At 43.8% G+C, this 57,671-nt stretch carries 46 protein-coding genes, 1 tRNA gene and 2 pseudogenes (1 of these 49 running past the window's edge); 19 read left to right on the top strand and 30 right to left on the bottom strand.

Annotated features, from left to right (window positions below):
• Both RMO55_RS13215 and RMO55_RS13210 read right to left on the bottom strand, forming a co-directional pair.
• Positions 1 to 119, bottom strand: the start of a protein-coding gene (locus RMO55_RS13215; protein WP_310427191.1) for a DUF4388 domain-containing protein. It extends 757 nt beyond the left edge of the window; the window shows 119 of its 876 coding nt (coding positions 1-119); the start codon lies at positions 117 to 119; its stop codon lies beyond the left edge, outside the window.
• Between the two features lie 113 nt (positions 120 to 232).
• Positions 233 to 709, bottom strand: coding sequence for a hydrocarbon-binding protein (locus RMO55_RS13210; RefSeq protein WP_396134300.1), 477 nt, complete (start codon positions 707 to 709; stop codon positions 233 to 235).
• Positions 710 to 1,027: 318 nt separating this feature from the next.
• Between RMO55_RS13210 and RMO55_RS13205 the strand changes: the two genes are divergently transcribed.
• The 8 genes from RMO55_RS13205 (at position 1,028) to RMO55_RS13170 (ending at position 8,188) form a co-directional block, all read left to right on the top strand.
• Complete coding sequence (locus RMO55_RS13205; RefSeq protein WP_310427188.1) at positions 1,028 to 1,654, top strand: DedA family protein; 627 nt, start codon at positions 1,028 to 1,030, stop codon at positions 1,652 to 1,654.
• Between the two features lie 132 nt (positions 1,655 to 1,786).
• Complete coding sequence (locus RMO55_RS13200) at positions 1,787 to 2,743, top strand: protein phosphatase 2C domain-containing protein (protein ID WP_310427187.1); 957 nt, start codon at positions 1,787 to 1,789, stop codon at positions 2,741 to 2,743.
• 121 nt (positions 2,744 to 2,864) lie between these two features.
• The gene (locus RMO55_RS13195) at positions 2,865 to 3,626 is read left to right on the top strand and encodes a biotin/lipoate A/B protein ligase family protein (protein WP_310427186.1); all 762 of its coding nucleotides are present in this window, start codon (positions 2,865 to 2,867) and stop codon (positions 3,624 to 3,626) included.
• Positions 3,623 to 4,327 carry an endonuclease III gene (gene nth, locus RMO55_RS13190; RefSeq protein WP_396134296.1) on the top strand — a complete coding sequence of 235 codons (705 nt, stop codon included), beginning with the start codon at positions 3,623 to 3,625 and terminating at the stop codon, positions 4,325 to 4,327. Before RMO55_RS13195 ends, nth begins: the two co-directional genes overlap by 4 nt.
• A 395-nt stretch (positions 4,328 to 4,722) precedes the next feature.
• A complete protein-coding gene (locus tag RMO55_RS13185) occupies positions 4,723 to 5,478 on the top strand; it encodes a PEP-CTERM sorting domain-containing protein (protein WP_310427184.1) in 756 nt (251 codons plus the stop codon).
• Between the two features lie 439 nt (positions 5,479 to 5,917).
• Positions 5,918 to 6,781 carry a cyanoexosortase A gene (gene crtA, locus RMO55_RS13180; protein WP_310427182.1) on the top strand — a complete coding sequence of 288 codons (864 nt, stop codon included), beginning with the start codon at positions 5,918 to 5,920 and terminating at the stop codon, positions 6,779 to 6,781.
• Complete coding sequence (locus RMO55_RS13175) at positions 6,781 to 7,482, top strand: cyanoexosortase A system-associated protein (protein ID WP_310427179.1); 702 nt, start codon at positions 6,781 to 6,783, stop codon at positions 7,480 to 7,482. The genes crtA and RMO55_RS13175 overlap by 1 nt, the downstream gene beginning before the upstream one ends.
• Positions 7,483 to 7,540: 58 nt before the next feature.
• Positions 7,541 to 8,188 carry an HpsJ family protein gene (locus RMO55_RS13170; RefSeq protein WP_310427177.1) on the top strand — a complete coding sequence of 216 codons (648 nt, stop codon included), beginning with the start codon at positions 7,541 to 7,543 and terminating at the stop codon, positions 8,186 to 8,188.
• 141 nt (positions 8,189 to 8,329) lie between these two features.
• Here the strand turns inward: RMO55_RS13170 and RMO55_RS13165 are convergent.
• A tRNA-Leu gene (locus tag RMO55_RS13165) sits at positions 8,330 to 8,413 on the bottom strand.
• A gap of 291 nt (positions 8,414 to 8,704) precedes the next feature.
• On the opposite strand from RMO55_RS13165, the gene RMO55_RS13160 reads away from it, so the two are divergent.
• Both RMO55_RS13160 and RMO55_RS13155 read left to right on the top strand, forming a co-directional pair.
• The gene (locus RMO55_RS13160) at positions 8,705 to 10,972 is read left to right on the top strand and encodes a glycogen debranching N-terminal domain-containing protein (protein ID WP_396134299.1); all 2,268 of its coding nucleotides are present in this window, start codon (positions 8,705 to 8,707) and stop codon (positions 10,970 to 10,972) included.
• A 454-nt stretch (positions 10,973 to 11,426) separates the two neighbouring features.
• The gene (locus tag RMO55_RS13155) at positions 11,427 to 13,049 is read left to right on the top strand and encodes a serine/threonine-protein kinase (RefSeq protein ID WP_310427173.1); all 1,623 of its coding nucleotides are present in this window, start codon (positions 11,427 to 11,429) and stop codon (positions 13,047 to 13,049) included.
• A 29-nt stretch (positions 13,050 to 13,078) separates the two neighbouring features.
• Here RMO55_RS13155 and RMO55_RS13150 read toward each other — a convergent pair whose 3' ends face one another.
• Positions 13,079 to 13,327, bottom strand: a complete 249-nt coding sequence (locus tag RMO55_RS13150; protein WP_310427171.1) for a hypothetical protein — start codon at positions 13,325 to 13,327, stop codon at positions 13,079 to 13,081.
• Between the two features lie 53 nt (positions 13,328 to 13,380).
• On the bottom strand, positions 13,381 to 13,866 hold the full coding sequence (ruvC, locus tag RMO55_RS13145; RefSeq protein ID WP_310427170.1) for a crossover junction endodeoxyribonuclease RuvC: 486 nt from the start codon (positions 13,864 to 13,866) through the stop codon (positions 13,381 to 13,383).
• Positions 13,867 to 14,114: 248 nt separating this feature from the next.
• On the opposite strand from ruvC, the gene RMO55_RS13140 reads away from it, so the two are divergent.
• Together RMO55_RS13140 and tsaE are read left to right on the top strand one after the other, a co-directional pair.
• Positions 14,115 to 15,551 carry a YvcK family protein gene (locus tag RMO55_RS13140; RefSeq protein ID WP_310427169.1) on the top strand — a complete coding sequence of 479 codons (1,437 nt, stop codon included), beginning with the start codon at positions 14,115 to 14,117 and terminating at the stop codon, positions 15,549 to 15,551.
• Between the two features lie 25 nt (positions 15,552 to 15,576).
• Positions 15,577 to 16,005, top strand: a complete 429-nt coding sequence (gene tsaE / locus RMO55_RS13135; RefSeq protein ID WP_310427167.1) for a tRNA (adenosine(37)-N6)-threonylcarbamoyltransferase complex ATPase subunit type 1 TsaE — start codon at positions 15,577 to 15,579, stop codon at positions 16,003 to 16,005.
• Positions 16,006 to 16,043: 38 nt separating this feature from the next.
• Here the strand turns inward: tsaE and RMO55_RS13130 are convergent, their stop codons facing one another.
• Complete coding sequence (locus RMO55_RS13130) at positions 16,044 to 16,292, bottom strand: Ycf34 family protein (protein WP_310427166.1); 249 nt, start codon at positions 16,290 to 16,292, stop codon at positions 16,044 to 16,046.
• 172 nt (positions 16,293 to 16,464) lie between these two features.
• On the opposite strand from RMO55_RS13130, the gene RMO55_RS13125 reads away from it, so the two are divergent.
• Positions 16,465 to 17,697 (top strand): CCA tRNA nucleotidyltransferase, encoded by a 1,233-nt coding sequence (locus tag RMO55_RS13125; protein WP_310427164.1) that lies wholly within the window; start codon positions 16,465 to 16,467, stop codon positions 17,695 to 17,697.
• Between the two features lie 104 nt (positions 17,698 to 17,801).
• On the opposite strand, the gene RMO55_RS13120 is transcribed toward RMO55_RS13125, so the two are convergent.
• Both RMO55_RS13120 and RMO55_RS13115 read right to left on the bottom strand, forming a co-directional pair.
• Positions 17,802 to 18,479 carry a hypothetical protein gene (locus tag RMO55_RS13120; protein ID WP_310427162.1) on the bottom strand — a complete coding sequence of 226 codons (678 nt, stop codon included), beginning with the start codon at positions 18,477 to 18,479 and terminating at the stop codon, positions 17,802 to 17,804.
• Between the two features lie 38 nt (positions 18,480 to 18,517).
• The gene (locus tag RMO55_RS13115) at positions 18,518 to 20,422 is read right to left on the bottom strand and encodes a M48 family metallopeptidase (protein WP_310427161.1); all 1,905 of its coding nucleotides are present in this window, start codon (positions 20,420 to 20,422) and stop codon (positions 18,518 to 18,520) included.
• 466 nt (positions 20,423 to 20,888) lie between these two features.
• On the opposite strand from RMO55_RS13115, the gene sigC reads away from it, so the two are divergent.
• Positions 20,889 to 22,160, top strand: coding sequence for an RNA polymerase sigma factor SigC (sigC, locus tag RMO55_RS13110; RefSeq protein WP_310427159.1), 1,272 nt, complete (start codon positions 20,889 to 20,891; stop codon positions 22,158 to 22,160).
• 121 nt (positions 22,161 to 22,281) lie between these two features.
• Here the strand turns inward: sigC and RMO55_RS13105 are convergent, their stop codons facing one another.
• Positions 22,282 to 24,144, bottom strand: a complete 1,863-nt coding sequence (locus RMO55_RS13105; protein ID WP_310427157.1) for a reprolysin-like metallopeptidase — start codon at positions 24,142 to 24,144, stop codon at positions 22,282 to 22,284.
• A gap of 78 nt (positions 24,145 to 24,222) precedes the next feature.
• On the opposite strand from RMO55_RS13105, the gene RMO55_RS13100 reads away from it, so the two are divergent.
• Positions 24,223 to 24,393 carry a hypothetical protein gene (locus RMO55_RS13100; RefSeq protein ID WP_310427156.1) on the top strand — a complete coding sequence of 57 codons (171 nt, stop codon included), beginning with the start codon at positions 24,223 to 24,225 and terminating at the stop codon, positions 24,391 to 24,393.
• Between the two features lie 339 nt (positions 24,394 to 24,732).
• Here the strand turns inward: RMO55_RS13100 and asnB (RMO55_RS13095) are convergent, their stop codons facing one another.
• From asnB (RMO55_RS13095) to RMO55_RS13050, 10 genes are all read right to left on the bottom strand, one after another.
• The gene (gene asnB, locus RMO55_RS13095; RefSeq protein WP_310427155.1) at positions 24,733 to 26,673 is read right to left on the bottom strand and encodes an asparagine synthase (glutamine-hydrolyzing); all 1,941 of its coding nucleotides are present in this window, start codon (positions 26,671 to 26,673) and stop codon (positions 24,733 to 24,735) included.
• Positions 26,674 to 26,808: 135 nt separating this feature from the next.
• Positions 26,809 to 27,945: a glycosyltransferase gene (locus RMO55_RS13090; RefSeq protein WP_310427152.1), complete on the bottom strand. Its 1,137-nt coding sequence runs from the start codon at positions 27,943 to 27,945 to the stop codon at positions 26,809 to 26,811.
• Positions 27,942 to 29,261: an O-antigen ligase family protein gene (locus tag RMO55_RS13085; RefSeq protein WP_310427149.1), complete on the bottom strand. Its 1,320-nt coding sequence runs from the start codon at positions 29,259 to 29,261 to the stop codon at positions 27,942 to 27,944. The genes RMO55_RS13090 and RMO55_RS13085 overlap by 4 nt, the downstream gene beginning before the upstream one ends.
• Before the next feature lie 14 nt (positions 29,262 to 29,275).
• The gene (locus tag RMO55_RS13080) at positions 29,276 to 30,379 is read right to left on the bottom strand and encodes a glycosyltransferase (RefSeq protein WP_310427147.1); all 1,104 of its coding nucleotides are present in this window, start codon (positions 30,377 to 30,379) and stop codon (positions 29,276 to 29,278) included.
• A 3-nt stretch (positions 30,380 to 30,382) separates the two neighbouring features.
• Positions 30,383 to 31,483, bottom strand: a complete 1,101-nt coding sequence (locus RMO55_RS13075) for a glycosyltransferase family 4 protein (RefSeq protein ID WP_310427145.1) — start codon at positions 31,481 to 31,483, stop codon at positions 30,383 to 30,385.
• 116 nt (positions 31,484 to 31,599) lie between these two features.
• On the bottom strand, positions 31,600 to 33,549 hold the full coding sequence (murJ, locus tag RMO55_RS13070; protein WP_310427143.1) for a murein biosynthesis integral membrane protein MurJ: 1,950 nt from the start codon (positions 33,547 to 33,549) through the stop codon (positions 31,600 to 31,602).
• A 348-nt stretch (positions 33,550 to 33,897) separates the two neighbouring features.
• Positions 33,898 to 34,905 carry an NAD-dependent epimerase gene (locus RMO55_RS13065; RefSeq protein WP_310427141.1) on the bottom strand — a complete coding sequence of 336 codons (1,008 nt, stop codon included), beginning with the start codon at positions 34,903 to 34,905 and terminating at the stop codon, positions 33,898 to 33,900.
• A 61-nt stretch (positions 34,906 to 34,966) separates the two neighbouring features.
• A complete protein-coding gene (asnB, locus tag RMO55_RS13060) occupies positions 34,967 to 36,931 on the bottom strand; it encodes an asparagine synthase (glutamine-hydrolyzing) (protein ID WP_310427140.1) in 1,965 nt (654 codons plus the stop codon).
• A 420-nt stretch (positions 36,932 to 37,351) separates the two neighbouring features.
• Entirely contained in the window at positions 37,352 to 38,596 is a 1,245-nt protein-coding gene (locus RMO55_RS13055) for a hypothetical protein (protein WP_310427138.1), read from the bottom strand.
• 14 nt (positions 38,597 to 38,610) lie between these two features.
• Positions 38,611 to 39,951 carry an O-antigen ligase family protein gene (locus RMO55_RS13050; RefSeq protein ID WP_310427136.1) on the bottom strand — a complete coding sequence of 447 codons (1,341 nt, stop codon included), beginning with the start codon at positions 39,949 to 39,951 and terminating at the stop codon, positions 38,611 to 38,613.
• Between the two features lie 804 nt (positions 39,952 to 40,755).
• On the opposite strand from RMO55_RS13050, the gene RMO55_RS13045 reads away from it, so the two are divergent.
• On the top strand, positions 40,756 to 43,407 hold the full coding sequence (locus RMO55_RS13045) for an amino acid adenylation domain-containing protein (protein WP_310427134.1): 2,652 nt from the start codon (positions 40,756 to 40,758) through the stop codon (positions 43,405 to 43,407).
• Positions 43,408 to 43,523: 116 nt separating this feature from the next.
• On the opposite strand, the gene cobM is transcribed toward RMO55_RS13045, so the two are convergent.
• Together cobM and sbcC are read right to left on the bottom strand one after the other, a co-directional pair.
• Positions 43,524 to 44,327, bottom strand: coding sequence for a precorrin-4 C(11)-methyltransferase (cobM, locus tag RMO55_RS13040; RefSeq protein ID WP_310427133.1), 804 nt, complete (start codon positions 44,325 to 44,327; stop codon positions 43,524 to 43,526).
• A gap of 166 nt (positions 44,328 to 44,493) precedes the next feature.
• The gene (gene sbcC, locus RMO55_RS13035; protein WP_310427131.1) at positions 44,494 to 47,532 is read right to left on the bottom strand and encodes an exonuclease subunit SbcC; all 3,039 of its coding nucleotides are present in this window, start codon (positions 47,530 to 47,532) and stop codon (positions 44,494 to 44,496) included.
• Between the two features lie 354 nt (positions 47,533 to 47,886).
• Between sbcC and RMO55_RS22270 the strand changes: the two are divergent.
• Positions 47,887 to 48,090: pseudogene (locus RMO55_RS22270) on the top strand (hypothetical protein); the annotation flags it as partial.
• 145 nt (positions 48,091 to 48,235) lie between these two features.
• Here the strand turns inward: RMO55_RS22270 and RMO55_RS13025 are convergent.
• Both RMO55_RS13025 and trpC read right to left on the bottom strand, forming a co-directional pair.
• The gene (locus RMO55_RS13025; protein WP_310427127.1) at positions 48,236 to 48,490 is read right to left on the bottom strand and encodes a DUF5340 domain-containing protein; all 255 of its coding nucleotides are present in this window, start codon (positions 48,488 to 48,490) and stop codon (positions 48,236 to 48,238) included.
• Between the two features lie 65 nt (positions 48,491 to 48,555).
• Positions 48,556 to 49,440 carry an indole-3-glycerol phosphate synthase TrpC gene (trpC, locus tag RMO55_RS13020; protein ID WP_310427125.1) on the bottom strand — a complete coding sequence of 295 codons (885 nt, stop codon included), beginning with the start codon at positions 49,438 to 49,440 and terminating at the stop codon, positions 48,556 to 48,558.
• Between the two features lie 213 nt (positions 49,441 to 49,653).
• On the opposite strand from trpC, the gene RMO55_RS13015 reads away from it, so the two are divergent.
• The gene (locus RMO55_RS13015) at positions 49,654 to 50,406 is read left to right on the top strand and encodes a hypothetical protein (RefSeq protein WP_310427124.1); all 753 of its coding nucleotides are present in this window, start codon (positions 49,654 to 49,656) and stop codon (positions 50,404 to 50,406) included.
• A gap of 35 nt (positions 50,407 to 50,441) precedes the next feature.
• On the opposite strand, the gene holA is transcribed toward RMO55_RS13015, so the two are convergent.
• Both holA and RMO55_RS13005 read right to left on the bottom strand, forming a co-directional pair.
• Positions 50,442 to 51,425 (bottom strand): DNA polymerase III subunit delta, encoded by a 984-nt coding sequence (gene holA / locus RMO55_RS13010; protein WP_310427123.1) that lies wholly within the window; start codon positions 51,423 to 51,425, stop codon positions 50,442 to 50,444.
• A gap of 59 nt (positions 51,426 to 51,484) precedes the next feature.
• Positions 51,485 to 52,636: a pentapeptide repeat-containing protein gene (locus RMO55_RS13005; protein ID WP_310427121.1), complete on the bottom strand. Its 1,152-nt coding sequence runs from the start codon at positions 52,634 to 52,636 to the stop codon at positions 51,485 to 51,487.
• A gap of 19 nt (positions 52,637 to 52,655) precedes the next feature.
• Here RMO55_RS13005 and RMO55_RS13000 point away from each other — a divergent pair.
• Positions 52,656 to 52,961, top strand: a pseudogene (locus RMO55_RS13000) (DNA alkylation repair protein); the annotation flags it as partial.
• 115 nt (positions 52,962 to 53,076) lie between these two features.
• On the opposite strand, the gene RMO55_RS12995 reads toward RMO55_RS13000, so the two are convergent.
• The 5 genes from RMO55_RS12995 to RMO55_RS12975 form a co-directional block, all read right to left on the bottom strand.
• On the bottom strand, positions 53,077 to 53,244 hold the full coding sequence (locus RMO55_RS12995) for a hypothetical protein (protein ID WP_310427120.1): 168 nt from the start codon (positions 53,242 to 53,244) through the stop codon (positions 53,077 to 53,079).
• 10 nt (positions 53,245 to 53,254) lie between these two features.
• Positions 53,255 to 53,431 carry a hypothetical protein gene (locus tag RMO55_RS12990; RefSeq protein WP_310427119.1) on the bottom strand — a complete coding sequence of 59 codons (177 nt, stop codon included), beginning with the start codon at positions 53,429 to 53,431 and terminating at the stop codon, positions 53,255 to 53,257.
• 399 nt (positions 53,432 to 53,830) lie between these two features.
• Entirely contained in the window at positions 53,831 to 54,715 is an 885-nt protein-coding gene (gene fabD / locus RMO55_RS12985; RefSeq protein WP_310427118.1) for an ACP S-malonyltransferase, read from the bottom strand.
• 64 nt (positions 54,716 to 54,779) lie between these two features.
• Positions 54,780 to 56,660: a hypothetical protein gene (locus tag RMO55_RS12980; RefSeq protein WP_310427116.1), complete on the bottom strand. Its 1,881-nt coding sequence runs from the start codon at positions 56,658 to 56,660 to the stop codon at positions 54,780 to 54,782.
• 111 nt (positions 56,661 to 56,771) lie between these two features.
• The coding region (locus tag RMO55_RS12975; RefSeq protein ID WP_310427114.1) for a beta-ketoacyl-ACP synthase 3 at positions 56,772 to 57,671 on the bottom strand (900 nt) is incomplete at its 5' end.

The raw sequence follows: 57,671 nt of genomic DNA, 5'->3' as shown, positions 1-57,671 counted from the left end.
ATCGAGCGACTCAGGCATCGATCTGGCTCGATCGACAGTAACCCCGTTTTATCGCCGTCTTCAACGGAATTAAAGATTTCGATTAATGAATATTCTGATAAATAGCCAGCTAGTGACATTTAGATCTCCAGCATCTATGAGCGTAATTAAATATTTTGGCGACAAAATTGTAAAACATTAGGCAAAATATGCTCGGGTTTTGTCGGATCGAATTTTCATAGTTGAATCGCTATTATTCAACGATGCTAAATTCAAACACGTCGTGAGTACTACCGCGCAAGACAGATTCAGTATGAATACCGCGCAATTTCTTACCAGTAATTTCGCTTAATGCACCCCAAATCGCACCGATCGTAAAAGTACTTTTTCGATTAGATCCTGGAGCTTCACCAGCAGAGCAGACAGTTTCATCACAATAAACTTTAATCAGATCTCCATCTCGAACGATTTTATCGATAATAGTTAGACGAGTACCTGCACTGCCAACTGCATCATTTAACCGAACGGCAATGGTGCTCAAATCTTGACTGGAATTGGATAAGCCCAGATCTTTAACTAAGTTTTTACCACGAGCGCGTCCAGCCGCAATCATGGCGATCGCAGTAGCTTTTTCACCAAGAGCTTCTTCCATCCCAGTAATGACTGATTTGAAACAAACGATGCTGATAAGTTCTCCTAAGGTTTGACGGTTGGCGATCGAATTTGGCATATTCATAATTTTGTTGGGATACTGGGCAAAAGTGGAAACGATGTGTTGGTGTACCCGCTGAAGAAAGAGCATCTCAAACCTGTGAATTTGCCATCAGAGCAGCCAGTCAGCAAAAGTCGATCGATCGACTTTAGATTGCCTTGTCGCTATTGTGCCCATTCCCAGAACACTTGCTAACAATAGCTATCAAGATTTGGTTGTCTCTATGTAAACCATCGATACTTCTTCACCAGGCAAGCTTTGGGTGAAAATTCAGATTTCCTAATCCCGATTCCTCAGTTAATATAGAATTGTAAAGTTATCTCGTTTCAGGTATAGATGGAATTCCTATCACTAGAGACAATCCAGGAACTGGCAAGTCAATACGGATATCTCGCTGTCTTTGTAGGCATTCTGTTAGAAAATTTGGGGCTTCCATTACCTGGTGAAACCATCACGATCGTCGGTGGTTTCTTGGCTGGGAGTGGGGAACTAAATTATTGGCTCGTCCTTGCATGTGCGGCGATGGGAGCCTTTATTGGTGGTATCTGTGGCTATTTCATCGGTAAGTATGGTGGCTGGAAGCTCATCCTTGCTTTCTCAAAAGTCTTCCGCATCCAAGAAGTGCAGTTGGAGGAGATTAAGACCAAATTCAGCGAAAACGCCGTTAAAGCCGTCTTCTTCGGTCGATTTATTGCCTTGCTGCGGATATTTGCAAGTCCGATGGCTGGTGTTGTGGAGATGCCGATCGGTCAATTCCTCGCTGTGAATTTGGCTGGGGCGACGGCTTGGGCAACAGTAATGACTACGCTCGCCTTTTTCGTCGGGCGAGTAGTTTCGCTGGAACAGTTGCTCACCTGGGTAAGCAAGTTTGCGATCGGTGCATTAGTTATCGCGATCGCCTGGATTGTAGTACCAATCTGGCTGGAGTCTCGTGCTGCATCGAAAGCAGGTGAAGGCGAATAGCCATTGCTTCGCTAAATTAAATGGTGGAGTAAAGGGGAAAGAGTAAAGGTTAAAGGGTAAAGGAACCCACACATCGTCAGACATTTGCCTCTCCCTGGAAAGATCGAGCTTGAACATCACACAAGAACATCTATGAACTGTCATCAATGTGGGGAAATAGTTACAATAAGCGATCGATTTTGTGAAGAATGTGGGGTGAATCTCGTTAAAACTCCCCAAATAATTGGTGATGGTTGTCAGAAATGTGGTGCTCCATCGAGCCAAATCGATCGAGATCGATATTGCATTGAATGTGGATTGCGGCAAGTGGCTATCTCCAACGATCGGATCGAACTCCAGCCTGCCTCTAATCTAGCTGGCATAAGCGATCGAGGGCGCAGACACCATCAAAATGAAGACGCGATCGCCTTAAAATTTATCGATCCTGAGACATACATTCTCGTCGTTTGCGATGGCGTATCTAGTTCCCAACAGCCCGAACTCGCTTCCCACTCTGCGACGACTGCTTGTCTTCAGGCGATCGAAATTGCCATTCAATCGGGAATTGAAGATGCAGCTAATGCAATTTGCCAAGGTGTTGAGGCTGCACTTCAGGCGGTGACTGGGATTCCGATCGATCCGAATTCCGATCTCGATCCATCTTCTACGACAATTGTCACGGCGATCGTCTGCGATAATATTGCCACAATTGGCTGGTTGGGAGATAGTCGGGCATACTGGCTCGCCGCAGATAAATCTCTTCAGCTCACTCAAGATGACTCCTGGATGCGCGACGCGATCGAATCAGGCAAATTCACCCCAGCCGAAGCCGAAGCATCGCTTTACGCCCACGCGATCGTCCGCTGGCTGGGTGCAGACACCAGTGATGATGGCAAACCAACGATTGCTACTTTCCCAATCCCTGGGCAGGGTTATTTCATTCTTTGTACCGATGGCTTGTGGAACTACGCCCCAGATCCAGCCTATCTCTATCATCTAACTCAGCAATCGCCAGCTTCTGACAGTCGATCGATCGCCCATCACCTAATTAGCTATGCCAATCAACAGGGTGGACAAGATAATATCACGGTGGGAATTCTAGAATTCTAATTGTTAGTGGTTAGTTAGAGCACTTTCTTAAATTGTGAAGTACAGTCTTTCCCCGCTCCCCCCTTTCCTCTCTGGGATATGCCATCACCATAACTCTCATAACGTTAATAATCTCGAGCGATTGACTAATCTAACAACCTGGCGATTAATTCCACCAATTCTTGAGAATAAAGACGATTCTTCTAGTAATGTCAACAACATTAATGGACAGATGCAAATGGCGATCGATCGGTGGTTATTAGAACAACATATTTCAGGTCAAATTTCACCGACATTACGCTTTTATACTTGGGCTAGTCCAACGATTTCATTAGGATATCATCAACGAAACTACCCCGAACATTGGCAATCTCTAACTTGGCAAAATCGTCTTGTCGATATCGTCAAACGGCCAACTGGCGGACGCGGAGTACTGCATCAAGGCGATCTTACTTATGCCTTAATTGGATCGGAGTTTGGAGGCAAAAGAGTAGAAGTATATCAGCAAATTTGTCAGTTCCTCATCGATGGTTGGCGATCGCTAGATATCGAGTTAGCATATGGTACCGCCGGACAAGGTTATATTCACAACCCCAATTGTTTTGGTACGGCGACGAGTGCAGATCTAGTGTGTGCGGATGGTTATAAACTAATCGGTAGTGCCCAATTAATTAAATCTGGGGCAATTCTTCAACATGGCTCGATGCGACTCAATCCAGAGTTAGAACTATTTGAAAAAGTATTTGGTGAATCGATCTCTCTGCCACCTACACCAATTTTACAGTTAACTATTCCCACGATCGTTAATGCTCTTACTAGTGCCGCCGCAGGTCATTTTCAGGTACAATTTGAGACTCAACCATTATCAGATCGAGAGTGGTCGCAAATCAGAGCAGCATTATGAGTATCGATCGTCAATGGAAATCTACAAAAAAACGAGCGTTAGAAGTTTTGCTCAGATTAAAACGACTCTATCCAGATGCCACCTGTAGCTTAGATTATACAACTCCCGTACAGCTTTTGGTCGCGACGATTCTCTCTGCTCAGTGTACCGACGAACGAGTGAATAAAGTTACCCCAGCACTATTTGCGAGATTTCCCGACGCTCGCTCGATGGCGGAGGCAGATATTCTCGAACTCGAGCAATTAGTGAGATCGACTGGGTTCTATCACAATAAAGCTAAAAATATTCAAGGTGCTTGTCGTAAAATTGTCACAGAATTTAACGGTGAAGTTCCTCAACAAATGGAACAGCTTCTCACATTACCAGGTGTAGCCAGAAAGACCGCTAATGTCGTTTCCGCTCATGCCTTTGGCAATATTCAAGGTGTCACCGTCGATACCCATGTCAAACGCCTAACAAACTTACTCGGTTTAACCACCCATCCAGATCCGATTAAAATCGAACGAGATTTAATGAAACTAATTCCCCAAGTAGATTGGGAAAATTTTTCGATTATGACTATCTATCACGGACGAGCTATTTGTAATGCCCGAAAACCTAATTGTCCCGATTGTGAACTAGCCGAATTATGTCCATCAGCACATCGAATACTTAGAGTTGAAACAAAAACTAAAATTAGTAGTAATGTGCCGCTGAAATAAGGTCAACCGTAATTCCACTTACAACATCTCAGTATATTTACCATCCAGAACACGTATCTAAATCTATCTAGTCAAGCAAAATAATACTCTAATCAACAGAATAAGTACGTATATTCATTGTTCGAGATACTAGCAAAGACTGTATTAGCACTAATATGAGCTAGGTTTAAGGTTAAAAAGCCGAATAATTCACTTACTCGTTTTTTGTATAAAATAAAACAATATTTATTTTGGATTTTAGCTACTTTTTAGAGAATATTGGGTAGTCTAATAACACGAAGGTAGATATAGGATAGCGAAAAGCAAGCAGATTAGTCTTTGCCTCCGTCCTCACAAGATCTTCCGCCCCCTCGATTCTTCCCGCGTAAACAGAAAATCAGCACAGGATCTAAAACATGAATTATCAACGTCTGGCATTGGCATTTTTGTCGATTGGTACCGTTTCCGCTTGGATGGGAACAGCTCAAGCTGCAACAATCACCCACGCTTACAACCTTAACAATACCTTAGCAGACTCTTATGGTGGTCCAAGTTTGGTTACCAATGGTGGAACTTTAGCTGCTAATGGTTACTCCTTCGCGGCTAATCAAGGATTGAACCTAACTGGCGCGATCAGTCAGCATAAGTATTCTATCTTGGTAGATTACAAACTTTCCAATACAGTGGGTTACAATAAAGTCATCGATTTTAAAAATTTCCTCTCTGATGCAGGTATTTTTCATCAAGATGGCAACTTAACGCCTTATCCTGTTGTCGGCAACAATAGTGTAACGGTTGGTAATAATGAAACTGTAAGACTAGTCCTGACCAGAAATGGTTTGACTGGAGCATTTAGTGGGTATTTTAATGGGATGCAACAATTCTCATTTGATGATACTGCTACTGGCTACGGTAGCTTTACACAAGGCATCATTCAATTTTTCCAAGATGACAATTTCTTTGGAGGTTTAGAGGCTTCCGCTGGGATGGTAGGTAAGATTGTGATTTTTGATGATGAATTGAGCAGTCTTGAAGTTGCAACTTTAGGTAATGTCAATACAATCGTTCCTGGAGCTGAAGTCCCCGAACCTTTCACCATTGTAGGTACTCTCGTTGGTGGTACAGCAGCTCTACGGATGAGAAAAAAACTCAAAGCAACTGACAAAGTCTAGGCACTCGACGGACAACAGATCGATCGAAAAATCTAGTCTGCTTCGATTTGAGCGTGAAGTTCGATCTTCTCAATCCAAAAGCACTGCAAGTAGCAGTGCTTTTTTATTGTAAATTGGAGGGGGCTAGACAGTTAAGTATAATTCATCATTTTTGAAACAAACAATCACTGATTAAACTCCCTCCTGTGCCCCGCGCCCCATTTCCTCTCTATTTTTTCATACCCAATTCAGCAACGCCGAAATTTACTTATGGCAAAAATTAAAGATATTAACCAAGATACGCAATACTAAGGTTGGTAGTTTCCAGATACCGAACCAAATTTCTCGATCGACGGGAAAAATACCACCTCATGCCGCTCCTTCGTAAGGCGGATCGCCTGTATTCGCAGCGACTCTGCTGCATCACGAATGCAGACAATTGACACAACATCTAGAAAGCATGAAAGAACAGGCTTTTTTTAAACGCATCTCCCTAACATCACCAGCTTTTTTATTGATAGTCCTCTGTGCGGCGATTGTTGCTATCCATCTCACCCTAATTTTCAAAATCGGTAGTCCAGATCGTCAAATTACCAGTATGCTATTTTGGGCAACCGCTGGCTATTTAATCTGGGAGCGACAGGACAAGCTAAATTTCCAAACCGGAATAGTTGCAAGTTTGCTCGGCGCACTCCTACTCTCGATCCTCTTACTCAAAACTGCAGGATATTGTGAGGAATCTTTCCTAATTGCCTACCCATTTTTCTCTGGCATCGGTTTAGCCCTGATTGCCTCTGGATTTCGGGGATTAAAAGTATATGGAGGCGAACTCGTTCTCCTCTTCTTCTCTGGCATTCCCGAAGTTCTATTAGCCAAGCTTACCGATCCTTCGCCTCTGACCGCTAAATTTGCTGCTTCCATGCTTTGGTATACAGGCTTTCCCGTGATTCAAAAGGGAATTTATCTTCAGCTTCCAGGCGGTAGCGTTCAGGTCTATAGCGGCTGTTCTGGTGTCGTTGCGATGACTCAATTACTGGGAATGTCAATTTTATTTCTAATGCTGTTACCCTTACCTTGGAAATGGTTCCAAAAATTGGTTGTACCGATAGCAGCCGTAGCCATTGGGTTTATCGTTAATGCGATGCGGGTGGCACTGATGGCAATTCTAGTATCTCAAAAACAGATGGAAGCTTTTGAATACTGGCACACTGGTTCGGGTTCTCTGATCTTTTCGGTGATTGGGACATTTCTATTAGTGCTGCTCGTGTGGCTACTGATTAAAGTATTTACACCTAAGCTAGTCACCCAGGAGGAGCCAGAGTGATGATTTCTATTCCTAATTTGGCGCGCCAATCTTTGCTATCGATCCTCTGCGTTAGTGCTATCGGCGTACTGGGTAATGCCCTCATCAATAATCCAGCGAAATCCAGTCTGAAAGAACCTGCTGCTTTTGATTTCCCCTCAAATGTACCATTGGCAAATGTGCCGATGTTGGCCAGCAAACCATTAGCTGCTTATACATTCAAGAACAAAATGGTCGTAAATGGGAGAACGTATCGCTACCAAAACAGTCCAAAACCAATTGAGGTTGAGATCCGCTACATCACTGATGGAGTAGCCAATCGACCTAGTATGGACCAAATGCTGACAGCTTTTACCCAAATTCCCACTAAGGCGATCGATCCTACCACGATGAAACAACAACCTGGTTTGGGTTTTTATAGCTTATTTGTCGATCAGAAAACAGCTTATTTTGGTACTTGTATCAATCCGCAGGGAATTACGACCGTAACGGGAGATCAGTTTCACTCGAATAGTAATCCCAACCCACTATCGAGTGGCATCCCCGTCCAGCGGTTGCTGCCCTGGCTATTGGGTCGGCAAACACTCAGGGATAGTCGCTGTCTCTGGACAATTCTATCTACCCCGATCGATGAAGCCGCTCCTGATGCTACGATGAAAACATTGGAAACCGTAGGCGTGAATTGGGTGCGCTGGTGGCAAATTAATTTTCCAGCAGCATAAAATTTTTCACTTAACTTTCTGTATTTCGATCGAATTAAATTAAAGGTGCTACTCTAAGATGACTCCAATTCTAGTTCTATTTCGCGTTGTTGGTTATGGACTATTACTACTGACACTGTTTGATGTAATTAGTGCATTTATTCCCCTCCAATTGAGCAACCCAGGCTGGCAGTTTCAAACTGCTGGGGGTTTTGTGGAAAGATCCGCTGTGCCGCTAATCGGTTTTATCTTAGCTTTCTATGGCAACCAAGAAGCTCGCAAAACCAGAGAGTTATTATTACTAAAGCTATTGTCTTGGATTGCTTTGCTAGCTGGAATCTTCTATTTTGCCTTGGTGGTGGTTTTCTTTATTACACCACCTGGTCTCAACGAGCGCAGTGAAGCTCAAATCAGCGCGCAATTCGACCCGAAAATCACTCAAGTCCAGCAGATTCAAACCCAAATGGAGAAAGCGCAACCAGCACAAATAGAAGCGTTTATCAAGAATAATCGCGTGCCTAATGCCACCGACCCAAAAGCTTTCCAACAGAAAATGATCCAAGAAGCGACAGCCGCAGAGAAAAACTTGAAAGATCAGGCTTCGATTACTAAAGGCGGTCAAAAGTTGGCGTTGATCAAAAATGCCGTTAAATGGGGCTTGGGTGCTTTAGTATCAGGTGTGCTATTTATTCGGATTTGGGCTGGAACTGCCTGGGCGAGACAATAAGTCTAGGTGTTAGGCTTTAGGCTTTAGCTCATAATCATACTCCAATCCTACCCAAACACAAAAGCTGAGTTGTAGAAATAGATTCTACAACTCAGCTTTTACTTATATCTTACTAGTTATGAGTTAAAAATTATTTATAGATGGGGGTGGCGAGACTCGAACTCGCACATCCGTTACAGATAACAGATTTTAAGTCTGTCGCGTCTACCATTCCACCACACCCCCGAGTGCGATTGAGACGCTAAAAACGCGCCACAGATAAGTAATATACCATAAGTAGGTAGCTAATGCAAGCCACTCGATTCTCTTACAGAGTGGCTTCGCCAACGACGATTTGCCGTCGCAGATATTTCTTCACACACGAGGGTTGAGTCGAAGGAGGCAATTCACCGTTAGAATCTAGATCTGAACTCTAAATTCGGCTGTAGTTTCGCTTTTACTGGAGCCGAATCGATTTCTGTGTCCCAGACATTACAAATTATTGGTGTCATTTACCGCGTCGCAAGAGGTATCACTGTGTCAAATCAGATCGAACTTGAAGGAAGAGTCTTTGTTCCGGCTGGTGAGTTAGATATTCCTGAATGGGGCTGTGTGGTTAGCGATCGCACTCAACCCACGCTTACGCTCAAAGATGACGATTTATTTCTCATTACTGACACGCTCGGTAATATTTCTGGCTGTTCGCGAGATGAAACAGTTTCCAGTCTGGGGTTATTTTGCCGGGATACCCGCTTCCTGAGTCGGTTAGAATTGCAAATTGCTGGGCGTTCGCCAATTTTGCTTACCTGCAATGCGGATAAAGGATTTGCACTCTCGGCACTTTGTACCAATCCGACGATTCCGAATATCAATGCCGAAACGATTAGTATTCAACGGGAACTCGTCCTAAATGGGAGTTTGTTTGAAGAACTAACTATTCACAATTACAATACAACCCCTGTCAGCTTTGAATTGAGTTTGAGTTTTGACGCTGACTTTTCGGACTTATTTGAGATTCGAGGCTTTCACCGTCAACGTCGGGGTGGTTTATTGCGTCGAGTTGCCGCAGATAATTCATCGGCTGTAAATGAATTGACAATGGCTTATCAGGGATTGGATGGAGCAATTTTAGAGTCACATATTCAATTTGTGCATGGTCTCCCCAACACGCTCCAAGGCTATACCGCGATCTGGCAGATTGAATTGGAATCTCATGCCAGTTATCAGATTGGCTATCGCTTGGACATGTTGATGAATAATCGCCCTGTTTCGCGGGTGAATAGTCCGACAGCACTGTTTCAGGCTAAAGCAGCGGAGACGATGGAGGAAGATAACTGGCGATCGAAAATTACCCAGATTCGCACCGATAATCCAAAAATCAATCAGGCGATCGAACGTGCAGAACAGGACATCTATTTATTACGCCAGACCTTCGATCTTGCCAACTCCACCGCCAATAACCCTAGTAGTAAAGGGATGGTACTATCTGCGGGCGTACCGTGGTTCTGTACCTTATTTGGACGGGATGCGATTATTGCTGCCAGTCAGATTCTGATTTTAGATCCGACGATTGCCCGCGAAACCTTGATGGTACTAGCGAAATATCAGGGGAAAGTCGATGATGAGTGGCGGGAAGAACAGCCAGGGAAAATTCTCCATGAATTACGGATGGGGGAAATGGCTCGGTGCCAGGAAATTCCCCATACACCTTATTATGGGACTGTCGATGCCACGCCATTATGGTTGATGTTGTACGCCGAATATTATGCTTGGACTCACGATACCGACACATTAGATCTGCTGTGGGACAATGCGGTAGCGGCAATGGCGTGGATCGATCGACTATGTGCCGAGACTGGTTATCTGCCCTATTTTCGGACATCGGCACGGGGACTAGTAAATCAGGGTTGGAAAGACTCTAGCGATTGTATTGTCGATCGACATGGGAAAATTGCCACTGGCTCGATTACCCTGTGTGAAGTCCAATCATATGTTTATGCCGCCAAAATTCGGATGAGCGAACTGGCAAAAATTCGCCAGGAAAACGAACTTGCCACGCGGTGGCAACAGGAATCTCACAGCCTGAAACAACGATTTAACCACGATTTCTGGATACCCGATCGAGATTTTCTGGCGATGGCTCTGGATGGTGCGGGGAAACAGGTTGATGGGATCGGTTCCAATCCTGGGCAATGTCTCCAGCATGGACTGCTGTATCCCGAAAAAGCCAAAAGTGTCGCCGAAAGACTGCGTGCGCCCGATATGTTTAGTGGTTGGGGTATCCGGACACTTAGTAGTCTCTCCCCAGCATACAACCCAATCGGTTATCATACCGGATCGGTCTGGCCCCATGATAATAGTCTGATCACAATGGGTTTGAGATCGATCGGAGCTGTTGAACAAGCATTAGAAATCGCGCAAGGTATTTTGGACATGACCATCCATCAGCCCTACCACCGTCCCCCTGAACTCTTCTGCGGCTACGAACGGATCTCTGGGCACAGTCCCATTCAATATCCCGTGGCTTGTTCCCCCCAGGCGTGGGCAACGGGTACAGTGTTCCAATTACTTCAAATGATGGTTAACCTCGTCCCCGACGCGCCTAGTAACTATCTGCGAATTATCGATCCCGCTTTACCAGCAAGCATTCATCAACTCTCTTTTAAAAATCTACGGGTGGGTGCAACCCTCATCGATCTGGAATTTACCCGCGAATCAGCGGCTGAGGGCGAAACTTCTCGATCGACCACTTCCTGTCGCGTGATGAAAAAACGTGGTAATTTACGAGTGACGATCGAAGCTTAGGATCTCTACTGGGGAGAGCTTGGACGGGAAATGGGGGACTGGGTGAATTTTGGACTGGAATAGTCCCTAAGTCCCCTTTAAGCTTTACCCCCTACCCTCTACCCTCTAATTTCAAATATTCTCGACGACAAGAGAGATCCCAGGGAACTTGTGGGTACTTTAGATATAACGAGATCGATTGCGGTTCGGGCGAAGGAAGGTTACTTGTGCCAGTACCTAGATCGAACCACCGTCAGAGCATCGTAAAATAGCCCAATCCAATGAGGTAAGATCGCACCGTGCGAATAAAAGCGGTAGAATTATAGATAAATAGCGAAATCCTTCACTTGTCCTGCTTTTGCAACTCAAGAGATCGACTAGTTAATCCATCTAACTTTAACCTTAAAGATAGTCTGGTTTCCTAAATAATGGAAGCGCGATAGACAAATAGTATGTGTTCCACTGGTGAGGCTCAATGAGCTACTGCGTAAACCCTGACTGTCCCCAACCTAAAAATCCAATTGATGCTTTTCTGTGCCAAGCCTGTGGCGCACGGTTGCTCGTCCGCAATCGCTATCGAGTGACAAAATCACTGGGACAAGGGGGCTTTGGTGCCACCTTTGTAGCGATCGATGTATCACTTCCTGGCGAACCAATTTGTGTCATCAAGCAACTTCGACCGAGTAATAACCATGAAAAGTTCCTGCGGATGGCTAGGGAACTATTTGAACGCGAAGCTAGAACCCTAGGCAAAATTGGCAACCATCCTCAGATCCCGCGACTGCTGGACTTTTTTGAAGAACGTCGTAACTTTTACCTCGTCCAGGAATATGTCAGCGGACATACCATCCATCAAGAAGTCAAACAGATGGGACTGTTTAAAGAAGAAAAAATTCGCGACTTCCTGATCGAGATCCTGCCTGTCATCACCTACATTCATTCCCAGCAGGTAATTCATCGCGATATTAAGCCAGCCAATATTCTGCGTCGCGACCAAGACGGGAAACTGGTCTTAATCGACTTTGGCGCAGTCAAAAACTATGTAGCCCAACTGGAACCTCAAGAGGGCGTAGATCGAGATGCCAACACCCAATTTGCAGTGGGTACATCTGGTTACGCGCCACCCGAACAGTTGGCAATGCGACCGATTTTCGCCAGCGACATCTATGCTCTGGGCGTAACCTGTGTCTATCTAATGACCGGGAAATCCCCCAAGGACATTGAGTACAACCCCTCCACAGGGGAAATGATGTGGCAAAAGCACGTCCAGTTGGGCAAGCACATGACTCAAGTATTGAGCAAAATGCTCGATGTCTCAGTTCGCTACCGCTATCAATCTGTGGAGGAAGTTCAGCGAGCATTAGAAACGCCAACAGCCGTTGTCAACAGCCGCCCGAATGGAGCAGCACATCCTTCTGCTAACGATCGTCGCAATCCCCTTCCATTAGGTCAAGCTCCGCTGCCAGGAATGCCTAGTAATCCCAATTCTCCCGCTGCTGTCGTAACTGCTTCTGCGTCCAACAAGATTGCAGATGCGATTAAAAAAGGCAGATTGGAAAGAGATCCGACCAATCTCAAAAATGGTGGCGAACCCAGTAGATTTGGTGCTGACCTTAAAACCAGCATTGGTGGAATTCCCATCCAACCGCCACGACGAGAGCAGTTAAAATTAGATGCACAGGGTGTGTTAGCAGCATTCCGGCGCGGGCAAAGAACTTTTAGTGAGATGGACATCAGCCAACTCGATCTCTCAAAAGCTCATCTCCCCGGCATCACACTGAGTCATGCTAACTGTGCTTATATAAATCTCCAAGGGGCAAATTTAGCCGCTGGTAAATTTGACAAAGCCGATCTCAGTGGTGCTGTACTGAAGGATACTGTCTTGAGTAAGGGGTATTTTAGCTATGCTAATCTCCAAAATGCCGATCTGCGCGGTGCAGATCTCAGTGATGCCTATCTCAATTATGCCAATCTTCACGGGGCTAATCTCTGTGGGGCAAATTTAAAGGGTGTCAAAGTCACCGACGAGCAGTTAAATCAAGCTAAAACCAATTTTATGACCATTTTTCCCAATGGCAAGCGAGGTGGACTTTGGTAAGTGGATAGTCAATAGTGGTTAGTTAGAACCTAGAAAGTAGATCGACTGCGATCTTTGATGACATAACTAATCGTACCGCTGATAATTGCGCCACCCATTAGGACACTAATTGCAGGTAGAAACAAAGGCTCCCAGAGACTTTGCCAGACTTGTAATCCTAGTGGGAATTTGGCATATTTACCAATTACTGCAATAATAAACCAAGCAAAACTGAGCAGTACAAAAAAAACATTAAAGGTCAGTAAATTATTAATCAGACTAGAAATTTTGGCGATCATAAAAATAGCTTGCTAAGATTTTAATTAATTCACTTTCAACTTTCAACTTTCCACTAAATTTGCATCCATGCAGTCAACGCGACAGCTAGTGCATCAGCAGCATCATCGGGACGCGGAATCTTGTCTAAAGCCAGTTCTCTGGCAACAGCCGCTTGGACTTCCGGTTTTTGAGCATTACCGTAGCCAGTCACTGCTTGTTTGATTTGAGCTGGTGTAAACTCAACCCAGGGGATTTGGTGTTGGGCAATTACTAGTAGAATCACCCCACGTGCTTGAGCGACTGGAATCGTATTTCCCATTTTATAGAAAAATAACTGCTCGATCGCCACTAAATCAGGTTTAATTTCGTCCAGTAGACTATGCATGTCATCATAGATTGTTTGAAGTCGAGAACCAATCTCGGTTCGAGCTGGAGTCTGAATAATCCCAAAGTCAATTAGGGCAACAGTTGGCGGACGAAGATGTGGAGAAACGGAGATCGCCCCAAAACCTAAACTGGCTAGTCCTGGGTCTAAGCCGAGAATTCTGGTAATTGTCATTAATTTAACAACACATTAGTCTCAATCCGATCGCCAGATCGTGAGTATTATGGCTGAACCTAGATATTTAACCTTTACGATTGCAATTATAGTCGGATTAAATGGGCATATAAGATATATGGGATTGGCAACTCGACTGCCCAAATTTCAACCTACTCTTTCCGATCTGTCAGAGTACCTGTAAGATTGACTCATCTTAGTCTCTCTATCAATTATAAAATTCTCTTATTTTTAATTTAAGAAAAATAATGTCGATCGGTCTCTTTAGACAAGTAGTCAGGAATTTAGGTAGTAGTGACGGTACCTCATCGTCACAGGGTGGGAGATATTCCAGTTTCCGGCGGCTATTTAAGTGGTTATCTCCAGGAATCTTTGTCAAACGATGGCTGCTGACCATCTATATTGGCGTACTGATGACGATTTTGGGTTTGGCGATTTGGCTCAAGCTCACACCCATTTTCTGGCTATTTCAGACTGTAGATCGGGCGATTGAGTTTTTGGCTAAAGTTATCCCCAATTATTTATCAGGGCCAATGGTGCTGGGCTGTGGTTTATTCTTGATATTTTGGGGTCACAGCCGTTCCTTAGGTGAAATTAGTAAAGTTTTACGTCCAGATGGTGGACAAACATTGCTAGATATGCTATGGAACAATCGCCGACTCAATCGCGGCCCTAAAATTGTCGCGATTGGGGGCGGTACGGGCTTATCGACCCTTTTACGCGGTTTAAAACTCTATAGTGCTAATTTAACGGCGATCGTTACTGTTGCAGACGACGGCGGCTCCTCGGGGCGATTGCGGCGAGATTTTGGAGTCTTACCCCCAGGCGATATTCGTAACTGTATTGCGGCTTTAGCTGATGAAGAGAAGTTATTGACTGAGTTGTTTCAATATCGATTTGAAGCTGGCGACGGTTTGATGGGACATAGCTTTGGTAATCTATTTTTGACAGCGATGTCCGAGATTACGGGAGATTTGGAACGAGCTGTCGTGGCTAGCTCTAAAGTTTTGGCGATTCGCGGACGAGTTTTACCTGCAACGCTCACAGATGTCACTTTATGGGCGAGACTGGCAGATGGTCGGATCATTCAGGGTGAATCGAGCATTGGTGAAGCTGACGGTCAAATTGTTGAAATTGGGTGTACTCCAGAGCATCCGCCCGCTTTACCTGCGGCGATCGCCGCAATTCAAGAAGCGGATTATATTATCATGGGACCAGGGAGTTTATACACTAGTGTGATTTCCAATTTACTGGTACCAGAAATCGCCGCCGCAATTGCAGCGCGAAACGTGCCCCGTATCTATGTCTGCAATATTATGACTCAGCCTGGGGAAACTACTGGCTATACTGTCGCCGATCATATCGAAAGTGTCGATCGAGCTTGCGGTCAGAAATTATTTGATGCAGTATTGGTACAGAAGAATCCCCCCTCGGCTGGCTGTTTGCAAAATTATGCTGAAGAAAATTCTTATCCAGTGTTACTCGATCGAGATGATGTGAAACAATTGGGGCGGAGTATTTTTTCGGTTAACGTGATGGAAGAAGATACCACTACTCGCTATCTGCGCCACAATTCTCGCCGTTTGGCTAAAGCCTTGATTCATTTCTACCGCCGCGCTCAAGAGTCCTCTTCACATCGAAGCATTAAGGTAGCGACAGTTGCTCGCAATATTAAGTCAGCCTAATCGATTGTAATAATCCCTCCTTCCAATGACTGAGCGAATTGTCAAACTGCCAGATGCAAATGCTACCCAACAGTTGGGTATAGATTTAGGTAAGTCCTTGACAGCAGGTAGCGTTTTGCTATTGATAGGCGATCTAGGCAGTGGAAAAACTACTCTAGTTCAGGGATTAGCCCAAGGAATGACTATTGTAGACTCTATCGTTAGTCCGACTTTTACGATTATTAACGAGTATTTTAGCGGTCGGTTGCCACTATATCATTTGGATCTCTACCGTCTGACAAATACTGAGGTAGACGATCTCCATTTGGAATCTTATTGGTTGGGACTGGAAACCGAATTGGGAATCGTCGCGATCGAGTGGGCAGAACGACTATCATATTTACCAGACGATTATTTACGAATCGAATTAACTTACGATCCCGTTGGTGGCAGAACCGCCAAGATTTCTATTTAGGCTTTAGGCTTTAGGAACGCTTTCAACTTTCAACTAATTTAAGTCGGAATTAATTCGCCTGGACGTAGACGCGACCATTTTCCGCTATCTTTGGTGAAGCTCTGACAGCCGACGACATCCCATTCCATTTCTACGCCATCGTCGAGAGTGCGGATGTTAACATTGATACTAGGTTGAGTAGCTTCAAAGTCAGGTGAGCTGGTGAGATGAGCTTGTTGATGTTGTCCTTCTACCGCATGATAAGTCGTACAGCGATCGACATATTGGCAATTAATACATATACACATAATATTTTCGGCTAGTGCATAGCTTCACTCAATAGTGATGTAGGGGGAAAGGTGAAGGGGTAAAGGGTAAAGGGTAAATTTAACTTACTAACTCAAATTAACACTTTCAACTTTCAACACTTCGGCTACGCTTAGTGCAAGCTTTCAACTTTCAACTACTCCATCATATTTTATGCAATTTTTAGAGAATCTACCATTCGACCTAAATCTATTGCCAAAACCAGTATATCTGGTTGGTGGGGCTGTGCGGGATGGTTTGTTAGGACGGGTACGCGCGGAATTGGATCTAGATTTGGTAATACCTAATGGAGCTGTCGAAGTGGCTCGACAGTTGGCGACAGCATATCGAGCAGGGTTTGTGTTGCTGGATGCCGAACGTCAGATCGCGCGGGTAGTATTTCCAGGGATGACAGTAGATATCGCCAAACAGGATGGAGCTAATATTACTCAAGATCTTGCACGACGCGACTATACTTTAAATGCGATCGCCTATGACCTTAAATCTGGGGAGACGATCGATCCACTCGATGGCACTCAGGACATCCAGAAACGCACGATTAGGATGGTAAGCAGGTGTAACCTTATTGACGATCCTTTACGCTTGCTTAGAGCCTATCGTCAAGCGGCGCAGCTTGATTTTACGATCGAATCTCATACTCGTCAGACAATTCGGGAGTTAGTCCCCTTATTAACGACGGTTGCAGCGGAAAGGGTACTGGCTGAGTTGCGGTATTTATTACAGACACCAAATAGCAGTCAGTGGTTGGTGGCGATGGTAGAAGATGAGCTGTTGACAGGTTGGCTGAAAATACCTGTAGACACAGCTTTTAAAAACCGATTGACTCAATTCGATCGATCGAATGAGTTAATCAAACAACATTATCCCGTACTCGGAATCGAACTCGATCGACCGTTACGCGATAAAATTTTGATGTCGCGTGGATCGATCGGTAAACTAACAATATTATTATCTTCAGATCTCCAACTAGTAACATCTCAAATGTTGCATCTAACTTTTAGTTCGGCAGAAATTCAGGTAGTAACTACAGCAATAACCCACCTACCAGAACTGTTATCTAGAGAGATGTCTTTGCCAGAGCAATATTTTTGGTTCAAATCCGTTGGTAGCGATTTCCCGTTATTAGTTGTCTTAGCAATTGCGGCTGGAGTCGAACTGGTAAAATTAGAATGTTTAATCGATTGCTATCTCGATCCTCATAGCCAAGTTGCACATCCTACACCTTTAGTAACCGGACACGATCTGATCCAAGCTTTACAAATTGCTCCGTCGCCAAAGATCGGTAAATTACTGATAGAGATTCAACTGGCAAGAATTATGGGAGAGATATCTACATCAACAGATGCGATTCAATTTGCCGAAAAGTTCGTGAAATCGATTGAATAATTAAAGCTCGAGAAGAAATGAGTCAAACTATTGCAATTTAGATACCATTAAAATAAACTATCGGTGGTCTCTGAAACTGCTGTCGTAAAAGGATGAGCCTTGAATTACTGCAATAGTTTAGCTTGTTTAAAAACATCATGAATAGTATCGCCGACAATTAAACCATACATGACTTGGGGAATTGCAGTTAGTCCGATCGAACAGATAAATGCCGATAATGGGGAAGCAAGCCAATCCCCTCCACATAAAAATAATGCACCGATAATCATCACTGAAGTAACAATTCCACCGAGTGCACCTGCTAGTAAGTGCTCTCGATCCCAATCGTGCCATAGAGATCGCCAATAAAGACGTTGCTTGAACAAAGATTTTTGCCAATTGCCAATTATCCGTCCATTAATTGAGCCACCAATAGCACCAACGATCGCTAAAATAACTAGAGAAGTACCATCTTCATCTAAAGTTAATGTCTGGATGCCAAAATGAATTAAACCCCAAGTTAAAATATTAATTGGCAGTCCAGCTACGGCTGTATAAATCCATTGACGATCGAGTGATTTAACAACTTGTTTGAGAATCTGCCATTGTAAATAGCCTTGAATTATGCTGCTGAGTAGACAAGCTAATAATCTCACGATCGAGACAATTACCAGATTATCTAGGTGCAGGAGTAAACTTAGGCAAGTGACGATCGCTTGAGTGGCAATTGCCAACGAGATCGAACCAAAAACCTGAACTAATAACCATTGAGATAGAAAACCAGACTGGAGATGCTTAGACATTTAATTAGTTGAAAGTTGAAAGTGAAATTCCAAACTGCTTAAAAAATATTTGCAGTGGGTATTTTTCGGATATTGTCAATTAGTCTTGAATCTTGGTTGCTGGTAGCTGCCGATTTTTGACGATCGAAGGGGGCAATTATTAAGCATTCGCCGAGATTGAGTTCGAGTCTTAGTCGTTCGCACCAGTCGCGTTCTAGCTCGACACCTATTTGTTGTTTTTGACGATTTGTAGATCGAGTGTTGGCGATCTCGATGCCTAATATATAAAGAGAACGATCTGTGAAGATCTGCATCGGCTTACGCACTAAATATGCTCGATCGATGATTGGATAATTAACTAATTTATCGCGAATCTCTGTGACTAAATCTGGCTCCAAATCGTGAGGGACAAACCGATCGGTATCTTTGATATTGCGTTCTAACTTCGATCGCCATTGTTTGGGTAAATGCTGTTGTCGCCACTCTAAATAAATCTCGGCTGATGCCAGATCGCCTTGAAAAGTGTGGAACCGATATAACTCCTCACAACTGGGGATAACTAAATCGGAATCTAGGGCAATTGCCTGTTCTAAATAAACACAACCGCTAAAATGTCCGCGATTGACGAGGATTTTACCGACGTGATAATTTGCTTTCGCATGGTTTGGAGATCGAGCGAGAATTTCTTGCCACAATGGTAAAGCTAGTAAATCGCCATGTAATTCAGTCGTCAATTCAGCTTGACTGGTAGCTTCACTCAGAGTAAGCGGTTTAGTACTAGCTTGAAGATTGAGAGTAGCTAAATATTTGCGTTGATACTGTGCTTGCTGATATTGACACAGCCATGCAGTTTTACGACTCTCATACCATTGCAGATCGAGTTCGGCGGCTAAATCTGTCAATCTATCCCCAAAATAGTATTCAGCCGCAGTACAGAGGATCGGGCTAGGTGTCCAGGGTTTGGGGCTAGGACAGCCTACAGCAGCTAATCGATCGCTCAGACAGGGATGAGTATCATCGGTATCTGTCGCTTCGCCCAGGATTAATCCCAGCCAAATCTGGGCGGTTTGAGGATCGAGGGGTTGACGGAGAGCTGCCAACATTTGCGTCACCACATCTGTTGGGGGTGTTTCACGCTCGCGGGCTTGTCGATCGAGTTGACAAATGAAAACTTCTTGTAAATAATGTTGATAAATATAAGTTTGAATGAGATCGCTAGCCGCAATTTCGGGACTCGTCATCCGTTTTGCTAAGGCATCAGCAGCATATTCTCGATCGCGGACTGAGACAAAGGAATAAGCTTTAATTAAAGGTTCGTACCAGCGAAAGAACCATTGAAAAATGAATAAATTATTATCAGTTGTGAGTTGTTCCCACATCTGTCTCACCCGCAAAACATATCCAGCAAAACTGCTGTCATTACCCGATAAATGCCCTAGCTCGTGTGCTAAAGTCGCTTTGAACTGTTCAGGCGTAAGCGATTGGAGTAATGGTAAACCCAGAAGTAGATAATTACGATGCCATCCCAAGCAACCGAGCCGTGGTGCCTGATATACCGCTGCATTGTGGTCGTAATTAATTACCACATGATGAATTTCAGGAGTATTTAACCGCACGCCTAATTTATCAATGAGGGCGAATAATTCTGGGAATTCAGTCCGATGAATCTCGCGATCGTTCAAAGGAGTATACTGTACCCAAAAAGTCGAGGTCGCCACTAGCCCAAACAGCATCCATAATTGATTTGGATCGATCGAGATCGGGCGGTGTTGAGTCAATTCAAACAGCCATCTTACCACCCATAAACTACTAAATAAAGCCAGACAAATCACCCCAATGTATCCATAGCCGATTGCCGCTAAGGCCACCACTCGCAGTCGATAATTGGTCGTTGTCCGTTGACGTGTCGATCGTTCTAATTGACGCACTAAAAGGTCAAACTTAGCCTGTTGCTCTAACTCCATCACATGGCAATTCAAAATTCAAAATTCAGAATTCAAAAGTTTTAGCTGTTTGGCTACAAAGTTGAATTTCAAATTCTGTGGATGAAACTAGTATTCCCAAGCGATCCCCCCACCAATCTACGTAAATCCACGGGTTTTTGTTACTCCTCAATTGCTTGCGCTCTTCGGGTAGGGGAGTAGGGGGGTAGGGGAGTTAAGGGAGTGACGGAGTAAGGGAGTAACGGAGTAAGAAACACCAACACCTCAACACCCCCACTCCCCCATCTTCCCCGTCAAAAAAGATCCCCATCCAAAAGAAACCAGTCGAATAGTGAGGGATCTGGAGGCAAAGGTGGGAATGATATGCATAACAGCGATTACTGCTTACGTCAAATCAATAACTGAGGAAACAGCAAATTTCACCGATAGCAGTAGAATCTAAAATTTTTCAAATCTAAATTTTGTTGAGCAAACTTGAGAACAGTCTATGCCGAGTAAATCCTTGTACAAATCAGTAGAATACGATGAATCAGCCGTTCCAGAGCTGGACATCAATGGCATAGACATAGATGAAGAAAATTTGCGAACATCTTTGCCAGAATTATTTGAAGACGATCTCGATAGTACGGCGGTTCCGTCTGCTGCTAAGAACATTTACTATAGCAAGGATTTAGTCCGGTTATACCTGCAAGAAATTGGTAAAGTGCGCTTACTACAGCGAGACGAAGAAATCTCCGAAGCCAAAGTCGTACAGCGTTACGTGCAATTGCTCGAACTACGAGTGAATGCAGCGGAACAGGTAACGCTAGGCAATAGTGACGATGCGGTGATTTTACAATATGTCGAATCGATCGAAATCCACGATCGATTGACAGCACAATTAGGACATCGCCCTTCACTCGAACGGTGGGCGAGTACCGCAGGTATTTCTTTAGCCGAACTTAAGCCCAGACTGGCTGCTGGCAAACAGCGATGGGCAGAATTGGCGGAAGTGACAGTTGCCGAAATCGATGCCATTCAGCTAGCGGGTATTCGCGCTAAGGAACACATGATCAAGGCGAATCTCCGCCTAGTTGTTTCTGTTGCCAAAAAATACCAAAATCGTGGTTTGGAACTCTTGGATCTGATTCAAGAAGGGACAATGGGTTTGGAACGAGCCGTCGATAAATTCGATCCTACTAAAGGTTATCGGTTTAGCACCTATGCTTACTGGTGGATCCGTCAAGGGATTACCCGAGCAATTGCGACCCAAAGTCGGAATATCCGCCTACCCGTCCATATTACCGAAAAACTCAATAAGATTAAAAAAGTTCAACGCGAATTGAGCTTATCAACGGGAAGATCGCCAAAACTAGAGGATGTAGCGAAAGCTCTAGATATGACGCTAGTACAATTGCAAGAAGTTTTGATGCGTGTCCCTCGATCGGTATCATTAGATGTCAAAGTCGGTAAAGATCGAGATACCGAATTGGGAGATCTGCTCGAAGCCGATGACGTGACTCCAGAACAACTAATGATGCGTGAATCCCTCCAGGGCGAACTCGTGCAATTACTAGCCGATTTGACCGATCGAGAGCGAGAAGTAATCTGTCTCCGATTTGGACTAGGATACAATCAAGCCCATTCTCTCGCCGATATCGGTCGAGTCTTGGAACTATCCCGCGAGCGCGTCCGCCAAATCGAATCCAAAGCCCTCCAAAAACTCCGCCAACCCAAACGACGTAATCGGGTTCGGGACTATTTGGAGTCAATGAATTAGATCCCCTCTTGCCTCGGATTAAAAATCTCTAGTTCACCGAGTTAATCGGTGATGTTTTGCTGGATATTATTTACGCCCAAGACTACTAGGATCGCAAGCTGGGATTGCTCGACTTGGGCTACTAAACAATCACAAAACTTGTTGCTGTTAAGGTTGGACGAGATGATAGCGTTGCAAATTGAACTGCGGCACCAGCACCAGTACCATCGATATCAAAATACAACCCCCCATTCGTCGAGTTATAAATGAATCGTTGACTGCTACTCGTTGCTGCAAAATCCGAATTTACCGTTAAGAATCGATTGGCACTAATCGCACCTGCTACCAAACCACCGCCAAAACCACTCGCTAAAATGCCAATCTTGTCATCAGTGGCGAAATCAGTAACTCGATCGATACCTTCATTCTTGCTATTAAAATGGAATCTGTCAGCCCCCACACCGCCAGTTAAGATATCATTGCCCATTCCACCACAGAGCGTATCCATCCCAGTCCCACCACTCAGATAATCGTTGCCACCATAGCCGTACAGCCGATCGTTGCCATCCTGACCATAGTACTCTTCGTTACCACTCCAGCCACTAATATTGTCATTACCAGCACCACCGTAGAAAATGTCATTACCCACAGAGGTAATGTTCACAGTGTCATTCCCTGCCCCAAGATAAATGATATCGTTGCCAGCACCACCATCAACGGTGTCATTGCCAGCACCAGTTTCAATCCGGTTGTTGGCTGTGCTGCCAGTAATGGTGTCATTGCCAGCACCAGTGATGATATTTTCAAAATTGTGGATCTTTTCAGTATATAAACCCTGCAAAGAGGCATTCGTAGTTGCGAGGTTATAACTACCACCACCATTCCAGTCGCTATAGTCAACGGTATCGATGCCGCTACCCCCATCCTGATAATCTCGACCTTCACCACCTTGAATATAATCGTTACCGCCATTGCCGATCAGGGCATTGCTAGCACTGTTGCCGATGATGCGATCGTTACCCCCTCCCCCATAAGCATTTTCGATTAGAGATCGACCATCGTTGTTATACTGCAGGGCATTAAATACATGACCGCGTGCATAACGTCCTTCGCCCAGATTAGCACGTTGGGCATTACCACCAACATTGAGATCCGACCAACCACCTGGTGTCAGATCGATGGCTAAATTGGTACTGTAGTTTGAAAAGTTGTAGGTATCAGTCCCATTACCATCCCAGATCGTCCGAAAAATCCGGTTGGCACCTGGTATACCTTGCCCGACACCATTGACAAACATTTCGCCTGTAGTGGTGGAAAATGTATAGGTTGTATTGCTAGCATTGGTGCTAAAGTTAGCACCATAGTTGTGCTGAATAGCTCTAATGTCGTACATCATCAACGACTGAGCATATCCCCAGGTCTCGTTGGTAGTAGCAGTCAAGGGTGCGCCAATATAAGAACGATAGCTCATCACGGAGAATTCCATCGAGTCACGATCTGCATTCATTGTCACGTTGCGCACCCCGCCAGTCTCGTGTGCGTGCTTTAGTCCTAATGAGTGACCTAGCTCGTGCGCGAAGGTATAAGAGGCATAGTTACCAATTCCAGGATCGTTGTAATCGCGAGGGTTGAGGAATATATCCCCTGATTCGACGGGATCGCCAGGGCTATAGGCACTAGCCGTACTAGGCTCGTTGGAAATGGCGATGCGGATGGTGGCATTTCGATCGTTAGTACCCGTTTCTTCGTACAAGTTGAGTAACGAGATATCCGAGTAAGCTCTTGCCCAGTTGCGCATTGCAGATCTTTGCTTAACATTGAGCGTTTTGAAACTGGATGAGTGAATCAAATCACCTGTGTAGCCAAATTCATAGTCATTGAGAAAGCTATCTGTGAAGCTATAGCTCACCGATTTAGATGTCCATCGATATTGTTCTAACAATCCATCGATATTATTGTTATGAGATGCTGTTGTATTTGTTGTTTCGGTGAATACATTAAACATCGTAATTTTCCTTCATCAAGAGTTGCTGAAACGATCGATGGTAGGCTCCGATCTGCAATCTTGACAGGAGTAGACTAGATGTCAATTACCATATTCTCATTTCTATATTTACACCTCCTAATTTGTTCTGGTGTGACTCAGATCGCACATGAATTTTCGCTCAAATCAAAAGGGGCAAATGTATCGCAACTGCCAAGCTTGTTAGAAAATACCCCCGACTTCTTCAAGAAGTCGGAGGTATTGCAATAATGGTCGAGATTTCCTAATTGCTCTGGCGGTTGTTATCGCTAAAGATACATTCGCCCCTTCGTTAGATTGGTAGATATTTAATTTGGAATCAATTATTAATTATCAATTAACGTCAATTTGGGATAAGGATGTTTGCTACGTTCATCACCCACCCGCTACTCAAGTGCGGGCTATCAAATAAAGTACACTTTAGTGGACTAAAGATTAGCAAGTCCACTAAAGTGGACTTGAGCTATTAGCCTGGGGATTGATCCCCAGGTGGTGTTGAGCGGAGCTAGGAATGAGCGCATGGAGATCCTGAACCCGTTGGCGTAGCCTCTCCGTAAGGAGAAACTGACGTCAATTAGCTTCTAACCAGGCTTGAAACATGAGTACATCCCATAAACAGTACTGCCAATTGCGATCGCCAGACAGATGTTCTGCCCACATTTTGCGAATTGGTTGCGGATGAAAAAAGCCTTCTGAATGAAGCCTATTTTCGTCTAATAACGCCTCTGCCCAATCTTTGAGGGGGCCGCGTAGCCAACTATCGATCGGTACGCCAAAACCCATTTTTGGTCGATCGATCAGACTATTTGGGACGTATTTTTCCAAGACTTGACGCAAAATCCATTTACCCCGATTGTCACGAATTTTCATCGATAATGGTATCTGCCAAGCTAACTCGACGACCCGATGATCCAATAGTGGAATTCGACCTTCCAAACTTACACCCATACTGGCTCGATCGACTTTTACCAGAATATCATCTGGTAAATAGGACATCGTATCCAGATACATCATTCTGTCAGTAAATGTGGGTACTTCGGCCCAATTCGGACGCTCTGTTAAATGGATTGGTGGTTCGTCTCCGCCAATTACTAATGTTTCTGGTTGTTGCCAATGAGAAATCAACCCCAGATACATTTCTTCAGGATCGTTGACAGCTAGAATATCAGCTAGTTTGTGGATTCTCGATCCTGGATATTGCTTGAGTTTTGCGGGGATTGCTGGTAGGCTCCCCAGGACATTATCCCAAGTTTGAGTCGAGACGATCGTTAAAGCTTTCGCCGTAGTCTGGCGCAATGATTTGTTCATCCAGCCAAACTTTTGCCAAATATTCTCCGCCAAGAAATAACGTTCGTAGCCGCCGAGCAGCTCGTCGCCACCGTCGCCCGATAAACTGACCGTTACATGTCTGCGCGCCAGCTCAGAGACCAGGAAAGTGGGAATCTGGGAAGAGTCGGCGAAGGGTTCGTCGTATAAGCTGGGTAGCTTGGGAATCACCGCGAGGGCTTCGGCGGCGGTGACATACATTTCGGTATGTTCGGTGTTCAGGTGCTTGGCGACTGCTTTGGCATGTTGGGCTTCATTATACTCAGCTTCCTCAAACCCGATCGAAAAAGTTTTTACAGGCTTCGTGCTTTGCGCCTGCATTAGAGCTACTACAGTGGAGGAATCCACCCCGCCGGAGAGAAACGCACCCAAAGGTACATCCGCCATCATCCGCAATCCTACCGCATCGAGCAGGAGCGAATCTAATTTGTCGATTGCTTCTCGATCCGATCCGCTAAATGGGTTGGCAATCCCCGCTTCGGCGGCGGCGCGGACAGACCAGTAGGGAACTGGGGTTGGCTGTGTAGCGGTACCATTCCAGGTGAGCAGTGTGGCGGGGGGTAATTTCTTGATGCCTTGATAGATCGAATATGGTGCGGGGACATAACTATAGCGCATGAATAGGGTCAACGCTTGTCGATCGATCTCCGGCTGGAAAATGGGATGGGCTTTGAGAGCTTTTAATTCTGAGCCAAATACTAAGGTTTGTCCGATCCAACCATAATAGATCGGTTTTTCACCTAATCGATCGCAGCCCAAATGTAGCAGCCGTTCCTGACTATCCCACAAGGCAAAAGCAAACATCCCATTAAACTTTTGGACGGCTGGTTCCAATCCCCATTCACTAAATGCCGCTAGCATAATTTCGGTATCAGAATGTCCCCGAAAACTATAGCCCAGTTGGAGCAGTTCTTCGCGTAAGGCGACAAAATTATAAACCTCGCCATTAAAGACGATCGTATAACGGTTATTACTCGAAACCATTGGCTGATGACCTTCTGGCGAGAGATCGACAATTGCCAATCTTCGATGTCCAAGGGCAATTCCCGTCGCCTCATCGACCCAAACGCCGCCACTATCTGGCCCACGATGGATAATAGCATCCGACATGTCGGTCGCGATCGATCTTAATTTCTCGGTGTTAAGTTCTGTAGATGTATCCCAAAAACCAGTAATTCCACACATAATTTGTTTCTAAAAAAGGGGGGAGCGGGGAGCGGGGAGCGAAAAGTGCGGTCTTGGGGTTTCCCCAAGTAGAGCACCTTTTCAAGAGAGCGGGGAGGCTATAACTAATCTTCCTGAAAACTCCTATCTCTGAAACTATTTAGCTACGACACTTTCATATAATTGCTCATATTGAGCTACCACAAAGTCTAGCGAAAAACAGGCGACTGCGCGTTCTCTTGCGGCTGTTCCCAAAGCCGCTCTGCCTTCGGCACCTAAATCGACTAGCTCTTGCCAAGCTTTTGCCAAAGCCTCTGGATTTCGGGGCGGTACCACTCTACCAGTATCGCCGACAATCCAAGCCGAATCGCCCACGTCTGTCACCACACAAGGAACGCCACAACACATTGCTTCGCCGACGACATTGGGGAAGGCTTCGCCATGACTAGAAGTTGTCGTAGCGATATCTAGTGCAGCCGTGTAGTAGGGTAGCTCTCGACTTTCATCTTTGAGATGGATGCGATCGCCAATCCCTAGTTCCTCAATTAATTCCGCTATAATCGGGTTTTGCATGTTGAGAGTCCGACCGATTAGTAAGAAATGTACGTCGGGACGCTCTTTTAATAAAACTGCGGCTCCTCGCAATAAATTTGGATAATCTTTCATCTCATGAAACCGTGCAAATCGACCGATTAATAAACAGTCGCTAGTTAGACCTAATTCTGCTCTAACTGATTTGCGCGACTCGATTGATGGCTTAAATAGTTCTGGATCGAATCCATTGGGGATAGTAACTTCTTTTTCTTCTGGATAGCCTAATTTCGCATGTTGAACAGCACTAATTTGGGAATTATAAATAATTTTGTTAACAAATTTACTTAAAGGAATTGATGCCTTAATCACAGCTTGCGTACCGCGACGTTCGTCGGCTAAAGAGTTTAGAGAATGTCGGACATTCCAGATGACGGGCGCAAATTTTAAGCTGATAATATTGGCAAACTGGGCAGCTAAGTTAGAATGATACATCCAACCTTGAATTAAATTTGGCTTAGTTTTAATAAAAATCTTAAATAACTCCCAAATCACGCGGGGAGTTGGTAGTCCACCTTCCTTCATTCCCAGGGCATAAACAGGGATATCCAATGCTTCTATCGGCGCAGCTAATGTATCGCGTTCTGTTAAAGAAATCACAATTGGTTTAAATCGCTGTCGATCGATCCTAGTCAGCAATTTATACAGCATCATTTCAGCTCCGCCACTACTAAGTCCAGTGATGATAAAAATAATTTTCATGATAGTTCCTGTTTTGGTTGAAAACTTTTACGCTTGATTTTGAGTCGGCTACTCCGATTCATTGCCGCCATTAATGCAAAACACATTAGAATATATCGTTCCTCCAATATATTATGGCTAAAACATCCCCAGAGGAGAATAAAAGCACTAAATGCCCAACCGATATACTTACTTTCTCCTTGTGCATTACGGGTGACAGCATAAACTAATGTGGGCAAGATTAGCACACCTAAAATTCCATGATCTGCCACATATAGCAAATACATATTGTGTGTAGATATACCCAGATTATTTAAATTATCTGTAGAAGCTAAACCGTTACCTAGTAATGGATGGTTGCCAAACATGCCCCAAGCGATCGCGACTACTTCCATTCGAGCATCTGCGGACTCTTCCTGTTTGGGAGTTTGGAACCATTCTAATCTTTCGCGGATATTATCAAAATTTGCCGTCACTAAACCAGATTTTTGTAATTCGTCTAAATTAAATATACTCCCAAGGATTGGCCCAAATATAAACAAGACACCCAGAATGCTAATCACCCAAATAAATAACTGTTTACGCGGAACTAATTCAACTTTTAAAAAAATCCCCATCACGAGAAACCACCCTAAAATAGCCCCTCGCGAAAATGTCATGAATACACCGACTAAAACTAAGATCGAATATAAAATCCGAAGTCTTTCAGGCAGTACACTTATTCCAAAAATTAGCCCCAAAATTAAAGCACAACCGGTGATATTCGGATTGACATATAATCCGGCTGCTCGACCAGTTGTATTTAACACCCCAAATATTGATGGATCGCTAAACTCCAAGATATTATTAAACAATGCCAGGATAACAGCCCCACAGATGGCTAGCCTAGTTACATTTTGGACTTGATAATATTTGGAAAATATCAAGAACATCGTTAGTAAAAAAAACTCCGACAAAATTCGCGTTCGTAATTGCTGAAATCCAGCTTCTCCAGCATGTGATGGAAAAGATAGCAGTAGTAAAAATCCAAATAACGAAATCGTCAAATATCCAAGACACCACCACAGCAATTCACGCGGTATTTGGTAACTTATTTTAGCGCGCTTAGCAATAAGTAATAAAATTACGATTGCAGCACCATAAAGATTGATAAATACAACTGGAGGAATAATCTTACTGCTTTCCCAGAAATAAACATCAAAAAAAGTAAAAAAAATCAACACGCTACCGACTGCCAATACAGATTGGCAGTAGATTAGAAAGTTTTTATTCTTATTTTTACCAATATTCTTGATGTACTCTTGTTCTTCGGGACTGGATGATATTAACCGTTTCATCGATGAAACTGTCCTTAATGTGATTCATAGTCAAATAGCTTGAGGTATTCTGAAACTGCTCGATCGGCAGAAAAATACATGCCTCGATCGATCGAAATCGCTCGATCTACAGGTGTCTCTAAGGTTTGAACCATCGCATCTGCCAATGCGGTGGCATTTTCGATCGGTACCAAAAGACCATATTTTCCGGCTGCTAAGATCTCCTGAGGTCCCGAAGGACAATCAGTTGCAACAACAGAACAACCACAAGCCATCGCTTCTATTAATACAGTCGGTAATCCTTCCCATCGGGACGAAAGTACAAAAGCAGTAGAATTACGCATATAAGCATAAGGATTTTGGACGAATCCAGGCAGAGATACATCTTCCCCAATCCCCAATGTCTCGATCTGCGCCTCTAACTCGCTGCGAGTTTCACCTTCACCTAAAATCATTAACCGAGCTGCTTTCCGCTGGCGAACTAGAGCAAAAGCTTGAATCAGATTCGCGAAATCTTTCTGCTGCGATAATCGTCCTACCGCCAAAAATATGGGCGGACTTCCTGCTGCAAACCAGGGGTGTTCTACAGGTGCTGCGGCTTTAGCAGTCAAATCTCGATCGACTACCGGATTGTAAATCGTTTTCACCGTTCCAGGCGCGAAACCCAGTTCGCAGTCTAGATCTTCGGATACACCTTGGGAAACCCCGACGATCTCATCAGCACGGGGATACAACAATCGCATCATCAAGGGTAAAAATTTACTGCGGAGTAAGGGCGATTTGCTCGCCGATAGGGTTTCGTGTTCTACTCCCACCAACTTAGTTTTGACACCAGCCAAATCTCTCGCCAAGATCGCCGCAAGATTGGCATGGTTCATATGTGAAAGTAACGCCACTGGTTGAGTTTCCTTGAGATACTTTACCAAGCCTGGAATCGCTTTAAATACTCTACCTGTGCCCAAATTGACCAAGCGGACTCCTTTAGGTACTTGGTCTAAATAAGGCCCCTCTGTGTCCGCGACAACTAAGTCTAAGGGAATATTTAGTTCTACCATCCCCTTGAGCAAATTCAGAGCAACTCTTTCTGCTCCGCCACCAGCGAGGGTAGGCAGAAAGAACGCGATTCGTCGATCGGACATATGTTATTTCTCCGCGATTACTTGTTTAACTAATGATTCCCACATCAGCATCACTTTATCCAAACTAAACCGTTCGGCTACTTCTGGTGCGGCTTTGGCTAGAGATTGCCGCAATTGGTAATCGGACATCAGCCGCTCCATTGCAGCGGCTAAAGCGGGGACATCTTGCGTTGGGACTAAGATCCCATCAACACCATCGCGGATAATCTCCCGTGGGCCATTGGGACAATCTGTTGAGATCACTGGCAACCCGCATACCATTGCCTCACACAGCGCGTTGGGAAAACCTTCAAAGCGGGAAGACATGATAAAAATATCTGCCTGTTTGAGAAACTCATGGGGATTTTTTACCCGTCCAGGCAAATGCACGCGATCTTCTAATCCTAGTTCCTGCCGTAATGCTTCTAATTCGGGGCGTAATTCGCCTTCACCCAAGATTGTCAGCGTCCATTCAGGATAACGGTCTTTGACCTGCGCCAACGCTCTGAGCAGCAAATCGAAGCCTTTCTGAGAGACCAACCGACCGACCGCAATTAGTGAATTAGCTCCTAATAAAGGTGCCGATCCAGTTGTTTCCGTTGGTGGCAAAATCACGGGGTTCGGCATGATAAACACCAGCTTTTGCAACTTTGCAAAATAACTCCCTGCCCGTTCGGTCTGGACGACGATTCGATCGGCAAATGGATAAGTCCACTGTCGGAGTAGCTCCCACATTTTACCAGCCGAAAGCATTGCTGGATCGTTACGTTCTGATACCAGGATCGGGATTTTCAACCAACGAGTTGCGAGGATTGCAATTACATTTGTTCTATCCATAAAGCTAATTACCGCATCCGGTTTGCTCTGAATAATTGCCGCCCTAAGTCCTCTGACACTGGTAACATTATTCAAAATTCCGGCCATCGGATTTGCCGATGCTTCAGCAATACCTAACTGTCGATGATTTACTCGATCGTCAAGATGATAAAACGGGGTCTCACTCTCATCGGTAAAATTTAATAAAGTAATCTCCCAACCCTTTTCCGCCCAATAATTTGCCATTCGAGATAGTACCCGCTCGGCACCGCCGGAACTTAGGGAATGAATGATTAGTGTACAGCGCATAATTCTTGGGGTGTGGGGGTGTGGGGGTGTGGGGGTGTGGGGTGTGGGGGTGTTGGGGTGTTGGGGTGTATTTTCTTTCCCCTTTCCCCTTTCCCCTTTCTCCTAAAGCCTAAAGCCTAAATTTCATACCTACCATTACCACTTTTAACTTTGGCTTGCTGCGCTGGAGTCAAAATGGTGTTGAACTGTTGTTTACTAGCTTGGCGAATAGCTTTGATTTCAGCCATTTGTTCTGGTGTTAAATTTAGATTCTCCCATTCTTTATTAACTGCTTGGCGGCGACTTTTCATCGCCTGATTTTTCTGCTGTTGTTCGGGAGTATAAACAGCCTCTCTGTGCCGAATATCGTCTATCCACAACTGCTTCATTTGTTCTTGTTGCACTGATGTGAGATTCAGTTTTTTCGTTTGTTTGAGTGAAATCCCATTTTTCCAATTATCTATTTGTTCGAGTTGAATTTCTTGGGCTGAAGTTAGGATCGATCGAAACTGATGCATTGTCCTTTGACGAATAGCTGCTAGTTCTTTTTTTTGGTCGGCACTTAAGTTAACCTCGTCGCTGGGTTGATGCCGTGATGAATGTTGTTGTTCGATCGATTGAAATGCTTGATGTTGTTCGGGTGTGAGCACAGTTTTGATCTGTTCGACCTTAAATTTATTGACTTGTGCTACTTTTTCTTTTTGCTCGGGTGTCAGACCGAGATTATCTATTTCTTTGAGATTTCGGATCGCAAAAAACAGCAAGAATAGAAATGAGAACAAATAAACAAAACTAGTTGACAAAGCGATGCCAGCTACTCCCATCCATTGCATAAACAAATAGTTAAAACTGATATTGACGATTAGATTACCTGCCGACCCCCACATCAATACTTTATTATTTCGCATCGCCGAAGTTAGGCGGACTAGTAAAATACTGGCAATATAGAAAGGAATCTGTAAGGCAAAACAAGCTTGAATTTGAGCGACTAAATGAGTACTTTTAGCGGTGAAAGAACCTCTTTGTAGTAAAATCTGGACAATCGGCTCAGAAAATAAAATTATCAGTCCAGTGAGCGGAATTGTCACCGCGAAAATCAATCCCATATAGTGCTTCATTGCCTGACGAACGCCAGTCCAGTCATCACGCGCGACCATTTTGGAAAAGTAGGGAATTACTGCTGTACTCAAGGCTGTGGTAGCGATCGTAATCGGTAGTAAGATCATTCTATTCCCATAACTAAGAGAAGCCACACTACCCGATGGCAACATTGCCGCCATTGATTGATCCACTAAATCGGTACTGCACATCAAAAATGCACCCGCAATCATTGGTACATATTGACCAGCTACTTCTTTTAAGCTATTGTCAAATCCATACCATTTTGGGATTAAGTTCATCCCCTGTCGTCGTAGCGCAGCACCTACGACGATCATTTCCAATAGTTGACCGACAATCATCCCCACGGCTAAGTTAAAGACTCCCAAGGATGGCATCGTCACCAGCAATAGAATTGTCACAACGGGGGTCAACATCGGTGCCAACGCTGCTAAGGCAAATCGCTCTCCAGCATTTAACACCGCACCCCAAACGACACCAACACCACTGAGTAAAATTAGTGGCGAGATCGTCCACAACAGATCGTAAGTCAGTCCTAATTTTTTGGGGGTGAACCCACGCGTAATTAGTGGCAAATAAACTGGCGATACAACTAATAGTAATACTGTAACCAGGGATAGCAGTCCGATGCTCCAAATCGTAGCACCAGCAAAAAGTTTTTGAGCTGCTTGTTTGCCTTCCCTCTCTCTGACCTTAATGTAAGTTGGGATGAGAGCTGAATTAAAAGAACCAGCGACGATTGTCACAATGACAGAAGGAATTGTCAAGGCAATTAAAAAGGCATCTAGTTCATCCGATGTTCCAAATGTTGAAGCAACTACTAGTTCTTTGACAACCGATAGGACTTTGACGAACAAGGTTCCCCCCGCTACAACAATCGCCGCACTAAAAATTTGGCTATTAACCGAGCCAGTGGAGATCGATTGCCAACGTTTGGCGATTTGTTGTTGCCATCGGGATGTGTTCATTGTCTGTCAACTTAGTTCGGAAGTGAATAATTTTAGAGCAGTCGTTTCGCTGGAGAGGCTATACCAAATCTAATTTAGAAATATCGATCTAGGGATAGTTTAAACGATCTGTGGACTAATTATTATAAATATAGCAATCCAAACTCATTTACTAAAATCTTCGATCTTAATATTCATTCGCAGTAAGGATCTCCAATAAAGTGATGATTTTTAATCGAATTAGATTGCTATATTCGGTAATTCTGGCTATTCAGTTCCCGTGATTTAGATACATTGTCAATAAATAGTTTGGAGGATAAGCCAAATCTACGATCGAAGTTCCGACAAAAGTATTATTTTCATGGGAAACTATACTTGATAGTAAGCCCGATACCATTCGACAAATCGCTGGACTCCAACTTCGATCGAGGTATCCGGTTTAAAACCAACGTCTGCTGTCAGATCCGATACATCGGCATAAGTAATCGGGACATCACCTGGTTGAATTGGCATAATATTTTTCTTGGCTTCGATGCCTAAAGCTTTCTCTAAAACTTCAATAAAATACATTAGTTCGATCGGTTGATTATTACCGATGTTATAAATACGGTAGGGAGCTTTACTAGTTGCTGGATCTGGTTCAGTCCCCGTCCAGTCAGGATTTGGTTCGGGTATTTTATGCATTACTTTAATAATTCCTTCGACAATATCGTCAACGTAGGTAAAATCTCTCTGCATTTTGCCGTAGTTAAATACATCGATCGGCTTACCTGCTAAAATCGCTTTAGTAAATAGCATCGGAGCCATGTCAGGACGACCCCAAGGGCCATAAACTGTAAAAAATCTTAAGCCTGTGGTCGGAATTTTATAAAGATGACTATAACTATGTGCCATCAATTCATTAGCTTTTTTGGTAGCTGCATACAAACTAATTGGATGATCGACATTATCATGAACTGAAAAGGGAATCTTGGTATTTGCGCCATAGACCGAACTAGAAGAAGCATAGACTAGATGTTTGATTTTATAATGCCGACAGCCTTCTAAAATATTGCCAAATCCAGTCAGATTGCTATCAATATAAGCACGCGGATTTTGGAGTGAGTAGCGAACCCCAGCTTGAGCACCTAAATTGATTACGCTCTCAAATTCATAGCGTTCAAATAATTGCTCGATTCCCTCTCGATCGGCCAGATCGATTTTATGGAAACTAAAATTATCTCGGTCTGTTAGTTTTGCTAATCTATCGTCTTTAAGTGTGACATCGTAGTAGTCATTCATATTGTCAATACCAACCACCTGACAGCCCTCATTCAACAATCTTTCACACACATGAAACCCAATAAATCCAGCCGCACCAGTCACTAAAATTCGCATACTATTTGTATTCTATCTATTGTTTATTTATTTACTGTTAGTCAAGAAATCTAACTATTCACTATTCACTTTTCACTTCCAACTTATTCTCCAACCATGCTTGAAACATCAAAATATGCCATAGCGAATAACACCTGTCGAATTCACCCGATAGATGTTCTGCCCATTGCTGACGAACAGCTCGGACATTAAAAAAGCCTTCCCGTTCGAGCCTAGCCTCGTCAAGGAGTGCTTCCGCCCAATCGCGTAGCTCATGACGCAACCAGAGATCGATCGGCACGCCAAAGCCCATTTTAGGTCGATCGATTAACGCTTGTGGCACATACTGGTATAGGACTTGACGCAACAACCACTTGCCTTGTCCATCGCGAACCTTCATCGATAGCGGTAGTTTCCAGGCAAATTCAACCACCCGTCGATCGAGAAATGGTACTCTGGATTCTAGACTGACACCCATTGCGGCTCGATCGACTTTCGCCAAAACATCATCTGTTAAGTAAGTCATCGCATCTGCGTACATCATTTGGTTGGTAAAATCCAATCGCTGGAGCCAGTCGGGTGGATTATTAATCACGGTGCTGGGTTCGCGGCTATTTAAAACTATTGCCTCTGGATTTTCCCAACTGGACATCATTTGAGAGTACAAATCTAGAGGCTGTTTGCTGTTAAGAAAATTAGCGAGAAGATGAACTCTAAAGCCCTGATGTGGTTGCTGTAAGCGAGGTACGACTTTGCCAATACCATTGACGATCTCATCCCAGCGATCCATTGGTACCGATAGCAACAACTTCGCATAAAACTGGCGCATTCCAGTTGGAATCCAACTAATTTTTTGCCAAATTTTCTGCGCGGTAAAGTAGCGGCTATAGCCGCAAAATAATTCGTCTCCAGCATCTCCAGACAAGCTGACAGTCACATGTTGACGAGTTAATTTCGACAATAAATAGGTGGGGATCTGTGATGAATCGGCGAATGGTTCATCGTATAAAGTTGGCAGTTGAGGAATCACCTCTAGCGCATCTTCAGGCGTAACATATAATTCCGTATGTTCCGTACCTAAATGTGCTGCAACCGCCTTAGCATATTCCGCTTCATTATATTTTTGTTCGGTAAATCCGATCGAGAAAGTTTTAATTGGGCGGGTTGATTGCGCCTGCATCAGGGCGACGACAGTAGAAGAATCGATGCCTCCCGATAGAAATGCTCCCAGCGGGACATCTGCCACCATTTGCTCGTTAATTGTCTCGCGTAATAGCTGGTCTAAATGGGCGATTCCTTCAGCGTCGCTACCCTGAAATGGATTACTAATCCCATCTAATACCGCTGCCTGTAAATCCCAATAGGGAATCGGTTGAGCTGCTTGGGGCTGACTGGCTGGTAAACTCACAATCGTCCCCTGTGGTAACTTACCAATCCCCTGGTAAATCGAGTGTGGTGCGGGAATATAGCCATGACGAACGAATAGAGCTAAGGCATCTCGATCGATCTCTCCTTGCCACTGAGGATGCGCTACGAGTGCTTTTAATTCCGAGCCAAATAGGAGTGTATCGCCTACCCAACCATAATAGAGGGGTTTTTCGCCCAGTCGATCGCGACCAAGATGTAAAACTTGCTCCTGGATATCCCACAAGGCAAAAGCAAACATCCCAATAAATCGCTTAACGGCGGCTGTCACGCCCCATTCAGTTATCGCCGCCAACATTACTTCCGTATCTGAATGACCGCGAAATTCATGCCCTAGCTCATTTAATTCCGCTCTAAGTACGCCAAAATTATAGATTTCTCCATTAAATACGATCGCGTACCGACCCGATCGAGACAGCATCGGCTGTGCGCCTTCTGGCGATAAATCCAGAATTGCCAAACGACGATGCCCCAAAGCAATACCAGCATTAGGATCGACCCAAATCCCACTACTATCTGGTCCCCGTAGCACCAAGGCATCGGTCATGGCGGTAATAATGCCATCACTCTGTTCCTGACTAAATTTAGAAGCGCGATGCCAATAACCAGCGATGCCACACATAAGCAATTAATGAGGGGGAGGGGGGAGCGGGGAGTGGGCTGTACCACCGTAGGGAGTGGGGGGGAGTGGGAGTGTGGGGGAGAATCAAGAGATCTACCGTTTCAAAATCACACTTGTATTCAGTATCACCAGGCTTCAGAAAGCAGGGCGGTTGAAAGGAAGAACTGGGTCGTTAAAATTTAAGGGTGGAACACTAGTATAGTTATTGTTCCCAATATTTAAATTTAAACATCCTTCTAGAAGATGTTTGAAGAGTCAATTTTGTTGCCAGAAAAATTCGATGTATAGCAACCGCCAGACTAGTTAGGACATCAGATCCAAAGGCTTCTTACGAGAAGCCTTTGGATCTAGCCTCTCAAACGTCCTAACCGCCCTAATGATTGCTATAGATGTCCAATTAACTACAACTTTCAACTAAATTCACCGCTTTTTCCGCGTGATGTATGCGTAGACGGGATCGGCAGGATCGCCCCAATCGCTGGCAAACAGTACCTTCTTCCCGTCGCGGTTGGGGACGCTGTGGGGTTGTCGTTCGTAGGCTTTGCTGGGAGAGTGATTTGGTTGGGCGAATTGTTCGATCGTACCACTACCATCGAGTTTGAGCGCGAATGTGCGATCGGGTGTTGTCTTGACAAGATCGGGCTGTTCGGGATCGATATCGCCTGCAAACTCGCTGACGTATACCCATCCAGGACGTTTTAAGTTACGGCAAGAGACGTGAATGTTATAGTTCGATTTGCTCGCTGGTAATAGTGTGGTCTTTTTGCCAGTTGAGTACTGAACCGATACGAGTGCTGGACTGGTATCGTCAGTCACGACAATCGCCTCGGCTCCCCTGGCATTAATACAAGTATCAAAATGCGATCCGCCCCGTTTAGACAACTGTCGCACAGATTTGAGCGAAGATCGATCGAGGAGATGAATTCCGCGCTGAACTCCTTGACCTTCCTGGTTATACTGGACGACTAGATATTTCCCAGATTGCGACATAGTAAGGTTATTAACCGTCGATTCATTGCCGTTGCTAATCGTTGTCCCATTGGGCTGAGTCTTGCGGGATGTGACTCGATTCTTGAACAGATCGTAGACGAGGAAATCGAGTTTGCCAGCTTTGACACCAACTAAGGCAGCATAGCGATCGTTATTACTGAGATTACCTTCCCACTCGCCAAAATGGATGAGATCGTATTCGCGAAACTTATGAAGTACGGTATAGTCGTTACCCTTAGTAACATTGAGTTTGACAAACTGATTGGTCTTGGCGATCGTCCCGTACATTAGTGCTGGATTGAGATTCGACCACACACCTTCTGATGGCTGACGCACCCAGCGGATAAATTTATAGGTACGACCATCTAACAGAGCCGCAGGATATTTATAATTGAGCAGCAAGTAAGATTCATCCGCATTCCACGGCTGATTCTTGGAATATAAATGTCGCAGCTCTGGCAGCTCTGAGCCAAATCTGGCGCGATCGGATACCCGCGTGACTGTCGTCCCAAAAATAGGATCGGCGACAGGCTGAAGGTATTCTGGTCGTGGTATCGAAATTCCTGTCGCTGTTTGTGCTGGTTGAGATTTTACCAGTTCGCCAATTGTATGACAGCCAGATAGTAAAATCCCAATCGCGCCTGAAAGTAATAGTGTAATTGAGTGGTGATGCATAAATTTGGTGTGGGTTACTTGCGACTGGGTGGTAATAGTCGCTGACTGTATCCCGATTCGATCGATGGTTGATTTCGGGCTGGTGGTAGAATCAATCGTCCATGCTCGGGTGCTTGTGCTGCTTGGAAACGATCGTGAGAGTACTTGTGATACCACTGTTGGTTGGTATTCATTGCTGCTAGCAAGGCAAACGTGCAGAGAATATACTTCTCTTCCAAAATGTCGTGGCTAAAGATGCCCCACAAACTCATAAATACGACAAAACATAGAATCCTAAAACCTGGTTCGCCGCGATTGCGCCAAGCAACAGCCCAGATCGCACCAGGCAGGATAATAAACCCTAGAATCCCATGATCTGCCATATAGAGCAGATACATATTGTGAGTGGATACTTCCGAAACAGTCCACTTGTGCGTCGATGCCAATCCATTCCCCCAAAATGGGTGATTGCCAAACATCAGCCAAGCATATCCGACAACTGCTTTACGCTCTTTTGCAGAATCATCTTCAAGGGAGGGATTTTGGAACTGCTCTAGTCGATCTACAACGTCCCAGCTTGCTCCCTCATTACCCCCAAAAAAGTCGGCAGCATTCTTGAGTGGATTTGTTAGTGCTAGTAGTAATACTAGCGATACTATCGATATCAGCACCGTCCGGCGTTTATCAGAAAGGACTCGGGCAATTGTGAGAAACAGCGCGCAGAGAGTCCAGCCTAAGAGTGAGCCGCGTGAAAATGTACAGGCAATCCCAGCACCAACAACCAACAGATACAACCACCGATGTTGTTTTTTGACAATATCGATTGTAAATATCAATCCTAGTACCAAAGCACAACCTGATTTGTTGGGATTAATATAAAATCCGCCAGGGCGACCGACGTTTAATTCTGTAAATACCTTAGGATTTAATAGTTCAAAAAAGTCGTTGCCGACCGACATCAGTACGACAGCTAATATCACATATTTAACATGCTTTAAAGATTTTTGTTCGTAGAGAGCATACATCATACAAAGAAAGGCAAGAGAAAGGACTCTCATCCTAATTTCTTTCATGGATGCTTCGTCACTACTGATCGTTGCCAATGATAGCATTGAGATAACGATATACAGTACCATCCAAATAATCAGTGGTTTAGGAATAGTTGCTATTTTTTTGATGAATGGCAGAGATAGAAAAATGAAAATCCCAATCCAGGCAAGTGGATTTAGCGGCAACATTGCCGTTGTATGAAGATAGTCGGGGAGATCTGAGAAAAATAGAAACGTAGCAACGATCGATAGAATATACTGATATCGATCTAAGAAAGTTTGTAATCCACTTTTTTTTGTTGCAAATTGAAAAAGAGTAATTGACATATTAGTTGTTCATCTTAAAATATCGATTTGAACCTTGATTTTCTATAATAGAGAACTAATGATTTTAATTAATTTAATGATTTTACGGCGATAGGCACGCTCTAACTAACTAACGATCTACAATACAGTTCAGACCCTGATGATGATGAATTGCTAAAGATTCGATCGTTTAACCAATAACAGTTAATTTCGATTTGCTTGGAATTGGTGAAATTGAATGCTGGATTGGGATGTAGTTGCACCGACCATCCTAGCTAGTTTTGACTCGATCGGACATCCGCTAAATGATGTAAAGTCAAAATTAGAGGTTAATTTCAATACACTTATGCTTTGAATAAAATTGAGTGCTGGTAGTAGGCGATCCGAGAGCTGGGGGATGCAGCGATCGAATAAATTAAAGACTTTTGACTATTGTGCAAATGTCTTATTCGTGCATTGCCATAACTTAGCTCGGTAGTCTTCGATACCATTTATCTCCTCCAATGTGGACGATCTCAGCATAAACTAATACAAATATATGATGATTGCTGGACTATCTTACCCATTTATCGGCATCCCCATATCATCGGCAGTCGATCGAGCAGATCTGGACTGCAGTTCACTTAGCTAGATATTTAGACCGCGCTTATTGAGAATTTATCTCTAAATATGTTAAAATCATCACAAATGGTAATACCAATGACTCTTTCCTAGTCAAGATGGGAAATGTCATTAATTTCCAACAAATCCAGGTATTAGGGACAGTCTGGCCGCCAATGCCGTTGCTATAAATATTAAGTTTTGAAGTCTCTCATTAGCAAATAAATGTCGATTAGTCAACTTTTGCAAACTCATCTAAACCAAAATCCTGCCGCGATTGCCGTCAAAGATGCGACAACAGAACTAACGTACCAACAACTAAATAGTCAAAGTAATCGGTTAGCGAACTATCTGCGCCAACAGGGAGTTGAGCCAGAAGTGCTAGTGGGGATTTATGCAGAACGCTCTGTCGATATGGCAATCTCTATTTTGGGAGTCCTGAAAGCTGGTGGAGCTTATATCCCATTAGATCCAGCTTATCCCAAAGAACGATTAGGCTCGATCCTCGAAGAGACACAACTACAAATAGTATTAACTCAATCACATTTAGCGGCAGACTTGGACGTTCGCGTAGCGTCTCTGAAGGAGAATCGAGAGCTAAATTTATTTTTGCTCGATACACAATGGGATAAATTAGCGAAAGTTAGTGAGGAATTAGCTCCAGCACAAACAACTCCAGATAATCTTGCCTATATCATGTACACCTCTGGCTCAACAGGGAAGCCCCAGGGTGTCGAGATTACCCTCGGTCAGGTTGAATGCTATCTCCAAGCTGTAAATGAAGTTGGGAAGATTCAACCTGAGGATGTTTATTTACTCTCAGCCTCTTTTTCCTTTTCTTCCTCGATCAGACAATTACTATTACCCTTATCTCAAGGGGCGAAAGTAGTAATTACTTCCAAAGAAAATACTACCAATTTACGTAGTCTACTGGAACTCATCCACACGGAAAACATTACTGTCTTCGATACGGTAGCCTCAGTCTGGAATTACTTACTCGTCAGCCTAGCTCAGATGGAGCAGGTACCAGGATCGCAGCTAACAGATTCCAAGATTAGACTGCTGATATTTTCAGGGGGATTGTTAACCTCTCAACTATTGAATCGGGTGCGCAGCCAGTTTCCACAGCCGCCGCAGATTGTCAATATTTATGGGCAAACCGAAACAATTGGCGTTTGTGCTTATCCGGTGCCTGAAGACTTCGATCTGGAAGATGGATATGCTCCTGTCGGATCTCCTTATTCACATAATCAACTATACATTCTCGACGATGAATTACAGCCAGTCTCAGTTACCCAAACAGGCGAATTACACGTTGCTGGAGCAAGTTTAGCACGAGGTTATTTGAACAATCCGCAATTAAACGAACGTAAGTTTATCCCTAACCCTTTCACCACCGATAACCAACAACAACGATTATACAAAACAGGTGACTTAGCACGTTATTTACCCGATGGAAATTTAGAAATTGTCGGTCGTCAAGATTTTCAGGTGAAGATTCGCGGGATGCGGGTAGAAATCGAAGAAATCGAAACCGTGCTGACACAATATCCCGATGTCCAACAAGCAGCAGTAGTCGGGAAGAAAAATCGATCTGGCGAGCAAATAATCGTTGCCTATATTGTCCCCAATTGCACCCAAATTAATATTAGCGATGTGCGATCGTATCTAAAGACAAAACTAACCGATTATATGATGCCATCGGCTTTTGAAATTTTGGATGCACTACCCCTCACACCTAATAATAAGCTCGATCGTAAGCGACTACCAGAACCCAGTCGCGAAAATTTTACTGTCGTGCAGCCGAACGACGAATTAGAGCTTCAGCTCGTCAAAATTTGGGAAAAAGTTTTAGATGTTCAACCGATTGGGATTAGCGATAATTTCTTCGACCTAGGTGGACATTCACTCCTGGCTTTATACTTGTTTGCCCAAATCGAGCAAATTTGGGGGAAACATCTCTCATGGGCAATTTTATTGCGGGCTTCTACAATTGCCGAGCTTGCCGATGTTATCCGTCAAGAAGAACATTCAGATACTTGGTCGCCATTAGTCCTACTGGGAATGGGTAACGAACATAAATCGCCATTATTTTGTATTCATCCCGTTGGTGGTACTTTATTTTGCTATTACGATCTAGTCAAAAAAATGGGTGAAGAGCGACCTATTTATGGACTCCAAGCACAAGGACTCGATGGTAAACAGCAGCCCTTAGATCGAATTGAAGATATGGCTAGTTGCTTTATCAAATCGATTCAAACCGTCCAAGCAAATGGGCCTTATTTACTACTAGGTTATTCGCTTGGTGGTGTGATTGCTTTTGAGATTGCTCGGCAACTAGCAGATTTAGGGCAAGAGATCGCTTTTCTCGGTTTATTGGACATTGAATCGCCCAATTTGAAGCAAGATAAATCGCTAGTGTTGCAAAAAATAAAATTCCATTTGGATAAATTTAAAAATCTCGAATTAAAAGAGCAAATAAAATATTTTTCAGATATGTTGTTAAGAAAACTACTGAGAAAAAAAGTAGATTATAAGGATTTAGTAGCTACAACAATATCCTCATCACCATTTCTCGAACAATTCACACCTGAATTGTCAAGTGTTTTAGCTTCTAGCTTGCAAGCGAGAAAAGATTATCAGCCTCAAGTCTATTCAGGCAATGCTACTGTTCTTTGGAGTGAATATCAAGACATCTATATCAACCAATATCCTAAATTGGGCTGGGAGAAGTTAATATCCGGAGCGATAGAAACTCAGTTTCTTCCTGGAGATCATCTTTCGCTGATGAAAGAACCCCATGTCCGAGTTGTTGCTGAAACATTGCGCTCTCACATCACTAAAGTCGCCGATTCTGCGGCGGCTCAGTACAATTAGTCGATACCATAATCCTATTTAATTTTCTATCGGTAACATTGAATTTGTAAGGGCGGGCATGAAGCACCGCCCTTTAGGGGTTAAGCTTCTCGTGTAGGATTGCGATGATAGCAAATTTAAGTTGAAGGTCGGAATAGCCGATTGTATTTGGGATGATATAATTGCGATCGAGTCGGTATTCGATCTTCATTAATTTGGGCTAATGCTGGGCTAATGATATACATCGTCGTGCGAACGAGGTTTTCTCTGGCGGTGATTGATGACATCTCGGTTAGGGGTACTACCCAGATTTGCTCGTCCTCCCAACCGACTCGAAAACAGATGGCTACGGGTGTCTGTGGTAGGTAATGTTGGAGTAATTGAGCTTGAGCTGTCTCCACATGCCGCGCGGCTAAATATAAGCAAAGACTCGACTGGTGGGCTGCTAAACTAGCTAAATCTTCCGTCGTCGGTACAGCAGAAGCTCTACCTGTCGGACGGGTGAGGATAATTGTTTGAACGATTTCTGGTACTGTAAGCTCGACTTGGAGTCTCGCCGCAGCAGCTTGAAAAGCACTAATCCCTGGTACTAGTTCTATCGCAATACCCGCCGCTTTGAGCGCGTGAATTTGCTCGCCGATCGCACTATACAGTGTCAGATCTCCCGAATGCAATCTTGCCACAGTTAAACCGGATTGCACTCGATCGACGATCGTTGCTAAAATTTGCTCTAGCGTTCGATCGCTAGTTTTGATAATCTCGGCATCCTGGCGCGTATCCTGCAAAATGCGATCGGGAATGAGTGAATCAGCATACAGAATCACATCAGCATTCGCAATAATTCTTTGCCCTTTGACAGTCAATAAATCGGGATCTCCAGGCCCCACACCAATAATATATACTTGAGTACCCGATCTTTTAATCCGACTATTTTCATCCATTTGTCTATTTTATCGTAATCTCAATTCTTACTTAGTCTACTCATATCTTGCGAAAATACATACTTACAAATTCAAGATGTGAGTAATGACAGCCTGCAATCCTAGTCAATATATTATTTTTCCGAACCCCGAACCCCGAATCCCGAATCCCCCTAAAACTAGCAACCTAAGTAATTACCTGAAGCTGAGAACCATTGCTGGTTTTATGCACTTCAATTCGAGTTTGGAAAGCTTCCCGAAATTGGGGCATATGGGTAACAGCTAAGATACAAGCAAAGTCAGCAGAAATAGCGTTGATAGCGGCAATTAATCGATCGCAACCTTCGCGATCTTGAGTACCAAATCCTTCGTCTACAATTAGCATTTGCAGCGGTGTACCTGCACGTTGAGAGAGAAGTTTGGCGAGGGCAAGGCGGATCGAGAAGTTAATCCGAAAGGCTTCACCACCAGAGTATGTTTCGTAGGATCTGGTACCATTGGCATCGCCGATAACAATATCTAATGTATCGATGAATTTGGCTGTTTTGATACTAGCTTTTTTAGTCCTGCTGCCTTTTGTGGCTTTTTGAGTAATAAATTGAACGTGAAATTGATTGTTGCTTAGTTTAGAAAGAATTTGATTGCTTTCTGCTTCTAATTGAGGGAGAATGTTTTCGATTACTAGGGCTTGAATCCCGTTTTTACCAAAGGCTTTAGCTAGTTCGTCATAAATTTTTTGCTGTTGTTTATAAGTATTTAGTTGCTCTTCTTGTGACCGCAGTTGTTCTTTAATATTATTTAATTGGGTCAGTTGTTGTTCTAGACTACCTAGGATCGAGAGGTTTGTATCTAGTTGTTGACGACGTTCGACTAACTGCTGTTCGATCGATCTAATTTTATCGTCATTATCGGGAATTTTAGCAATCTCGATACTAATCCGATCGATCTCTAATCTCGAACCCGCTCGATCGATTGAATTTTGTCGATCGTTAGTATTTAATAGTTCGATTCGATCGAGTAATTGGGGATAAGTTTTTTCTGCCTGTTGAACTTCTTGATATTCAAGCTGAATCGATTGTGATTCACGGAGATTAGTAGCGACTTGGTTGTGATAACTACGATCGTAGCCTAACTCTTGAATTTGGTTATCGATCTGCTGGAGTTCGATTTGTAAATCCGATTGGGTTTGCAGTTTATTAATATCTACTTCGATCTTGGTAATCTCGATCGTCAATCGATCTTTGCGTTCTATTAATTGCTGCTGTTTTCGTTCGGCATCATTAATCTTTTCCTGCTTTATTTCTGCCCACCGTAATTTATCCACATCACCGCGTGCGAGAGCGTGACTCTGTTCGCTATAGTTAGTTGCGGCTAATCGAGCTATTAATGCTTGCAATTGAGCTGCTAATTCACTGGCATAGCTTTTGGACTCGATTGCAATTTCTATTTGAGATTTCTCGATCGCAATTTCCTGAAGATTGACTTGAAATTCGGCGAGCGTATCTAATTGAGCTTGCAATTTTCCGCGTTGTTCGCGCAGACTTTCCGCACCAGCTAATTCTCGTTGAAGCTGCTGATATTCTGCTAGTAAAGCCTCACGTTCTTTCCCATACCGCGAGTGTTTTTCCTCTGCTGCCGAAATCTGCTGCTCGATATTTTCGCGTTCACTTTTGGCACTGGTTAACACATGTTCCCAATGATTTTTGTCTAAAGGTCGATCGCATAATGGACAACTGGCATCGGGAGTCTCTAATAACTCTAATTTCCGATCTAATTCTACTAATTGTCGCCGATAATTGCGGATATCCCCATCTAGCCGTTGCAGATTTTCCTTCTTGCCCAAACCCTTGTCTTCGATCCGCTTTTGATAAATTTTTTTATTTTCTAATTCAGTAATTTGAGTGTCTAGTAATTTTAATCGATCGACTAATTGAGGATGTTCGTCAGTTTTGATTTTTACTTGTCGCTCTCGCAAGATTAGCTCGTTTAATTTAGCCTGAATCTTGGCTGTCTCTCGATCGATCTTACCTTCTAATAGAATCCGCTCCTGTTGGAGAGGTAATACTTCGACTTGCAGCCGATCCAATTCCACCAAACGCTGACGACATACTTGCAATTGGGCGATTGCTTTTGTTACGTCTCCTGTTGTCGCCAAAATCTCAATTAATTCCTGCTCTTGCTGAATAACTAAAGTTAATTCCGCCTGACTTTTACCTAGCGTCAACTGAAACTCTTGCGTTTGCCGCTCCAACTGTTGCTGTAACTGCTGCTGCTTACTTCGAGCTTGCTGATGCAGATCGAATTGGCGATCGAGCACCTCTACCTGCTGCTGTAAGTCCAGGTATGCTTGATACGCGATCGAAATCTCAGCCGATCTATTTAATAAGCCATCCAAACGATTTTTATCGGTAGTAAGTACCTGAAGATCTGCTTGAATTTGAACGGCAGATTGAATCAATTCTCGATCGCGTTTTTGCTCCCAATTCAATTGTTGTTGCCAAGTCTCTCGCTGTCTGGCAATATTTTTAAAGACCTCTAATTCCTGCTTCTCGACAGCTTGTACCTGCTGCAATTGCGTAAGTTGGACTTTCACCTCATCCCGCTGCTGCGTAATCTCCTCGATCTGTTCTAACTGTAATCGATCCGCCGCCAAATTTTCTGTCAATATCTCCACTTGGAGCTTATACTGCTTCGCCGACTCCTTCGCTCGATCGGCTAATTGTTCGTATCGATCGAGCTTCAATAAATCTGCTAAGATTTGCTTGCGATCGGCTGGCTTTTTGAGCATAAACTCATCGGCTTTACCCTGACGTAAATAAGCCGAATTGATAAAAGTATCGTAATCAATTTTCAGGTAATCATCGATTAAGGCTTGAGTAGAGCGAATTCCCTTCTGAGTCAGCGTGCGAAATTGCCCGCCGCTCGTCTGAATCTGAAACTCCAATCCCCCACTCCCATCCCGTTGACGGGTGCGAATAATCCGACAAGTCTCCCCATGCATCCCAAACGTAAAATCCACCCGCACATCCATCGCACCATTACTAATCGCATCATCTTCACTGACAGCTCGACATTCCCCCCAAATTGCCCAGGTAATCCCTTCTAATAGTGAAGATTTCCCCGCACCATTTGCACCGCAAATACAAGCCGTATGCAGCCCTGTGAAGTCTAAGCTGGCTTCGGTATAGCTAAGAAAGTTTTTGAGTGATAGTTGCAGGGGAATCATCGGGTTATGGCGTAGGGAGTGGGGCTTTTGCTCCCTCCCTTTTATAAGGGGAGGGCTGGGGTGGGGTAAAGAACCTACGCATCAAGTCTAGCCAACTTGTTGATACACGGTAGGGTAGGGAGGGGGAGAATATACAAGACGAATCGTACCTCAATTGAGCAAAGCCGGATTTGCTTATCCAAGTTAGCCGATCTGCTGCGGGAGAACTTTCGATCGCAACTCTTATTTTAAGACACTTGTACTAACTTTAGGCTGATGCCAACAATATTAAGCACTGAAAAATTATCGTTCGACAGCTTGCAATCGAATAAGTATCATGTTATGATAGAGTTAGACAAAATTTTAAACAACTTTATGGCGCAGCGACTTAAAAGTTGGGAATCCCCCCGTAATGAAGGGAGAAATAATAAAGGTAAAGGTGGTTCGGCTCGTCAACGCCAACTCAAGAAACGCACTCAAATGCTACGGCAAAAACTCAAAGACCAGAGCAACGACAACCAAAACAGCCAAGGTCAAAATAAAAAGGGAGAGAATCATGATTCTCTCCCTTTTTATTTTGTTAGTATCACACCTTGCACTAAGAGATATTTACTGGACAAAATCGATCGGTACAAACTTACAATCCTAGTCCAGACGGTATTTTCCCGACACTTGATATCCGCCTATCTTCCTTACAGGGAGAGATAATCATCAATTATTGAGACTAATCTCTCGTCGTCACTTCTTCTCTCCCCAACACCGAATTCAGTGCCCAAACATGTTCTATTTCCATCTGTTGATGACTGCAAGTATCTTCCAACAGCTTGTGTTGAGACAAAGCTTTGCGGAGAGTGACGATTAACTGCTGCACGCGCTCTCTGACGATCGGATCTCGATCGGCAGTCATGATCGTTTGGCGTTCGAGAACTTGTAAAATTAGTTCGTAATGTACTAATGATGGTAATTTAATTCGATCCATAGATATGCCTTCACCCGATCCAGAATGGATGGGCGATGATTGAGGTGGGTAGATTGCCGCGAAATTTATGTTGCAAACAGATCGACGATTGCTTGTCCAGGATCGTCCTGCTTTACTAAGGATTCCCCGATTAGCACAGCACTAGCTCCAGCATCAGCTACTATTCTCAGATCTCTAGCCGTATGTAGTCCCGATTCACTGACAATTAAAATCCCTCGATCGAGCAATTCTTGTTTGCGTGAGGCTAAAAGTGTTTGTGTGGTGTGTAAGTCTACACTGAAATTTGTGAGATTGCGATTATTAATCCCAATTAGTTTCACATCACTCAATCCTAACACTCGATCGAACTCTTCCTCGGTATGGACTTCGATCAGCGCAGTCATTCCCAGCACCTCAACGATCTTGAGAAAATACTGAAGATCGCTATCTTCCAAAATCGCCGCAATCAACAACACCGCATCAGCACCATGAGCACGAGCATAGTAGATTTGGTAAGGATAAATCACGAATTCCTTACACAATAGCGGTAGATCTACTGCTTGACGCACAGCCACCAGATTCTCGAAACTACCTTGAAAAAATTTACTGTCAGTCAATACCGACAAACAAGTCGCACCACCACGCTGATAAGATTTTGCAATCTCCACAGCATCAAAATCTGCCCTAATTACCCCCTTACTCGGTGAAGCCTTTTTCACCTCAGCAATCAATGCTGGATGAGTTTTACCCTGCTTGAGAGCACCTAAAAAGTTTAATGGTGGTGCCATTGCCGCAACTCGCTTTTTCAGCTTGTCTAGGGGCATTTTGTCCCGCATGGGGGGAATTTCTCGTTCTTTATACCAGACAATTTCTTCGAGGATATGTTCGGGTTGAGAATCGGGAACTACAATCTGATACTCAAGTGGGCCAACATTTACGGATGAACTGGGGGGACGACGACGAATCTTCATTTAGGCTTTAGGCTTTATGTGTTAAGTTTGTAGGCTGGATCGGGCGAAACAAAACAATTTCCTTTACTATTACTCTAAGTCAAATTATGATATTTATCCCATCGAAATAGCCATGAATTAACAATAGCATTACTACGGAAAGTTCGGTCTTGTCTTTGTAGATACAGATATCTTAGCTCGATTTTAACCTTATATTATGGGTAGATAAAACCGATGGAATTGCGCTCGTTGGCTGTTGGATTATATTTACTCACGATCGCCATATCGATCTTGTTAATAGATCTACCTACTTATGCCGAACCGAATGCACCATCTCGTCTCGATTCAACCAACCGAGATCTACCGACTCAATCAAAAACTGTCGAAATTAAATCTCTGGGAGTAGAACCTGGAAAACCGCCTCTGCGCGTTTTACGGTTTGATATTACCCTCCGCAATCGCGATCGAAACCAACGTTGGTTTATATTTCCAGGCAGTATTCACCAAAAACGCTTGAATCCCAATTTAGAACGTATCGAAATTTTTGAAGCTGTCGCATATCAAGGGCAAGGTCAAGCGATCGTCGCTAATTTAAGGAGTAATCATAGTGCTAGTTTTTATGCTTTATTATTACCTGCAGGTGCAAAAATCAAGTTGCGCAATTTCAAAATCTCAGATTGGGGAGCAGACTATTGGGGACAACATCAACAGCCATTACCAATCCAATTTTTCACTACCAGTAATCTGACGATCGCTGGCAAACCCGCAGCAGAATATCTCAACAGAAGTTTAATAAGTAGTATCAAAGCAGATGTAGATGTATCCGTCAGAAATCGAGTAATCAATCCAAATAGCAAGAAAACACAGGAATTCGATTATGACATCGTTCTAGCTCGTCAAGAAATAGCGACTCCCACCGTTCTTGTTGGGCAAGAAACGATCGAGTTATCGGTACCAATTTATGATGGTTTCGATCGATCTCAATAATTGAAGTAAATAAAATTAATTCAATTTTTTGAAGCCTAACTTCTAAAGATTTGACACAATTCGATTGCGTGAATTTGTAGAGTAGAGGTAGTTTCAGCACCTCGTTTGAGGTTGAATTCTAAGTCTAGTAACTTTGGTAGACTGGCTGCAAGTCGATCGGCGGTGGTAGATTGGAGTTCTTGCTTGATGAAAAATAGGCGTTTGGGGTTCCCCAGTCCGGCGGTGGTGGCAATAACTCGATCGTCTTTTTCTCCGGCTTCTAGGAGCATTTTCACCCACAGCCAGGTGCGAAATTGACCAACGAGGGTAGCGACTATTTTTAAGGCGGGTTCGTTGTGGTTAATTAATTCGGTAATTAGATGCAGAGCGGTACCGACATCGCCTTGACGAATGGCTGCGGCTAGTTGGAGACTGTTTTGAGTATTGGCAACTACCAGACTGGCTACCATCACTCGATCGATCTGTTGTCCTTCACCACCTGCTAGGAGTTGTAATTTATCTAATTCTAGGTACAGTTGGCGGGTATTATTCCCAACTGATTCGGCGACGAGTTGAACTGCATCTGGAGTTAATTTTAATCCTAATTCTTTGGCGACAATCTGCACCCGTTGGCTGAGTTCTTCTGTTTTCCAAGGTGGAATCAGACCAAATTCCTGGACGTTAGCATATTTCTGAATTGTTTTCGTCGATTTGAGTCTACCATCTGGTTTGTTTTTGCTAGTCAGGAGCAGGACAGTAGTCGCTGGAATTTGGGGTAATGTTCGTTCTAATTCAGCGAGTAATTGCTCCGAACATTGCTGCATCAAATTAGTATCTGCTAGCCAAACTAAACGTTTTCCCGTACCGAAGGGCGGAGTCATGGCTGAATCTAATGCTGCAACTGCTGCGTTTTCTCGATCGGGTAAAACCTTTTCATAGTTAAAACTCGTCCAAGCCGGATCGAGTGAAGATTGTTGAATTGCTGTGACTGCTTTGGCGATCGCAAAGTCATCATCACCCCAATATAAAATTACTGTCATTTAATTAGTCGATAGTGAATGGTGGATGGTGAATTGAATATTTTCAGCTTTTACCTATTTTAATCATCATCAAACGATCGAGCAGAAGATGCATGTTCATTAGATATTAACCGATTGGCAATACCTTTGCATCCACCAGGAATAGTTTGTCGAGATTTATCACCACACCAAGCACAACAGTATTCGCGTTGTTCTTGGGACATACGCCGCACATTTGTAAAGTCAACGTCTTCGATTACAGCACCGCTAAATTCACCCGTAATATAATTGGGAGATCGATCTGAAACGCGGGGGCTAGCTAGTTCGATATCGCCATAAAAAAATCGAGTACCTTTGATATCTGCACTGTTTAAGTCAGCTTGATACAAAATAGTTCTGGCTAAATTAGCTTTCAATAAATTGCATTCACTTAAATTAGTCCGAATTAAATTAGCATCACTGAGATCTGTCCAGCGTAAATCGGTTTGAGAAATATCTGTTCCGGCTAACATCACCCCCAGATTGATGACGCGAACGCCAGAGATCCGGTCTTCATCATAACCGCCATTGCCATTCAAAATCACTCGTCCCAATCGTCGATCTCGTTGTAGTGGTGTTAGCAATTTAGAGCGGGATAGAAAGCGAATAACTCTGGCTTTCCCTGCGGCATTTACACTACCTAATAAAGCCCCAGTTCGCCCGACGGCAAATGCCCGTTCTTGCGGCCAATCTTCCAGAAATCCATCATCATCTAATACTAGATCGGAAATCCCCTGAAAATAATTATCGATAGTTTGTTGTTGCGTGATAATATTTTGTTGAAGATTGAGACGATTTTGTTCGATCGTCAAATCGCGAGAAACAATATATTGTCGCCATGAAACAAATGCGGCTAAAGTCGCAATTGCTGTCTGTCCGAGCGCGCCCCCCCATAAACCCAAAGCACCAACGGCACTCCAATCTGTTCCCGCAGATAAACCACCAACATAGTTAAAAAATCCACTGATTTTCAGCAAATTAACAACAACCACCACCATCGTAATTGTGGTAACTAACCGCAGTTGCTGCACTGAAGAAATAGATTTCGGTAGTTTGTGGCGGATACCTCGATAAATGATCGGTACCGATAGTCCCAAGGCGATCGCACAACCTGCTATAGTCAGACCAGTATTCTTAGACCATAGTCCACACCCGATCGCGATAATTCCTAATAGATTTAACCAGATTTTCATATAATCTAAAATAGCCTACTACGATCTGGCAACATCTTCAAGTCTTTGGGATCGAAGAATCGCCATCATCTCGACATTTTACGCAATCCGCAAACATCGATTTGATGATGCTTTAGCGATATCAACTTTACTAAAAAACGATCGGGAAGATTTGATTCACAAAGCCGTAGGCTGGGTGCTGCGAGAAATTGGCAAGCGAAATCCAGCGGTGGAGCAAACTTTCTTGCACGAGCATTACAAAGACATGCAACGCACCATGCTCTGGTACGCAATCGAAAAGTTTCCAGAACAAGAGCGAAAACAGTATTTAAAAGGTGCAATCTAAACTGCACCACTAGCCAAATTTACTCAAATATGAGCTGTTAAGACGATCGTCAGCATACTAGATATACTTTGCACGGTCACAAATCTGAGAGCTTCATTAAACTCTTACATCCCCTTTACCCGAACAGCGCAAGCAATGCCTGTGGAAAGTAGATTACTCCCGTCAATGGTGCAGGCGCAGACATATCTGTCGGCAAGAAAATCCGCGCACTCACAGCAACTAGCGCGAAGAGGAACACCATCACAATTAGGAGAGGAGCGATATTTTGGCGTAAAAAGGTCATAGGATCTAATTTAGACTAGATCGAAATAATAACAAATTACTGCAAATCCTGTGGCAATCGCTGTAATGGCGATCGCGATTGCTGGATGTTGTCCTTGGGAGATCGCAAAAGATGTGACTACTCCAGCACCCACAGCAGCAGGCATAACGATGTCAAATAAAGTATGTCCCGATCTATTCTTGTACATTACTTTTAGGGGGTTGAGTGATTGTTGGTACTATGAGATTTACTTAAATATTTCTCAGCAGCTTATCACTCGATCGAATCGTTGCCATCCCAATTATGAGATTTTGCAATTAATGTTGACAAACTCACATCTTGCACGATCTGGCTCGATCCCCAGTTCTGTTAGGGGAAAGCGGGGAGAAACACACTCACCATCAGTTCTTTCCCCTAATCTAGTACTGAGCGGCTGAAATAAAGCCACCATTTAGTCCTTGTTCTAATCACTCTCCCCGCTCCCCGCTTTTACGAAATAGTAATGTTATTTACGCCACCGAGTACTAGTCGATTGTAAGTATGTACTGATTCAAGATGTGAGTAAATTAGAAATCGGAGATCGACTTTACCATGACTTCCATCGGGACTATGTTAACAATTCGAGATCCGATCGAGTACCAATCTGAACCACGACAATCCCCTCACAGGTGCGTTTAATCAATCCACCGAGGACTTTACCAGGGCCGACCTCGATCGCCTGTTGAATGCCTAATTCGGGCAACTGGAGCGATATTTCTCGCCACCGCACCGAACCAGTAATCTGCTTGTCGATACGTTCTTTCAATTCACTCCCGTTCGTGGCTGCTGTCGGAGCAACATTAGATAGTACAGGGATTTTGGCATCGTGGAATACAATCGGCGCGAGTAATTTCCCAAACTCGGTAGCGGCCGTCGCCATCATCGGTGAATGGAATGCACCAGAGACTTTCAGCGGAATTGCCCGTTTTAGTTTAATTTTAGTAACTACCGCTGCAATCCCCTCGGCAGTGCCGGAAATGACAGCTTGGGCGGAACTGTTATCATTAGCGAGGACGACACCTTCAGTTTCAGCAATGGCTGTTTCTAGTTGCACTCGATCGAAACCTAATAAAGCTGTCATCCCGCCTTCGGAAGCTAGATCCATCAATTCGGCGCGACTTTTGACTAGTTGTAATCCCGTCTCAAAATCGAATACTTCAGCAGCATAGAGAGCGACAAACTCACCCAAACTGTGTCCAGCAACAGCATCGGGTTTCAATCCGCATTGTTTGAGTAGATCTACTAAAATACATTCAATTACATATAGACATGGTTGAGTATAGCGAGTATTGCCTAACTTTACTTCGTCATTCTGGCAGATATCGATTACCGACCAACCGAGAATTTCAGCAGCTCGATCGAATCTTGCTTTCGCTGAATCTATTGCTAATAAGTCTACTCCCATGCCGAGAACTTGCGATCCTTGTCCGGGAAATACCCATGCGGTTTTCATAATTAGGGGGTGTGGAGAGTGTGGCAGTAATAGTATCTATGCATTGGTGCAAGATGTGAGTTATTTAGAGTTTTCCGTCTCGATCTGATTTTGGTAAGAATCGATCGTATTCTGGAATTTTCAGGAAGCCTTCAGCTTCAACTATTACTGGTATTCCATATTTTATCCCGATCGTGGCAACTTCTGTCGCTGTGAGACTGCCAGTTGCGGCGAGTTGCCACGATAATTCTTGTAATAGCGATTTGTTAGAGGATAATAATTCTCTGGTTTCTGATACCATCCGCGTAATCATTTTCTCGACATCGATATCTGTGGCTTTCATTTCCATACTGTGACCATATTCGAGGGTATAGTTAGCCTGAAATCCATCATCAAAACCATAGCGACGAATATAATCGGTTGTAATTTTAGTAGCTTGTTCGCGATCGTGAATGCGTCCGACTGAAGCTAATTTATCTCCAAATATAATTTCTTCAGCAATCCCACCTGCTAAATAAATTTTGATTTGGCGAATTAGATTTTCCTTGGTTTCATAAATCTGATGGGGGAAGGTAAAACCGCCAGCATAACTACTTGCTAACTTAGATTTGAGTTGTAATGGTGCTAATGCAAATAGCACCATATAAGCTACCGCATGACCGGATTCATGTACGCTAATATTGGCAATCGTTGCTTCCAGATTACTCTCACGAATTTTGTCGATTCGCCCAACAAAGGGAATTTCTTCTAATCGATCGCCAATCTGAGCAGTAATTTGAGATTTGTCGAAACTATAGGCAATATCGATTTGTTTCTCGTGACGTAATAAAGTGGTAAATAAAAACTTTGACAGGTTTGTTTCGAGGATATCAATCAGACTAGAAAAGACTGGACGTACTCCCTGGACGGGGAATACCCCATTTCGATAGACTAATTCGCGGATCGATCGATCCACATTGACATCTACATCAAATTTAGTTTTAGTGGTGGTGATAATGCGATCGATCTCATGCTCGATTAGTTTCTCAAAGTCACATTTTTTGAGACTGGCATAAATTAGATGGATATTCCCAAATCTGGCGACTTGTTCGGGACGAAAGCTTTTACTTAGGGCATTTTTGATATCCACCATCGTAATTTTCTTGGTGAAGGCATGAAAAATATCTGCATCCACATCAGACTCAGCAATTTGTGTCGCCATTGAAAAAGCTTCGTCCAAATTACCACTAATTATTAGTAGCGTCTTGGAATGATCGATCGGTTCGTAAACTTTCTTCTTTTGTTTGGCTTGACGAATTTGTTCGATCATCTGCATCTGAGACATATCGGCAATATCTGATATTTCGCCATCTAGTTGCAACATCGACTTGAGATTTTGCGCCTCATAAAAACCCATCGTCGGATTTTCGTCTACATCTTCTTCGCCGCGTTCTTTCCGTTTCTTGATATTTTTCTGTTGATATAAGTAGTCCTGAATATAATAGTCCAGATCGTCTTTAACTCGTTTCGATAATTTCCCGTCGCTCAATAGCTCCCAAAAGTCAGTAAACTTCGATGACTGAACTGGACTACCATCAGGATTAATCGTATTGAAACGTTGGATTTCATCGAATAAAACCATCGCTGGCTTCCCATCGCTAATGCCATTTCGATTTAGTGCAGATCCAACCGAACTATCCCAAGAACTTCCTTCAGTATGACTGAGTTCAATTTCAACAAACCGATCCTGAAAATTTAAACATTTAACCAGTCGCCGTACTAAATCTGTCTTGCCTACCCCAGTCATTCCCCACAAATTAACGATAATTGGGCGGCTCAAAATCTCTGGCATCAAATACCAAATCTGAATATAATTGAGCAAATCATCAATGGTTTCATCAATTCCCACAAAGTGAGTTTTAAGTTCGATTCGCGTAGTTTCTAATATTTGTTTCCGCGCTTCAATCTGTTGAAAATCAACTTCCATAATCTAGGCTTTAGGTTTTAGGCTTTAGGCTATAAATTTTCACATTGGGTTGAACAAGTGATGAATCCAACAATTCAGCCAGTCACTTTCAACTTTCAACTTTCAACTTAATTACCCCCATTTAAAGATCGCTGCACCCCAACTTAAACCAGCACCAAAACCAGAGGTCGCAATCGTGTCGCCGGATTTAATTTTACCAGATCTGACCGCTTCATTTAAGGCGATCGGAATGGAAGCCGCCGAAGTATTCCCATACTTAGCGACATTACTAATTACTTTCTCTGCAGGGATATGTAGACGTTCGGCAACAGCATCCATGATCCGTTGATTGGCTTGATGTAAAATTAGCCAGTCAATATTATCACTGGTAAGATTGGCATGATGAATCACTTTGTCAATCGCATCTGGTACGCGATCGATCGCAAACCGATAGACTTCCTTGCCATTCATCGTAATGTATTGATACTTGCCTTTGGTGAGAACGACACCAGGAATTAATTCGCTTAATTCAGGTTTGAAAGCAAGATTCAGGCAAGCATTTTTAGTACCATCACTGCGAATTTCAAACCCTAATAATCGATCGACATTTTCGGTAGCTTGCATCAATACCGCCCCCGCACCATCACCGAATAGTACGCAGGTATTGCGATCGCGCCAATCCACCCACCGCGATAAGAGATCGGCACCGATCACTAGAATATTCTGATAGACACCCGATCGCAAGAATTGCGCCGCTGTCACCATTCCAAACACAAATCCCGAACAAGCTGCTGTCAAATCGAAAGCCACCGCCTTAGTCGCGCCTAACTGAGCCTGAATCTGACAAGCAGTGCCAAATAAATCTTCCGATGAAGAAGTTGCCAATATTATCATATCGACATCGGTAGCAGCCACACCTGCCATGTCTAGAGCCTGCTGTGCTGCTTGAGTCGCCAAACTAGCCAATGACTCGTTCGCGTTGCTAATGTGCCGTTGACGAATCCCCGTGCGGCTAGAAATCCATTCATCGGA

Origin of the sequence: Chamaesiphon sp. VAR_48_metabat_135_sub (assembly GCF_031418915.1) — a bacterium.
GTDB lineage: Bacteria > Cyanobacteriota > Cyanobacteriia > Cyanobacteriales > Chamaesiphonaceae > Chamaesiphon.
This window is presented reverse-complemented; position numbering and strand designations above follow the sequence as displayed.

What these genes read in the sequence shown, in the direction of transcription:
- crtA (WP_310427182.1), top strand. Translation starts at nt 5,918, where the DNA reads ATGAAAGAACAGGCTTTTTTTAAACGCATCTCCCTAACATCACCAGCT.
- RMO55_RS13005 (WP_310427121.1), bottom strand. Translation starts at nt 52,636, where the DNA reads ATGAAAATCTGGTTAAATCTATTAGGAATTATCGCGATCGGGTGTGGA.
- RMO55_RS13025 (WP_310427127.1), bottom strand. Translation starts at nt 48,490, where the DNA reads ATGGATCGAATTAAATTACCATCATTAGTACATTACGAACTAATTTTA.
- sigC (WP_310427159.1), top strand. Translation starts at nt 20,889, where the DNA reads ATGCCGAGTAAATCCTTGTACAAATCAGTAGAATACGATGAATCAGCC.
- RMO55_RS13155 (WP_310427173.1), top strand. Translation starts at nt 11,427, where the DNA reads ATGAGCTACTGCGTAAACCCTGACTGTCCCCAACCTAAAAATCCAATT.
- RMO55_RS13055 (WP_310427138.1), bottom strand. Translation starts at nt 38,596, where the DNA reads ATGCATCACCACTCAATTACACTATTACTTTCAGGCGCGATTGGGATT.
- RMO55_RS12980 (WP_310427116.1), bottom strand. Translation starts at nt 56,660, where the DNA reads ATGGAAGTTGATTTTCAACAGATTGAAGCGCGGAAACAAATATTAGAA.
- RMO55_RS13085 (WP_310427149.1), bottom strand. Translation starts at nt 29,261, where the DNA reads ATGAAACGGTTAATATCATCCAGTCCCGAAGAACAAGAGTACATCAAG.
- murJ (WP_310427143.1), bottom strand. Translation starts at nt 33,549, where the DNA reads ATGAACACATCCCGATGGCAACAACAAATCGCCAAACGTTGGCAATCG.
- nth (WP_396134296.1), top strand. Translation starts at nt 3,623, where the DNA reads ATGAGTATCGATCGTCAATGGAAATCTACAAAAAAACGAGCGTTAGAA.
- cobM (WP_310427133.1), bottom strand. Translation starts at nt 44,327, where the DNA reads ATGGATGAAAATAGTCGGATTAAAAGATCGGGTACTCAAGTATATATT.
- RMO55_RS13140 (WP_310427169.1), top strand. Translation starts at nt 14,115, where the DNA reads ATGTCGATCGGTCTCTTTAGACAAGTAGTCAGGAATTTAGGTAGTAGT.
- RMO55_RS13185 (WP_310427184.1), top strand. Translation starts at nt 4,723, where the DNA reads ATGAATTATCAACGTCTGGCATTGGCATTTTTGTCGATTGGTACCGTT.
- RMO55_RS13080 (WP_310427147.1), bottom strand. Translation starts at nt 30,379, where the DNA reads ATGTCCGATCGACGAATCGCGTTCTTTCTGCCTACCCTCGCTGGTGGC.
- RMO55_RS12990 (WP_310427119.1), bottom strand. Translation starts at nt 53,431, where the DNA reads ATGTACAAGAATAGATCGGGACATACTTTATTTGACATCGTTATGCCT.
- RMO55_RS13200 (WP_310427187.1), top strand. Translation starts at nt 1,787, where the DNA reads ATGAACTGTCATCAATGTGGGGAAATAGTTACAATAAGCGATCGATTT.
- RMO55_RS13150 (WP_310427171.1), bottom strand. Translation starts at nt 13,327, where the DNA reads ATGATCGCCAAAATTTCTAGTCTGATTAATAATTTACTGACCTTTAAT.
- RMO55_RS13105 (WP_310427157.1), bottom strand. Translation starts at nt 24,144, where the DNA reads ATGTTTAATGTATTCACCGAAACAACAAATACAACAGCATCTCATAAC.
- RMO55_RS13075 (WP_310427145.1), bottom strand. Translation starts at nt 31,483, where the DNA reads ATGCGCTGTACACTAATCATTCATTCCCTAAGTTCCGGCGGTGCCGAG.
- asnB (WP_310427140.1), bottom strand. Translation starts at nt 36,931, where the DNA reads ATGTGTGGCATCGCTGGTTATTGGCATCGCGCTTCTAAATTTAGTCAG.
- fabD (WP_310427118.1), bottom strand. Translation starts at nt 54,715, where the DNA reads ATGAAAACCGCATGGGTATTTCCCGGACAAGGATCGCAAGTTCTCGGC.
- RMO55_RS13125 (WP_310427164.1), top strand. Translation starts at nt 16,465, where the DNA reads ATGCAATTTTTAGAGAATCTACCATTCGACCTAAATCTATTGCCAAAA.
- RMO55_RS13115 (WP_310427161.1), bottom strand. Translation starts at nt 20,422, where the DNA reads ATGGAGTTAGAGCAACAGGCTAAGTTTGACCTTTTAGTGCGTCAATTA.
- RMO55_RS13045 (WP_310427134.1), top strand. Translation starts at nt 40,756, where the DNA reads ATGTCGATTAGTCAACTTTTGCAAACTCATCTAAACCAAAATCCTGCC.
- RMO55_RS13100 (WP_310427156.1), top strand. Translation starts at nt 24,223, where the DNA reads ATGTCAATTACCATATTCTCATTTCTATATTTACACCTCCTAATTTGT.
- RMO55_RS13170 (WP_310427177.1), top strand. Translation starts at nt 7,541, where the DNA reads ATGACTCCAATTCTAGTTCTATTTCGCGTTGTTGGTTATGGACTATTA.
- trpC (WP_310427125.1), bottom strand. Translation starts at nt 49,440, where the DNA reads ATGAAGATTCGTCGTCGTCCCCCCAGTTCATCCGTAAATGTTGGCCCA.
- sbcC (WP_310427131.1), bottom strand. Translation starts at nt 47,532, where the DNA reads ATGATTCCCCTGCAACTATCACTCAAAAACTTTCTTAGCTATACCGAA.
- holA (WP_310427123.1), bottom strand. Translation starts at nt 51,425, where the DNA reads ATGACAGTAATTTTATATTGGGGTGATGATGACTTTGCGATCGCCAAA.
- RMO55_RS12995 (WP_310427120.1), bottom strand. Translation starts at nt 53,244, where the DNA reads ATGACCTTTTTACGCCAAAATATCGCTCCTCTCCTAATTGTGATGGTG.
- RMO55_RS13120 (WP_310427162.1), bottom strand. Translation starts at nt 18,479, where the DNA reads ATGTCTAAGCATCTCCAGTCTGGTTTTCTATCTCAATGGTTATTAGTT.
- RMO55_RS13205 (WP_310427188.1), top strand. Translation starts at nt 1,028, where the DNA reads ATGGAATTCCTATCACTAGAGACAATCCAGGAACTGGCAAGTCAATAC.
- RMO55_RS13175 (WP_310427179.1), top strand. Translation starts at nt 6,781, where the DNA reads ATGATTTCTATTCCTAATTTGGCGCGCCAATCTTTGCTATCGATCCTC.
- ruvC (WP_310427170.1), bottom strand. Translation starts at nt 13,866, where the DNA reads ATGACAATTACCAGAATTCTCGGCTTAGACCCAGGACTAGCCAGTTTA.
- asnB (WP_310427155.1), bottom strand. Translation starts at nt 26,673, where the DNA reads ATGTGTGGAATTACTGGTTTTTGGGATACATCTACAGAACTTAACACC.
- RMO55_RS13210 (WP_396134300.1), bottom strand. Translation starts at nt 709, where the DNA reads ATGCCAAATTCGATCGCCAACCGTCAAACCTTAGGAGAACTTATCAGC.
- RMO55_RS13065 (WP_310427141.1), bottom strand. Translation starts at nt 34,905, where the DNA reads ATGCGAATTTTAGTGACTGGTGCGGCTGGATTTATTGGGTTTCATGTG.
- RMO55_RS13090 (WP_310427152.1), bottom strand. Translation starts at nt 27,945, where the DNA reads ATGAAAATTATTTTTATCATCACTGGACTTAGTAGTGGCGGAGCTGAA.
- RMO55_RS13050 (WP_310427136.1), bottom strand. Translation starts at nt 39,951, where the DNA reads ATGTCAATTACTCTTTTTCAATTTGCAACAAAAAAAAGTGGATTACAA.
- RMO55_RS13015 (WP_310427124.1), top strand. Translation starts at nt 49,654, where the DNA reads ATGGAATTGCGCTCGTTGGCTGTTGGATTATATTTACTCACGATCGCC.
- RMO55_RS13130 (WP_310427166.1), bottom strand. Translation starts at nt 16,292, where the DNA reads ATGTGTATATGTATTAATTGCCAATATGTCGATCGCTGTACGACTTAT.
- tsaE (WP_310427167.1), top strand. Translation starts at nt 15,577, where the DNA reads ATGACTGAGCGAATTGTCAAACTGCCAGATGCAAATGCTACCCAACAG.